Below are 49154 nucleotides of genomic sequence, written 5' to 3'. Positions count from 1 at the left end.
ATGATTTCTTGCAATTTCACCTGCATTCGGGCGATAGTTTCTCGACGGTACATTTTTTGCCTCCATTTGTTTCTCTTTAAAGGTTTTAACTAGCAGAAAATGTACCATGTCTCCTCTCAAAAATAATAATCCCCAGTCAACCCTGAACCCTGAACCCTGAACCCTATATATTTATGATTCCTCGATACTCTTTGCCACAAATGTCCAACCTGTGGACTGAACACAACCGCTTTCAGAAATGGCTCGACGTCGAAGTCGCCGTTTGTGAAATCCATGCCGAAATGGGCACCATCCCGGCAGATGCCGTCGAACAAATCAAAGCCAAGGCCGCTTTTTCGGTTGATCACATTCTTGAAGTCGAAAAAGTCACCCGCCACGACGTGATTGCCTTCACAACGGTCCTGGCTGAAAACATCGGACCGGCGTCGCGCTACGTCCATTTTGGGCTCACGTCGTCGGATGTCGTGGATACGGCCAATGGTCTGCTCCTGCGGGATGCCGCTGACTTGCTGATCAAACGTGTTCACAACTTTGCCGAAGCGTTGAAAAAACGGGCCCTCGAATTTCGAGACACGCCGATGATGGGCCGCACGCACGGCATCCACGCGGAGCCGACGACGTTTGGTCTGGTGATGGCGCTCTACTACGCCGACACCATGCGCAATCTCGAACGCCTCGAACGGGCTCGCGAAGCGGTCGCTGTTGGGAAAATCTCCGGCGCGGTCGGAACGTTTGCCAATCTGGATCCCGAAGTCGAAGAACGTGTCTGCACCCGCCTGGGTCTGAAAGCCGCTCCGATTTCGACTCAGGTCATTCAACGGGACCGCTACGCCGAGTTTATGAACACGCTGGCGTTGATTGCCGCCGGCATTGAAAAATTCGCGCTTGAAGTCCGCCACCTGCAACGCACCGAAGTCCGCGAAGCCCAGGAACCCTTTGCCAAAGGGCAAAAAGGGTCTTCGGCCATGCCGCACAAACGCAACCCGATTCTTTCCGAGCAATTGTGTGGACAGGCGCGGCTGGTTCGGTCAAACGCCATGGCCGCCATGGAAAACATTGCCCTCTGGCACGAACGCGACATTTCGCATTCATCGGTTGAACGCGTGATTTTGCCGGACACCTGTATTCTGGTTGATTATATGCTGGCGAAAGCGACCGGGCTGGCCGAAGGGCTGGTTGTCTACCCGGACAATATGCTCAAGAATCTCAATCAGTTAGGCGGAACAACCTTCTCCGGCCAGCTTCTGCTCGAACTCGCTCGCAAAGGGGCTACCCGTGAACAAGCCTATGAATGGGTGCAGCGCAACGCCATGAAAATGTGGGATCACGGCGCGGATTTCCGTTCGTCTATTTTGGAAGACACTGACATCACCAGTCTTCTGTCACGCGACGAAATCGAAGCAATTTTTGATTTGAAGGTTCAACTGCGAAACGTAGACAAAATCTTCAAGCGCGTGTTCGCAGAATAAAGAATTAGGGCCTCTGGCCTGGGGCTGAAGGCAGAGTTGAGGTTGAAGATTGAAGCATTTGGCTTGAACCCGTTTTCTTCAGCCCTGAGCTTGCGAATCTTCAGCCCCCAGCCCTCACCCTACTTGGCGTAGTACCCCCGGCGAGTTCGGATCACGCCTTCACCACGATTGATCTTGACCTGGATTTTGTGCCACTGGCCATCTTTGGTAAATGACGCCGGGTAGTAGCCGATGCTGTACACCGTCCGGAGTTCATTGGCAATCTTTTCATAGATATTGCCCAAATCTTCAACATTGGGCGCCATGTACAAAACCCCACCCGAAGCATCGGCAATTTGCTGCAGTTGGGTGCGGGCCGTGGCATACACTTCAGCCGATTCCCCCCACTGCTGGGCGTAGTTTTCACTTTCCGTATCCAGATACACGGGATACACCAGCGTGCCAAATTCCAAAACCTTGTCGAGCATCTGTTTAAATGAAACCCGTGACGGTGCTGGATACGCCACGCTCAACGCATTGTCTACGCCATCGGTCATCACCACGATGGCATTTCGTTCCCCTTGTAGACCGCGCAACACGTCCTTCATCACAAAGTCCATGGCTTCGTAAAAGGCCGTTCCGCCATCAGTGCGCTGCATTTCCTGAATGCGTTTTTTCAAGAGTTCACGGTCATTGGTTGGCCGGGCCACCACCTGTACACCCCGTGTAAAAGCCACAATGGCAACTTTGTCCTGAGGGCTGGTTGCGGCGACAAATCGCAGGGCCGACCGTTTGACGCTATCAATTTTTTCCCGTGTACTGCCACTTAAATCAAGCAATAACACCAGATTAAACGGTGTTGCGACCGGTATGAAGTGGGATACTTCCTGTTTGACGCTATCTTCAAAAACCACAAAATCAGTTTGCTTCAGGTCGGTAATGGCCCGTCCGGAGCGATTTGAAACCGTGACATTCAAATTGACCAGCTTGGTATCAAGCTTGATGGTGTCTTCATCAGAATCTGTGTCGTCTACGGGCTTGCGAGTTGGGTCTGGGCTGCCATCATCTCCCCGACGAACAATGCGTGGTGGGTTTGGTCCTGTCGAATCTCGACTGGTATCAGGTGAGTTTGCCGATCCAAGGTAATCATCCGTCCCTCGATTTTTATTTCGCCGGGAGAGAGAGCCACCACCCGAACCAGAGTTTACCGGATCACTGGTATTCAGATCATCAATAACTGAATCAGCCGCGGTTGTCGGCTGAGGTTGGGTTGATCCTGGCGGAGGAATGATCCGAACCCCAATCCCGCCCTGAGTATTGTTTGTCCCGCCACCTTGCCGCCGTCGCAATGTCCCTGACTGGTCAATCGTTGAACCAGACGACTGGGTATCACGATTTGAACCAAAAACATCTGTGTATCCGCCACCCGTTTGACTTTGTGGTGATGAAGGAGTGTTCGGTGAAGATCCACCAGATGACGAACGATCATCACGCTTCCCTTTGGTCGCTGGATCGGTGGAGTTCAGGTCATCCAGAACCGAATCTGCCGCCGTCGTTTCCTGTGGCTGGGTTGATCCTGGTGGAGGAATAATCCGCACACCAAGTCCCCCTCGGGTATTGTTTGTCCCGCCACCCTGTCTTTGCCCTGTCCCTGATTGATCAACTCTGGAACCTGATGACTGAGTATCTCGGCTGGAACCAAAGACATCGGTGTATCCCCCGCCACCTGTTCGGCTAGGTGAGGATGAATTGTACGGATCGGAATTCCCCGAACTTGTTCCATATGAATCGGGCTGGGTTACAACCTGATCACGCCGCTGCCGCAAAATTGACCCTTTGGAAGACAATTGATCATCTGAAAGCGGGCTTGCCTGGGAATCAGATGTGGGTCCTTTGGCAATCAACTTCGCCAGTTGTGGTCGCAAGGGTTGCAAATTGATGTTTCCACTGGTGCTGCGAATGACAATCGCCGAACCGCCTTTGCCTAATTTTCCTTCCACCAGCGTTGGGGTTGATGAATCACACACCGTCATCTGAACGCCGCAGGTGACCGAACCGGAAGTCGAGCGCATGATGACTTCGGCATCCTGTGAACTTGGAGATTCAACCAGCACATTTCCAGTCTGGGTTTCAATGCTGGCACTGGTGACTGGCCCCAAAACTTCCACATCTCCCTGATTGGTAGTCAATCGAAGGTGAGCCCGGCGTGGAATATAAATTTTCAGGTTGATCGGCCCCGCATCCAGTTTGGAAGGGCAAACCACCGTGATTTGATTGGTCCCTTTCCAAAACGAGACCTCTGATTGCAGAACTCTTTGGCTCCCGGCGCCTTTTCGGGTTGCCACAATATGAATCAGATCTTCTCCCCAGACCTCCACGGCAATTGTGCCAGCCGGATTATCAACTTTGACATTGGCGTTGGCGCCAACCTCAAAGCTTTGTTCGAAGACATCATCTGAATCTGCGGTTACCTGCCCCCAGGAACAAGCTAAACACAAAAATACAACCAATATGGCCCACTTGCTCTTCCCCTTGATCAATCGTGTGGTCACGATATTTCTTTGAACACGAAAGAACTGTCTCACAGTGTGGTCCTCCTCAAACGGGGCTGGAAATGGGGTTCCGGGTTCTTTAAGGGATGAAGGATGAGGGATGAGGGATAAGGGATGAAAAAATCCCCTTGTCACCCTGTCACCCTGTCACCCTGTCACCTTGTCCAGGTTCCGGGTTCTTCGAATAATTCAAGCACCAGGCACTTGCCTACTGCCAGCGAGTCCATCCCGGTGGAACTCCCGCCCGGCGAGCCTCTTCAGTCAGGGCATTGTAGCGAATTTGGACAGCAGTCAAATTCAGGCGGGCTTCCATCAAACGCTCTCGAACCTTCGTTTCAAAATCCTGGCCGTTGGTGTTGTTCTGTGGGATCAAAATGGTACTTCCAGGATTGTAATACCCGCCATTGCCGTTGATGACCACACCGCCAGGAGTTTGGATAGCACCATAGGTCGTCTGGCGTCCCCGATTGGCTTCCAGTTGAGAGAGCTGATTTTGCAAAATCCCGATCAGTTCTTCCTGCACCGCCATTTCAGTCAGAAGAGGGCGGGCACGTTCACGCCAGTAGGCTTCTGACTTCCGATCCAGGACGGGATCAACCGGAGGCGGTGAATACGCGGGAACAGCGGCAGCAACTTCAACTGGCTCAGCAGGTTCTGATTTGCCTTCTTTGTCTTTACCCGAATCACCCCGACGCTGTTTGTACGCCTCAAAGTCAGCGTTGACCAGAGTGCGCGTAATCGGTGACTTGGCCCGCGCAACAGCGGCTTTATCCTTTAGAACCGGAGTTTCCTTTTTGGCGGTCTGAACATCTGAATCAAGAATCGGCAACGGGGCGCTCGCCCGCTGGACAAACTCGCCGATTCCCTGATGGTTGGCCATTTCTGTTTTGGCAATGTCTACGTTGTTGACCGACACCGAGAACCGTTTTCCGTCAGCCAGCACAAAAACAGCAATGTCATTCACAATGCGGTAATTCTCTTGAACTTCAAGCCGCCGTCCATCCTTGAGGATAACCGTGTAAGCTGATGCGCTGATGGTCCAGGAAAAGACCACAAGAAACACAACGAGGAGTGGTTTCTTCATAGGGGCCCTCCACGAAAATGAGTGGATTTCAGTTTTTTGTTTGGTAGTGATTGATAACTGGCGAATTACCCTGGGATTTGGGCGAGTATAGCACGCGATTTGCGCGTTGTCATAGCAAGGCTACTTAACTCAGTTGAAAAGAAGAAAAAATAAGCGGAAGTTTTTGAAAATATCGGGTTGAGAAATCCAGGGCTGAGGACAATTGAAGGGATGAGGGATGAGGGATGAAATAAAACCAATTTTTCAGCCCGAAGTCTTCAGCCCTCATCCCTCAGCCCCAAACCCCATAAGCGCCAGGATAAGAAAGCCCGTGCTCTTTCCGGTGGCATTCAATGATGTTCTTTCGGGGTTGGGTCTCGTTGCGGGCCGGGTCCGTGGGCTTCGCACCACGGCTATTATACGACGACCCTGCGGGCCTAAAACCCCTTATCCTGGCGCTTATGGCCCTCAGCCCTCAGCCCAAATAGCCCAGCGCACGCAATCGCTCTTCCAGTTCGCTAGCTTCTTCGTCTGAAAAAACCTCAGTCGAGGAACTGGACGCATTTGGATTTGATCCACCTGTCAATCCATCTTTGTAAGACGTTCCCTGGCGGCGAATGGGGCTGATGTCTGCAAATTCTGGGGTAAAGGCATCCACCAGCGGTTTGCCATCCATGTCCTGTGTGAGTGCCGCCCCCATTGCAAACAGGGCGGTTGGCGTAATATCGCGGAGGTTGGCACCGGTCAGCCGGTGGTCTCGACGAATGTGCGGCCCCGCCATGAGAAGAATACCTTCTGGGGCGTGCGTGCCTGTTGTTGTGGTTGCGGGGACAATTGGCGCTCCGGGACTCGCGGTTTCAATCGGTACATCTTCTGATCGTTTTGGAATGACTAAAATATCCGGCAATCGGTCAGCAAACCGCCCAGTTAAGCTAGCTTCGCGCGGTACAACGGCTTCAAAAACACATTTCCCGGTTTCAGGGTCTATCCACTCATTCAGCGCCTGGATCACTTCAGTCCGAACCCGCTCAAAGTCCTGCGGCTCAACCGTTCCCACCCGATCACGGCCCTTGAGGTTGATCCAGACGCCTTTGTCCTGCCCGAAAAATGCGGTTGTTTGCTCCCAGTCAATTTGATTGAGAAAATCGCGTCCGAAGACAACTTTTTTCTCTAAAACCGAGTGCGGCTTGAGTTTGGTGGATAAGGCTCGATAGTGATAGGTCAATTTATTTGAGATTTTGTCGAGCGTGGTATTTGCTGTCCGGAAGGCTTCAGGCTGGTAGCGGAGGAATCCACGCTGGGCGAGCCATTCATTGACTCGCAATTCACGCAGTTCTGCCGAAAATCCGTGGTCAGAGCAAATCACAACCATTACATCCTCTGGCAATCGGCGGAGTATCCGCTCAACACCGGCATCTGCCTGTCGGTATACATCCCGGATAAAATCACTGTATTCAGGTGATTGAGTCGGATCATATCGAAAATGATTTGGATCCATATCCGCCCAGAAATCATGCTGGGCACGGTCCGGCACACTCAGCACAATCATAAAAAAATCGGTCGGGTACGTTTGAATCAAATATTCCGCAGCGCAGACATGCCCTTCCAAACAATTGTGAAACTCAGCCGCTTTTTCAGCCCGTCCAAGTGCCCGGCGGGGTTCGATAATGTAGTTCGGCAGGTGACCCAACAATTCGGCCTGGAGTGAAGGTGGATAGGTAAATGGTGATTTTGTACTGGGGGTCAGCATTCCCGTGACCTGATATCCGGTCACCGTTTCAACCGGATAGGTGGTTGGAATGTTGATGATTCCAGTTGAATAGCCTTGGGTGTTCAGCAAATCCCAGATAGGCCGGGTTTGCAGATCAACCGCTGAAATGGCCCGAACGCCATACTCTTCGCGGCGCTTGAGAAATGGCGAAAAAATACCGTGCATGCCTTCCGAGGTGCCAGTTGTGGCGCTGGCCCAGCCGGGGAAACTGTTTGGCAAGATGGTTGACCGCAGGTGCCCCCAACTGCCTTCGCGAAGTAATCGTCCCAGGGTTGGGAGTTCTCCGGCTTCCACCATCGGCAGTATCAAATTAAAGGTAGCGCCATCCAGGCCAATAACAGCACATTTCGTAGTCGTCATAGGATCAGTGTTCGGGGTTCGGGGTTCGGGGTTCGGGGTTCAGGGTTCAGGGTTTTCGAAGAGGGCGCGGTTCAAAGCAACGTCGCCCTTACACCAGGTTGTCATTGTCACCCTGTCACCTTGTCCCCTTGTCATTCAGTCCCCTTGTCACCTTGCTATCTTCGCTCCATCGTTGTTCCAGGCATTCCAGCAGGGTTGGAACCCGAATTCCGACCCGGGCATCGTGAAGACGGATCATTCCTTCGAGCATCGTCAAGTCCAGTTGCAGGTGGGAACTGTGCCAGAGTAACGCCCATTGTTCGAGCCGGCGAAACTCTCCTTTTTTGAATTGGAAGGCTCGAATCCGTTGATGGTCGGGTAAAGCTGGGGAAAAGAGAAAATACTCACGAATTCCGCCACCCTCAATATAAAGTTTGGCCCGGTCATGGCATTCAATCGGAGAAAGCGCGGGATCTTCACACTCCAAAACCCAGCCGGGTGCCGGATGCGCCTCATCAATGGTGTATTCCCACTCGGTATCCTTTTGGGGAGTCAATCCAAAATTGGGAAATCGAACCATCCAGCAGACTGGAGTTTTGATCACGGTTTCACCGTCAGTATGCCATTTGATCGGTCGCCGATACCCAATGACTACTGCCGGGTCATCAGCAAAATGAAGTCGGAGTGACACACTGAGCGCTCTTAATTGAATTTCGCGCTCGCTTTGTAAATCCGGTGAATCGGGTGAAAAGCGCAAATGGGGCGGAATGTGCTTCCGCCCCATAAACTCTCGATACTCGCTCAGACGCAATGATCGGTGTTTCATTCTGTGTCGTTACTGTGCCACAGCCACGGCTGATTCCTGTTTTGCAGTGATAAATCCGTGCTTTTCCAGGTAGGCAATGATCTTGGCGGTGCATTCTTCCAATGATTCCTTATCGGTTTCAAGCACCAGCTCTGGGTTCAATGGTTCTTCATAGGGATCGGACACACCGGTAAATTCTTTAATTTCACCCGCCAACGCCTTGGCGTAGAGTCCTTTGACGTCGCGTTGAATACAGGCATCGAGCGAACACTTGACATAGGCTTCGATGAAATTTGCACCAATCTGGCTTCGGACTTCATCACGAATCGAGCGATATGGTGAAATTGCCGCTGAAATAACCCCGGCATGGTTGCGGGTCAGCAAGTGGCACACAAAACCAATCCGGCGAATGTTGGTGTCGCGATCTTCTTTGCTGAATCCCAAGCCTTTGCTCAAGTGGGTGCGGACAACGTCGCCATCCAAAATTTCGATATTACGTCCGCGAGCCAGAAGTTCTTTCTCAACGGCGTGAGCCAGGGTGGTTTTCCCGGCACCTGAAAGTCCTGTAAACCAAAGCGTAAATCCTTTTGACATTGCTACTGTAAACTCCTCAAAAAAATGAAATTATGCGGTCGAATGAAAAATGCAGGCAACGACCTTCGTGGCTGAAAACCTACCGGCCAGGAGTGAATCAACTCAGTCTGGAACGATAGAAGAGGGAGAGCGTGGAGGTGATGCGGTCTGCGTGTTTCGCGGATGAGTGCGAAGCTCGCCAGTGTAGCCGAACTGTCCATCAGATGACAAGAAGGGATGATGATCCTCTCCGTTGCGGAAACGTCGCCTGAGGTTGACAATTCCCACCGGCAGGATACCGGAAAGTGGTTGTTGAGCGGGTCTCAAAGCAGACTTCCCCACTGGCTACGTTCCGGCGAAACTGGTTTTTCGCACCCGAGAACCTGATCAATTGTGAAGTGAGGAAATGATGAATACCCCAGGAAAGCTTATTTTTATGTGCGGTAAGATGGCGGCGGGAAAATCTACTCTTGCAAAAACCTTAGCTGAGACTGAACAGGCGGTGCTCCTTGTTCAAGACGAGCTTCTGGATCACCTGTTTCCCGGAGAAATCACTGACATCCAGGGATTTGTCAGGTGTTCTTCGCGATTGAAAAATGCACTTGGACCACATATTTGTGCCCTTCTGCTCAAAGGCGTCTCAGTTGTACTCGACTTTCCAGCCAACACCAAAACACAGCGGGCCTGGTTTCGAGAATTACTGGAGCAAACCAGTGCTGATCACGAGTTGCACTATGTGGATGCTTCAGATGCAGTGTGCAAGCAACAGCTTCAAGTGCGAAGTAAGAATTTAGCCGCAGGTACCCCCTGGACAACGGATGCTGAGTTTGAAGCGATCACCGCATACTTCCAACCACCATCTGAAGAAGAGCAATTCAATGTTATTTGCCATAAACGTCTCTAATAATCCGAATTAAGGGTTGAAAAGTTGAGCCCAGGAATTGGGCTGAGAACCTAAACGGCTTCAATTCTTAATTGGCATCAGTAATTCACGAAGCTCATTTGATTGAAGGACCAGACTGTTTCTGATCCGAGGTACTCATTGCAGACCGACATAACATTTAACTGCAATTATATAAATCATAGATGGTTTATTTTCTTACATTTGATTTGGATGATGTTGGTCCCTGGTAGTCACCTCGAATGTTTTGTTGGTCATCTATAAAATCGGTGACTTCGATGACAATGCGGAATCTGTCATACTGGCCCTACCTGACCACATATCACTCCACTATGGTGCGGCTGACTCAGTTCAGAGCCAATCATTCATATCTATCTATGGAGGCACCTATGCAGTCGAAAAAAACTGGCCTTGAATGGACCATTCTCATTACCCGCTGGCTGGCACGTGGACTCAGTATCCTGAGCATTGGGACGCTGGCGATGTTTGTGGCTCACGATGTTCCGACTCCATCAAAAGTCACTTTTGCCGAAGGGCTGGCATTGATGTTTTTTCCGCTGGGGGTCGTCATCGGCATGATCGTCGCATGGAAGTGGGAAGGGATCGGAAGCAGCTTTGGACTCACCAGTCTGGCGCTTTTTTACGGCGTGTATGGATTCTTGCTTTCAAACCAGTTCCCAACTGGCTGGTGGTTTCTCATCTTCAGTTCGCCATTGTTCCTCTTTCTGGCGACGTGGGTTGCCGCGCGAACAACTCCGCGAAAAGACAATGCGGATCTCCCTGGAAACCACCATCATCCAACACCAGTCGCAGGTTGATTCTGCCCAGGCGACAGGGTTTCATCTTCCGTCCCACTCGTCAAACCTCACGCCTGAAGGCGTTATAACCATTTTGGGCTGAAGAAAGCGGGCTTGGGGCTGAAGACTCGCAAGCTCGGGGCGGAAGAACTCGGGTTCAATACCCTAAACCCAATAGTCTTCAACCCATCTTCTTCAGCCCATCTTCTTCAGCCCTGTTCTTATTCTCCGCTTAAAATCATGGTGGAAATCTTCAATGTCGGAGCACTGATCCGGCCTCGGAATTCAAGGTCATTTCCGATCATTTCCAGGTTTTTCAACATGTCTTTCAGGTTGCTGGCAACGGTGACTTCTTCGACCGGATAGGTCAGTTCCCCGTTCTCAATCCAGATTCCAGCCGCCCCGCGTGAGTAGTCTCCATTCACCACGTTGACACCAAACCCAATCAATTCAGTGACATAAAAACCATTTTTCACTGAGCGGATAATCTCTTCCGGAGCATATTTCCCTGGTTCAATGAAAAAATTGTTTGGTCCAACCGATGGAATTCCTGCCAGACTTCGCGAAGCATTGCCGGTTGTTTTGACATTGAGTTTGCGGGCAGTATAGGTGTTGTGAAGGTAGGTTTTCAGGATTCCATTTTCGATGACCACCGTTCGGCCTGTCGGCACGCCTTCCCCATCAAAGGGACGCGACCCCGAAGCACCGTTCAACGTTCCATCGTCAATGACCGTCAACTCCGGCACGGCAATCTGTTCGTCAAGGCGATCAACCAGAAATGAGGATTTTCGGAAAATGGCATCGCCTGAAATCGCGCTAAAAATATCCCTTAACAGACTTTGGGCGACGATTGGATCAAACACCACCGGCACACTCTGGGTTTTTACTTTTCGACCACCCAGCCGCCGCAATGTTCGCTTCGCAGCCCGCTTGCCAATTGAATCAGGCGACTCAAGCAAAGCCAGTGACCGACGGGAGTCATACCAGTAATCACGCTGCAACTGGTCGCCTTCTTTCGCAACTGGCACTGTCGCCAGAGTAATCGAAGTCCCGGCGTATTCACCGGCAAACCCAAGGGAGTTGGCCAGGATTCGGCGACTGATTCCCGAATCAAGCCCGCCACCTTCAAAATTGACAATGCGTGGATCGAAATCCCGTGCCGCCTGTTCAGCCGCCAGGGCCATGGCAATTTTTTCTTCGGCGGAGAGCGCCACGACCGCCGGGTCATACAACCCCAGGTCCGACCAGTTTGAAGCCAGCTCATCCGGCGCGGGTAACCCTGCCGTGTCATCAACTGAGGTTGTTTGGGCCAGCTTCACTGCTGTGGCAACCAGTTCAGTAATGGCCTCGGGTGAAAAATCCGATGAAGCCACCGTTGCCTGCCGGCCATCACACAACACCCGCAACCCAAGCCCCTTGGAGGCTGATTCTTTGAGCGTTTCAACATCACCTAACCGGACGCTGACCGAAAATTCAACGCCTTCTGAGATGACGACTTCAGCGGCAGAAGCTCCCTGCCGCATCGCCTGCTGTACAATTCCCGCTGCAAAATCTGGAGTTATGTTTTTTGAATCCATAAAGAGAATGAAGAATACTTAAAGTCAGTACCACCTGCGTGAGCGGGTGGGTTATTCAAAGTGAGCCAGCATTTTTTCAACGACTCGCGGCGGTACAGCCACGGCGTTTTTCATGTGCATTTCACGCGTCAGGTGCCCGGCGACAAACAAACCAGGGATCGTGGTTTCATAGGTTTCGGGGTTATACACCGGACGCCCGTCACTGGCAATTTCGGCGCCCGTGGTGCGAAGCAAAGTGACATCTGGATCCGCCCCAAGCAATGCAAAAATGTGGAAACAGGGCACCCGCAGCAGGTCCGTCTGGCCTTCGATTTTCAGAAGTGCTTCATCAGGAAGTACTTCCGCAACTGTGGATGAATAAATTATTTTAATTTCACCTTTGGCTTCGAGGTGCTCAATTGGGCCCCGCACCCACGGCTTGACTCCGATTTTGTCCTTGTCACCCGGACGCGGGCCAATCGTTGGCCGCCGAAGCGACCACGACACATTGGCGCCACCTTCGTGCAAAAAGAGAACCGCCTCAGCGGCTGAATTCCCCCCGCCAACCACCAACACTTCCTGACCACCGTAGGCAAACGCCTCGACAAACCGATAGGAAACACGACTTTCGATCTCGCCCGGAACGCCCAAGGTGCGTGGCCGGCCAAATCCGCCTGTGGCCACCAGGACCCGGTGAGCCTGGTACGTCGCTTTTTGTGTCACGATCAAAAAGAGCCCATCCGCCTCGCGGGAAACGCGATCAACCGACTCGTGCAGGTGAATCCGCATCTGGTGCTCGCGCAAGGCAAACTGGTTGTAATAGGCCAGGACTTCTTCACGCGTTGGTTTCTCATTCTTCGGCTTGAGTGAACCGGGAATGAGTTCAACTTCATTCGGAGTTGAAAACAACGGCTTACCAATCGGATAGTTGTACACGGTTTGGGCAATAATGCCTTGTTCAAGAATTAAATACGAGATTCCGGCTTGCTCGGCTCGATATCCGGCGGCCAGTCCGGCAGGCCCAGCACCAATGATCAACAGGTCATACACCGGTTTCGGTGTGTTTTCAGCTACGTCCACAACACTACTCTCCAGGTTCCAATTGTTTCATCCCAGATTCAACCGAAGCCGGAATGGAAAATGAATCGTGAATATTTAACCGCAACATCCCGCCAGCGTCACTAAAGATAGAATCTGACATGGTTGATTTGCGACGCCAGTAGAAAAACCCCAAACCAGCCGCCAGCCCGACCATGACCGAAATGGATGCTCCCAAACCTATCAGCCGAAAGATGCTGATCAACATGGTGGCGGTCTTATGAGCTTCGACGACAGGGTCGAGACCGGGTGGTTCAGGCGGCGGCGGGGGTTCATTAAGCCCGCCGGTCAGCCATTGCACCTCATAATCATATTCAATCGCTGAGATCACGGCCTGCGTTTTCATCCAATCCGTGACACCATACGCTTCAACAATAAAATTCCCTCGGCGTTGGACTATGCGCCGGGTTCGCTCTTCAGTGGGCAGCCGGTTGGCGTGGATGGCAATTTTGTAGAGCGCGGAGGTGGCATCCTGGGGTGTTGGGTAGTCAGCAATCACCAGCCGTTGAAAAGGACTTTCCGGCCCATAACTGGCCCAGGTAAAGCCCATGCCATCTTTGACCGGAAACTCCTCAAACCCTGGCTCCGGTGCATTGGCGGAAATACCAATCTTCCCCACCGCAAAATGCAGCGTTTCTGGATCAAGGTGAGCTGTCGGCAGGTGGCGGACCACAAATGGTGTTTTGGCCGCCTTTGGATCATATCCTGGTTGTTTGGCATGCCAGGATTGGAGTTTCGTGGTGATTTCGGTGGCCAGTTGCTCTAATTGAACTGGGGGGACTTCTCCGGTCAGGGCACGAACCATCACAAATTCCGATTCGACCCAGGCACCGGCCATCTGCCCAACCACCCACACGGCTGCTTTATTCACCAGGGCTTTGTCTTTGGCGGGACGGAGCGTGGAAAACACCGCAAACGAATACTCAGGATGAGGAAACTGAAACACCTGGACCATGAAGTTTCCGACTTTTCCCTGATACCCTTGCTGGACGCTTGATTCGGTCAACAATGGGGCGAAGTCAGGTGAAAATTCCTGAATGGCGTCCCCACCGACGGTCAGGACCTCAGTCGCTTTTCCAAGTCGGGAATTCAGAAACTCCTGAATCGGAAACTCAGTTCCCGTCGCCGGAACCGCTTTTGGCGGTTCTTTTTTTGGCATGATGGCCAGTGGAATCGCATTCGGCTTTGAATTCTGTGCCCACCCCGGTTGGGTCAACCACCCCAGAGCCACTATTCCCAGAACGACCAGCCCGGTTTTTGAAATCGCCCGTGTCACCATTGAATTCCCTCCACCATTGTTCTGCAACGTATTGCTTGAATTTCTTATACCAGTCCGTAGTTCGTTAAGTCTATTTGGTTGAATTATTTAACTATTTGCCAATATGAGGATTTCATTGCACCAATTGGTATAAATACTTCGGAGAAAATTCCCAGATATTTTAACCACGAAATACACGAAATGAATCAATGCGAACGACTGACGACTGACTGGTATTATTTCCGCACCCGGGCCAAAATCTCACTCGCCACGGCCTGTGGGTTGGTCACGTGGCGGAGAATGATTTTTCCCGACGAAGATGCACTATCAATGACCACATCGCCAATGCCCAACATCCGGTTTAACAATGTGATTTGAGTTGAAACGTCCTGAATCTTTTGGAGCGGAATATTTTGCGTCCGTTTTATCAGCAGTCCGGTTTGAATTTCGACTTTCTCAGACGTTAAGGTATAGGTTTCGATTTGCCGTAAAATGTGGTTGTAAATTGGGTTAAGAAACAACACCACAACCACGAACCCAACCACCCAGGGAATCACATTACTCAACCAATCCCAGGCTTTCCCGGCAATCATGGCGCCCAAAACCACAATCACAATGGACAACACCGCCGCCAGCGCATACCGCACACCGACAAAAATAAAACTGGGGTGCATCACCGCATGAACCACTTCTGCGGGCAGTTGCCCCGCCGCCGGTGCCAGATGGCCAGGTTGGGGCGGGGTACCCAGAACAGCACCACACAAATTACAAAACCGACTACCGTCAGGAATGACCTGATGACATTGAGGACAATGCATGGAGTAAGGCTCGCTGATTGAAGAAGATGACTGGATGGCGGCATCTTACCACAGTTTTTGGCCAACGAACGATCAGAGCTTCCCTTTCAAAGAGTCAAGTACTTGATATGACGGATATTACAGATGATGAGCAACTGGTTGTGGATTGAACTTTTTTCAACTCCCCGCTTAGACACCACCCAGGACAGGAAGTTCCAGAAGCCGTAAAACTTTCGAATTCAGGTTTGAGATTGGGCAGTTTTCGACTACCCTAGACAAACTGGCACTCTGAAATCAATTTTGTGAACCAGTTGATTTTTCATCAGGTTAGCGGTATGAAACCAGGGTCGGCGCTCCCATCGCCTTCACCTTGCCAAAGTCCAAATATTGGAATGACTGCTCTGTTTTGCTGGTTGAGTTTTCAGTGATTTCCGAATCCGGCCAAATTTATGAAAATCAAGCCTCCTGAATACAACGACCCGTTGCTCTCCAGAACTGACGATGAAGCGTTCCGCGGTTCACAATTACTGCGTTCATTTTTGCGCAACCTGCCCTTGCCTTCGCCGCAGGAAATTTTCACCAAACTGGAACAACTGGGTTATCACGGCCAGGCTGCCCAACGCCGTGCGGTTTCCCTGATGGCCTATCGTCACGTGAAGCGACTCAAGCGCCTGCACGTAGACGGTGAACCCCTGCGCAAACTCCCACCGAAGCAAAACATTTTGATGATTGGGCCCACCGGATGCGGCAAGACATTTCTGGTTGAATTGCTGTTTCAACATATTTTCCGACTTCCAACCGTGATCGTGGATATCACCAGTTTTACCGAAAGCGGATATGTCGGCGATGATGTGCGCACAATTCTCACCCGGCTGATCAGCGCTTCGGGCGACGACCCGGAACTGGCGTCATGTGGGGTGATTTGTCTGGATGAATTCGACAAACTGTCGGCCTCCGGCAGCAATGCCCGCTTTGCCGGTCAGGGCACGACCAAAGATGTTTCAGGCTATGGTGTCCAGCGTGAATTACTCGCCATGCTTGAAGGCACTGAAGTCATGGTGCCGATGGACTACGGCTTTTCAGCCTATGGTCAGCGAACCGAACTTTCGACCCGCAATATTCCTTTTATTGCTTGCGGCGCGTTTTCCGGGTTTGAAGACCTGCTGAAAACCAACCGGGCAGCCATCGGATTTCAACCAGGTGAAACCCTGGGCACTGAACTGACCCTTGATGAAGTTGGATCATTTCAAAAGTATGGTTTTTTACCTGAATTGATTGGACGATTTTCCAGGGTTGTGAATTTTCCGCCGCTCCCCCCTGAAACCCTGCGTCAGATTCTCATCGAGAACCTTCTTCCGCAGTTTATCAATGAATTTCAGGCCGAAGGGCTGCAACTCACTTTTACCGAAGAAGCCTTTTCCCACTTGATTCACCGAAGTCTCAAGCGCGGAACGGGCGCCCGGGGACTCCATACCGAACTGGTTGCGGCGGTTGAACAGGTGGCCTTTAACACCTTTGGGCAAATCACTGAAGCTGAGATCATCATTTCAGCGGGCGGCGGCGCCATCACCAGTGACATCAAGCGGGTGGCTAAACCATAGTTCGGGGTTCGGGGTTCGGGGTTTGAAAGCGTTTTTGTTTTTTTCATCCTTTTGTGCCCGTTGTTAAGGACAGAAAGGAAGAAAGGTCGAAAAACCCCGAACCCCGAACCCCGAACCCTGAACCCTGAACCCTAAATGGCATTACTCTTCCGGGTCAGGTCGGAATGACTCGTATCGGGCTGGCAATTCATCCAGTTTGACAGTCAATCGAGTTGGCTGGCCTCCGCGATAGATAACCACCTGAACCGTCTCGCCAATTTTTCGATCCTTGAGCGCCCGATAGAGATCTTCCTCAGTTTTGACATCCTGGTCTCCGACTTTCACCAGAATATCTCCCAGCACAGCTTCACTCCCATCCGGACGCCGTTGAACCTGATTGCTGCCTCGGATTCCCACGCGATCCGAAGGACCCGCCGGAAACACTTTGGTAATAATCAGACCTTCGTTGACCGGCAGGCTATAGCGACGAACCAGGCGTGGCGTAATGGCAAAGGTTTCAACTCCGAGCCAGGGACGCCGGACTCGGCCAAAGGCCAGCAAATCAGGAATGACTTGACGGGCAACGTCCACGGGCACGGCAAACCCAATCCCAATACTTCCCTTGCTCGGGCTGTAAATGGCGGTGTTGATGCCGATGATTTCCCCGGCGGAATTTAACAGCGGCCCGCCGGAATTCCCTGGATTGATCGAAGCATCTGTCTGAATGACATTATCAATGGTGCGTCCACTTTCGGTTCGAAGCGGCCTCCCTAAACCGCTGATCACGCCAATGGTGAGTGTTCGCTCAAAACCAAACGGATTTCCAATCGCCAGCACCTTTTGGCCAACTTTGAGGTTTTGGGATGTTCCAAACGGCACAACGTGGAGTTTTTCTTTAGGTACATCAATTTTAATGATCGCCAGATCATTGTTTGGGTCAGCGCCGACGACTTTGGCAACGTGGGTTGTTTTGTCAGCCAGGGTCACAATCAGCTCCTGGGCATTATTGACCACATGAAAGTTGGTCAGGATATTGCCCTTCTCATCAATGATGGAGCCTGAACCACCACCGGATTGGCGATAGGGTCCCCAAAAGAAGTCTTCGACAATCGCCGTGCTGGTGATGTTGACCACACCGGGGCCAAACTTTTCATAGATTTCAATGTTGTTCTTTTCATCGCTTCCCAAAATCAGCGGCGTTCCAGAGCGTGGCGGCTGGCCGCTTTGCCCCTTCACTTCTTTTTCCTGGGGAAGGTATTTTCCCAGGAAATAATAGAGTCCAAAGACTGTCCCCCCTGTCAGGAGCGCAGTACTCACAATAATCAGCAAGAGTTGTCGAATGCTTAATCGGTACATATTCACAGTTCCTCAAAAGTTGTTTTTCTTTCATCGGGCTGAAATCCTCGAACTCAGGGTATTGAACCCGTTTTCTTCCGCCCTGAGCCCTGGGTTTTTCAGCCCCGAGTCTTCAGGTTATAGTGGGTTGGCGTTTGATTTGTAAACTCTTCAATGGCTTGTTCAGCACTGAAACCTTTTCTCAATCGCCTGAGTGTGATACACGTTTTGGCTCATTTCATTTTCAGCGTCCCCGCAAATTTCAGTGCCCTAGATACTTCATTCGAATGCGAAATACAGCCAAGCAAATTACAATTTGGGGCGGCATTGCCCTTAGTCTCTTTTTTACTTATCTCGCCTTGAGAGGCATTAGCTGGTCCCAAACCTGGTATTTCCTCAAGCGGACTCAACCTTTTGAATTACTTCTGGCCCTGGTCTTGATGTGGGCAGGTTTTTTCTGGCGTGCCCTTCGCTGGAAACGGTTGATTGATACTGGCCAGCACATTTCTTATAAGGACTGTTTTCGGGTTATCACCATCGGGTACATGGCCAATAACGTCCTGCCGGCCCGAATTGGCGAAATTGCCCGGGCCTACCTGCTCAGTCACCGCAACGGTGTTACCAAAAGCTTTGCTCTCGGCACAATTGTGACCGAGCGACTGGGCGATGTGGTGATGCTCGTGCTGTTTATTTCGGCCACATTGATGGTGGTTCCGCTCCCCGCACTTGGAAAAGAGGTCGCGATTGGCAGTGCTTTTATCGCGCTGGCCGCCACCGTCTTTGTCATGACACTTGTCTTTTGGCACGAATCCATGCCGATTTTGCTTGGCAAACCGATGAAACTGGTGCTCAGTGAAAAACGGGCTGATTACCTGCTGGATAAAGTAGATCGGTTTATCGGGGGCATCAGTTGTGGTCGCTCAATTAAAGTACTCGCTCTGGTTGGAGTGGATTCGTTTGGCATCTGGTTTTCGGCATTGTTGATGACCTGGGCCGTGGCCCATGCCTGTCATATCCAGGTTGGGTTGACCGAGGTTCTCTTTACCATGTGCGTGGTCAACCTGGGTGTGATGCTCCCATCAGCCCCAGGGTATGTCGGCACCTACCAGTATTTGTGCATCACGGCGCTTGGCTTTTTTGGCGTAGACAACGAACTGGCACTGGCATTTTCAATTGTATGCCACATTGTCTGGTATTTGCCTCTGACCATACTAGGGTTGATCTTTTTCGTGCATGATCGGCTGACCTTCACTGAACTGGCCGAAGGCGAGCTGGAAAATACTTGATTGGGGTTCCAGGTTCCGGGTTCCGCGCTTCCGGGTTTTCGAATTTTTGTCCCTTTTGTCCTTTTCGTCGTTTCCCTTGCCCATGAAACTCCTCGACCTGCTCAAAATTGATGAAACCGCTGGAACGATTCATTTGAATAACCGGCGCGTGCTGCTCATTGATGCCGACGCATTTGGGTTGCTCCGCAAGGAACTGATCGAAACGCTTGGAATGATTGAAGCCCGACGGATGCTCTCCCGGTTTGGGTATATGCGCGGGTATCGCGATGCCCTGACTTCCAAGGAAATGTTTCAAGATCAGGATCCACTGCTCTGGAGCCAGAGCGGCGTTCAGTTTCATTCCCAGGAAGGGATTGTCCGCCCCGAACTCGAAACCTTTACCTTTGACCCGGCACAGGGGTTATTTGAAGTGATTGGCCGATGGAAAAACTCGTTTGAGGCCGAACAACACATCAAACACCTTGGCAAAAGTGAAACTCCGACTTGCTGGACATTAATGGGCTATGCCAGCGGTTTTCAATCCGCCGTGATGGGACGGGAAGTGTTTTTCCTGGAAACGTCCTGTGTCGGACGGGGTGACAAAGAGTGCCGGTTTATTGGAACCATTGATGAAAGCCCAGATGGTCCGATTGCAACGCTGTTTCCAAAGATCTATCAAGTTGAAGACATGCAGGAAGCCATGATTCGGGTGCGTCAACAACGAACCAGCCTGAAATCAGCGGTTACTGAACTTGAACAACGTTCAAAAGAACTGGCAGCCGAAAAGCAAAAAGTTCAGGCCCTCGAAAAGCAGGTGATGTGCCTGCAGGAAAGCCTCAACGAGCCCTACAATTTTGAAGAAATGATCGGGGCCAACCAGGCATTTCGAGCGATTGTGGCCGAAGCCGAACTGGTCGCCCAATCAGATTCAACGGTTTTGATCACGGGCGAAACCGGGACCGGAAAAGAACTCCTGGCCCGTGCCGTCCACGCCCGCAGCCTGCGTGCCTCCAGACCCTTGATTACCGTCAATTGTGCCGCGCTCCCTGCCGGGCTGGTCGAAAGTGAACTGTTTGGCCATGAAAAAGGCGCCTTCACCGGTGCCATCCAACGCAAACCTGGTCGGTTTGAACTCGCCAATAAAGGCACGATTTTTCTGGATGAAATCGGGGAACTCCCTCCGGAAACCCAATCGAAGTTTCTGCGGGTACTCCAGGAAGGAACCTTCGAACGAGTGGGAAGTTCACAAACCATCCAGGTTGATGTCCGGGTGATTGCCGCCACCAACCAGCCGCTTGACCAACTGGTTGAAGCTGGGAAATTTCGGCCCGACCTGTTTTACCGACTCAATGTCTTTCCACTGCATATCCCGCCCTTGCGCGAACGTGAAAACGACATTGTGCTGCTCACCAATTTTTTTGTTCAGAAATATCGCTGCCGACTCAAGAAAAAAATTACCGCCATCAGTCAGGAATCAATCGAGCAATTAAAACGGTACTCCTGGCCGGGAAATATTCGCGAACTGGAACACATTATCGAACGGGCAGTGCTCGTCTCAGATTCACCGATTTTGACCATTGACCCTTCCTTTTCGGTGAAACAACGCCCAGCCCTAACCAATACCACCAGCCCATCTCCCGCTCCGTCCCTGAAGTTACAAACGCTGGAAGACCATGAACGTGAATACATTGCCCAAATTCTAAAGCACACCAACGGTATGATTGGCGGCAAACACGGGGCGGCTGAAATTTTAGGCGTACCTTCGACCACGCTCCGCAGCCGAATGCAAAAGCTCGGGATGTTGCCCGGCAGGAAGAATGCCTGATCCTGAGGCTGAAAGACCTTGGGCTGAAGACTCGCAAGCTCGGAGCAAAAGAAGGGATGAGGGATGAAAGAAAGACAATGCTTCACCTCGCTATCTTCAGCCCCAAGCCCCAAGCCCTCAGCCCGTCTTCTTCAGCCCGACTTCTTCAGCCCCCATCTCTGGCAAGCCAATTGCACTTAGTGGCTGTGAAAAGGAGGAACTCCCCATGTCTGTTCGCATTTCACAAATCCATGATCCTGTGCGGGATTGTGTCCTGGTTCGGGTCGAGGGTTCGCTCAACTATCGGAATTCCCTGCTTCTGGAACAAGTTTGCCAGGGGATTCAGGCACACTCAGGACAACCCGTGGTTATCAATCTTGAAGATTTACTTTTCCTCGATGCCTGTGCGGCAACGACGCTGACAAAGCTGTATCATCAACCAAATATTCAACTTGAAGGATGTGGTCCGTTTACTTCCCAGATGCTTGAATCCAGCTTATCTGATTCGTTGTGCGCTTAAAGGGCACTGGTTCACACAACTTTTTTCACACTCTTTTTTTATGACAGGCAGGCCACGGTTCAACTGTGGCCTTTTTGCTTTTTGGGGATCTCAGGGACGATTCAATACAACCAGAGCTTGTTTCCTCATGAAACTGACACGATATTTCGGCACGATATTTCGTATCACCACGAAATGTCGTGCCAGAAAAGCACTTCACTTCAAGCGTAGACCAACCAAGCTCGACCACGACCCCCTTGATACCTCTCGCTTTCCCAGTTCTCCGAAAAAAACCACCAAAATTAATGAATTCAACAAATTAAAGCTGGAGCTCCTGATTCTCGGCCTTTGCCATGAAGGCGTCCTTTCGGAAAAAGGAAGCCAGAGTGGTCCCTCAGTTGCACTTCTTCTGAGCCAGAACAATTTCGAAGCGTCACCACGGAGGAGACCATGTCAAAAATCGCTGAACTTGAGCCTGAAATCATTTCAACCTATCTCGAACCGAACCCATCAGTTCAACCAGTATCGGTGAAACCTGAATCGCCCGCGGTCACGGTTAAACCCACGCCAGCTCAGGATTCAAAATCGCTGGCAGGCACTGCCTTTTTCCAGCGCCGCCCCATTCAACTGGGTGTGGCGGCCTTGCTCGTAGTTGGTCTTTTGTTTGGCGCTCGAACGTTGGTTTTTGCTCACGGTCACCAATCAACCGATGATGCCTTTATTGATGGGACAGTGATTCCAATCAGTTCCAAAGTCGCCGGCCATATTGCCAGAGTGTATGTCAAAGATAATCAGGCGATACGCAAAGGCGACCTGATTGCTGAGATTGACGATCAGGATTTTCAGGTAAAGCTGGCCCAGGCCAAAGCCCAACTGGCCGCCGCTCAGGCAAACCTTCGTTCCGCCCAGATCAATGTTGATTTGACCAGTGCCACTTCGGGTGGATCGCTCCAACAAGCCAACGCCGGGGTCACTTCAGCCCAAAGCCAGGTGCAAACCTCCGAGGCACTCGTTGCAGCCGCGAAAGCCCGAGTCGAACAGGCCCACGCCCAGGTTGCCACCGCCCAGGCCAACCTCGAATCGAGCCGGGCACAGCGGATGGCGGCGGAGGCTGAAGCCACCCAGGCGGCGACGGATGCAGGTCGCTACCAGACGCTGTTTGATGCCGGTGACACTTCACGGCAACGCCTGGATCAGGCATTAACGATTGCCCAAACCGCCGCCGCCCAGGCCAGTGCCGCCCGCATGAAGGTTGTGGCGACTGAAGCCCAGGTTGCCGAAGCCAAAGCTCAGGAAGTTTCCGCTCAAGCCAGTTTGCAGCAAACCCAAAGTCAGGTCGGCGGGGCGCAAGCCCAGGTTGGCGAAGCACTTGGCCAGTTGACTTCGGCCCAGGCAGCGCCGCATCAGGTTGCACAGCAACGCGCACGTGCTGAAGCCGTCCAGGCAGCCGTTACCAATGCTGAAGCCGCCGTCAAAGAAGCCGAGTTGATGGTTTCCTACACCAAAATTTATGCACCCGAAGATGGCCGCATCACCCGCAAAGCCATTGACCCGGGCACCTATGTCCAGATTGGTCAATCGCTGGTGGCACTGGTTTCCAATGACATGTGGGTGGAGGCAAATTTCAAGGAAACCCAGTTGACCGATATGCGTCCTGGTCAGGTGGTCGAGATCGAGATTGATGCCTATCCAGGAAAAGTATTCAAAGGCCATGTGGAAAGTATTCAATCAGGCACCGGCGCCCGGTTCAGTTTACTGCCGCCAGAAAATGCCACTGGAAATTATGTCAAAGTCGTGCAGCGGGTGCCGGTCAAGATTGTGTTTGATCAGGCACCGGATCCGCAATTCCCACTTGGATTAGGGATGTCAGTTGAACCGGAGGTCAAAGTCCGATGAGTGCCACAATCGTTGCCAGTCCGCAAAGTACCAGCGATCAACCGTGGGTGCCGGCGGTCAATCCCTGGATTATCGCCATTTCCGTGATGCTGGCCACGTTTATGGAAGTGCTTGATACTTCGGTGGCCAACGTGGCGCTTCCCCACATCGCGGGAAATCTGTCCGCCAGCGTGAGTCAGGCCACCTGGGTGTTGACCAGCTATCTGGTGGCCAATGCCATTGTGCTGCCGGCAACCGGCTGGTTAAGTTCATTTTTTGGCCGCAAGCGATTGTTATTGTTTTGTATCCTGTTGTTTACCGGCGCTTCGTTTTTATGCGGAGCAGCAACCAGCCTGGAAATGCTTGTCGTTGCACGAATCCTGCAGGGTGTCGGAGGCGGAGTGCTGCAACCAATTGCCCAGGCGGTGATGCTCGAAAGCTTCCCTCCGGCCAAACGCGGCGTGGCCATGGCGGTGTATGGAATGGGCGTGATTGTCGCCCCCATCATCGGGCCAACATTAGGAGGCTGGATTACCGACAATTATTCGTGGCGGTGGACATTTTACATCAACCTGCCCGTCGGGATCGTGGCAATTTTGATGGTCAAGCGATTTCTCGAAGACCCGCCGTTCATCAAAAATGCACCACGCGTCAAAATTGATTACATTGGGTTTGGGTTGCTCGTGGTGTGGCTGGGAGCGCTCCAGGTACTCCTGGATAAAGGACAAGAGGAAGACTGGTTTGCCTCATCGTTGATCGTCTTTTTGACTGTGACAGCCATCCTGGGACTGGTGGCGTTTGTGATCCACGAATTGCGCGTTGAAAACCCGATTGTGAACTTACGAGTGCTGGCCAACCGAAATTTTGCGACCTCGACAGCGCTGATTACGGTGGTGGGAATGGTGCTCTATGGCACCACGTCGCTGCTGCCTCTCTTCTTACAAAACCTGATGGGATACCCGGCGATGCAAAGCGGGATGGCGGTCAGCCCGCGTGGGGTGGGCGCGTTACTTTCCATGTTGCTGGTGGCTCGATTGTTTAACCTGATTGACGTTCGAATGATGATTGCCGGAGGGTTTGGCCTCCTGGGACTGGCTGGATTATGGCTGTCGAATATCAACCTTGGGATTTCGCACACTAACTTGCTGGCACCCATCATTTTGAGTGGATGCGCGCTGGGATTTCTCTTCGTTCCGCTTTCGACCACGGCGACGGGAACACTCAAAACCGAAGAAATCGGAGGCGCCACCGGAATTTATAACCTGATGCGCAACCTGGGCGGCGGTATCGGTATTTCCCTGGTTTCAACGTTTCTTGCCCGTGGCGCTCAAACCCATCAGGCACAACTGGTAGCTCATTTGACACCCTATGATTCAGCCTATTCCCAAACTTTGGGAACGTTGCATCAGACTTTTTCTTCCGTTTCAGATGGCTTTACCGGCATGCAACAAGCCTACGGCGCACTGTATGGAATCCTGGTGAAACAGGCGACCTTGCTGGCTTTTGTTGATACCTTGCGCTGGATGGGTGTGCTGTGTCTGATCTGTCTTCCGATTCCGTTTTTACTGAAAAAGGTAAAAGGTGGAACAGGTGATTTGGCCACGCATTGAAAACCAGGGCTGAAGGCTGATGGCCAAGATAACAGTAGCCCAGGAACTGGGCGGCAGCTTGCCCCGAATGCAGCTAATAAATTGCAAGTTAAAACCGAAACCTCAGTGTAGTACCAGGCTTCGCAGGTTCAACACCGCCTTTTTTTCAACTCTTACTTCGCATGAATAGTCAGGGGTCAATGCCATAAACGCCAGGATAAGAAAATGTGAGCCTGTTTGAGACAAGGAGCTGAGGAGATAAGGAGGCAAGGAGATCCTCCTCCCGACGGTGGGAGCGGGAGAATATTTTTTCTCCTTGCCCCCTTGTCCTCTTGTCCGCTTGTCCCCTTGTCCAGATCGGGCTTTGTTTCCTTATCCTGCCGCTTATGGGGATCAATGCTCAGCAATTTACATGGCGGACACGTCAGCCCACGCCAATCAACGCCCCGAAAAGAACACAGGGAAAGACGACGCGAGTTCTTCAAGCGTCGGCTTTCCCCGCTGGTTTTATCTCACCAAATCAACCTCAGTTGATGTGGTTAATCGAAGAATGGTGGACTGGAATAGTGGATCTTGCTCGGGAACCGGAATTGACCGATTTGAGTTCCAGAACCATTGGGATAGCCAACCAGGTCCCACTGACCCGGTGAATCAAGTGGCCGAGCCTGAACCCGATTATTGCCAGTGTCGCTCACCACCAGCATTGGACCGGATTCCAGTTGTTTTCTCCATGGCTCTGAATAAAAACCGTAAGAAATGGTTACGCCTTCAGGCCGGTTGACCTGGCCAAGCCCAGTTCCAATCTGAGCCAACGCGGTTGAATTATTCGGGTTGCCATTTATCCACCGTAAAACCCGATTATTGCCGCTGTCGGCAACGTAGACGGTTCCGTCAAAATCAACACAGATTCCCTGTGGGTTCTTTACCTTGTTTAAGCCAACTCCCATTGAAGCAACGATGACACCGGTATCTCGAATATTGACATCGTCAACATCATCAATTCGTAAAACTCGGCTGTTTAACTGGTCGCAAACGTAGAGGGTGTCCCCTTCATAAAAATCCATGGCCAATCCAAATGGAGACCCAACCTGACCACTGCCACTGCCTTTTGAAGCCAGCAGCACCGCAAATCCGGGAATGCCATCTTCAAAACGCAAAATTCGTCCATTCCCAGTGTCGGCCACAATCAGGTTGCCTTCATTATCAATCGCCAGTCCCTGTGGCGCCCGCACCTGATTCAATCCAGAACCGACTGAAGCAAACACATCCCAGCAAATCCCACCATCGGTTGACCATTGAATCCGGTTATTCAAGGTATCCGCCACATAGATTGGAGCTGAACAGCAAAGACCCTTGTAATAGTAGTCCTCCTCGCTGACCACCGCTTCCGGGCCTCGAAACTGTCCCGGTGCGGAACCGACGCCATAGCCCAGGGTTTCCCAGCAAATCCCATCAAAGCGTTGAATCCGGTTATTGGTGGTATCGGCCACATAAACAAACGGTCCCGTTGAAGAAAATCCCCGATAGGTGCCGCTAATTGGAATGATTGGCGTCGAACGCTCATTGTCATCTTCAGACAAATTGGCGCCCTTTTTTTCTTCCTGTGGCAAAGCAACGGTGTGGCGAGGGGCTTTCGCCAGCATGCGTTTGGATTTTGCTCTCGCGGCGGCTGAGGACTTTGGCGCGGCAGTGAGCGCATAGATTCCACATACCAGCAGCACCAGAGTAAACAGCGAAAAAATTTGGACCACCCGGCTCGACCTGGTTGCGGAAGGGGATGAAGTCGCTTCAACTCCTCCTTCGACGCACGGCTTGAATTGAGTATTGTTCAACATAATGTTCTCTCCTCCGAGTTCACTCACATTTCGTGACGTTTCAAAATTTCAGGTTATGAGTAGTGCAATTGGCCCTGGTTTTATTTCTCTTTTTGAAAGCGTGGATTTGAATACTCCAGTGAGCTTTCGGTTTTTAACCTGCGCAGCAGGTGAAGGTTCGTAGTCCAGATGGAGTCTTCGAAACCCTGGGCTATATGCCTGCCGCCCAGTTTCTGGGCTCAAAACCAAGATTCAATATTAATTCTCGCTGAAGTACCAAAGATGGTCAAAAGGACCTTCAACAGGCCCTTGTTCGAAAACGTTGACCTCAAAAAAGTGAGGGAACTGCTATTCAGGTGATAATTGATAGGGACGAAGTCAGATCAGGGATCAGTCAGGCATTGAAACAATACTTGATACTGGTACCCGGTACAAGCTGAATTTTTCATCTTGAGAGCAGGAAAAATCTGTAAAAAATTGGCGGTTTTTTTTCTCAGATGATTCCGGTGTGGTTGCTCTCGGAATTGAGCCTGCCCAGATAGGCCAGGAGTCGTTGATTAAACCTGACTGGCACCACTACTCTTTGGGTTTTGGGTTCATAACTTTACGAAGGAAGCCTCTGTACACCCATGACATTTCGGTATGTGCTCGGTATTGAAAGTTCCTGTGACGAAACGGCGGCGTCCGTCCTCGAACATGGAACTGTGGTGCGGTCAAACATCATTGCGTCGCAAATCGAAACCCATCGTCCATTTGGTGGAGTCGTGCCTGAAGTAGCATCGCGGGAACATCTCAAGCAGATATGTGATGTGGTCAAACAGGCACTCACTCTGGCTGAGATTGAGGCCCATCACATTGATGGGATTGCGGTTACCCGTGGACCAGGCTTGATTGGATCACTGCTGGTCGGTGTTTCCTACGCCAAAGCCCTGGCCTATGCGCTCCAGAAACCGCTCATTGGGATTCATCACATCGAAGGCCATATTTATTCGGTGGTTTTTGAACATCCTCCAATTGAATATCCGGCTCTGGCATTGATTGTCTCAGGAGGACATACCAATTTGTTTTGGATTCCAGAGGAAACACACTATGTCCGACTCGGCCACACTCGGGATGACGCCGCTGGCGAAGCCTATGACAAAGTCGCGAAATTGTTGGGGTTGGGATATCCGGGAGGCCCGGTGATTGATCGGCTGGCGAAAACCGGGGTGGCCAGTGAAGCTCCGTTGACCTATCGCCCGCCACATATGCCTGATGCACCCTATGATTTCTCATTTAGCGGGCTCAAAACCGCCGTGCTGCGGTTTGTCCAGGAACACAATCTTGGCCGACTCGCTGAAGGTGAGGCAGTTCCAGCGATCATTCAAAATCTTTCAGCCAGTTTCCAGAAGGCGGTTGTCACCTCACTGACCAGAAATCTCCTGCGAGCAGCACGGGATTACCCTCCGAAAACAATCATTTTAGCGGGTGGTGTGGCCTGTAACTCGGCGTTGCGTGAAGCGATGAAGGAGGTTTCCAAAACGGTAGGGGTGCCGGTGGCGTTTCCGAGTCCGGTTTTTACCACGGATAATGCCGCCATGATTGCGGCTGCCGGCTATATGAGGTTACAGCGAGGGGAAATCAGTGACTGGAAGCTGGCCGCCGAACCGACATTGAAACTGCATTCCGAAGATGTCAATCCGGCGCCCAGCAGGGGGAAAAAACGATTCCGAAGCTGAAAAGACCAGGGCTGAGGGCCTTGTCATTACCCAAATTTTTTCGATTTCCAAAATATCAACCTGAATTGCCCCCATCACCCCGAACACAATGAACCGTCAGCATCATTTTTGAACCACCGCAGGACACAGAGGAACACAGAGGTTTTGAGCAACTGATCGGCCTCTGTGCTCCTCTGTGTCCTCTGTGGTGAGATGGTTGATGGCTACCCGATGTGGTGACCCCACAAGTTGGGGTTCACCTCAAGTTGGGACTCAACAGGCACATCGAAAAATTTGGGTAATGACAAGGCTGGGGGCTGAAGACTTCGGGTTCAGGGTATTAAACCCATTTTCTTCAGCCCCGAGCTTGCGAGTCTTCAGCCCGGTTTACTTATTGAGGCAGGCTTGAACATCAGCAATCAACTTTTGGAAATCAGTCTGAAGCTGGGCCGTTGAAATCCCTGACACTGTATTTAGGGCCCCGATCAGATCAGTTTGCAGCGTGGTAAGCTGGTCTGAGGTAATCCCGGTGCTCAAAACCACATTGTTGAAATCGTTAATCAGAACCGCTTGCTCGATGGCAGTGATGGTGGTGCCGCCCATGCTGGTCGAAGCCGTGTATTTATTCAAATCATCAATGAACTTCTGGACGGTTGACTGGCTCGGTGCGGTCAGGGTTGGAATGATAGTTCGCAAATCAGTCGTCAGTGTTTGAACCGCTGTTTGAAATCCCTGGGCTTGAGCCTGGGCCGAAATGGCTGACAGGTCGGCAATCACGAGTTGAATATCAGCCTGGACGGTACCGCTACAGGGGGCTGGCGCAGACGCGGCGGTCATCGTGCCGTTGGTGGTGACCGCTTCCGTGGTTGAAGTGGCAACACTTGAGCCGGGTACCGCCGCCAGCGCCTGCATTGTGGCGCTTACTGTGTTGAGGGTTCCCTTGCTTGGGCTGCTTCCCCGTTCAGCCAGGGCGGTGTCAATCAAGCCCTGACCCAGGTCTTCCTGCCACGAGTCATCAAACTCGGCTTCATTGGCGGCCTGTTCCGGTGTTTGCCTGGCTTTCAGACAGGGTATGGAAACCACGACGGTCTTGGGATCAAAGTTCACCTGGCGGTTGAGAATCACCACCGTGCCAGATTCGGGAACGATGACTTCAGACGTAAATTTCACCGCCCCCACGGCAAAGGAATTGTTTTCACATTGCAGGTTAAAGTTTCTTCCCTTCTTATCAGTGATATCAATGGCGGCGCTGCCGGTGTGGGTGATGCTCTGGATATCGAGCGACATCATAAACCGGCGTGGACTGATGGGGGTCGTTGGGCTGAAAACCAGATTGCCGTAGGTAACGTTGTACTGGCCCTGCTGTTGAAAACTGAAGGATACCTTTTTTTGCGCCCCATCAATGTTGATGTCTGAAGCACCGGCGGTCAGTCCTGGATGTTCAGAAACAAATTGCGGGAAGTTTTGCTGAAAAGTGATAAGCTGTTGATTGAGTTCTGAGTCAGTCACAATCTGTTGCCCAAATGCCTGACTGGTACCCACTCCAAAAATGAACAAAATGCTGACGATACAAAGTTTGAAAATGCGTGTCATATAGTTTCTCCTTGTGCGATCTGAATCTTTTTGATGAGGTTTTGTTGACAAACCGCACTTTGCCAGACACGACGGCCACTTCAAAAAACAACCCGGCCACTGACGGTTTTTTGGGGGTTACTGACGAATCCCGGTCGGTGAATTGCGGAAACACATTGATCACTCACGGCTGGCAGGACTTGAATGCCAGCGATGAATTCCTAGAATACAAACCTTCTTTTTATCTTCTCCCGAAGGAGTTTCTGGTTTTGAGTACTGCACACACGCTGGCTGACGGCATTTTAAAGGGCAACATCCGCTCCATCGCCCGAGGTATTACCGCAATTGAAAACAATACCTCCGAGGCGCTCTCCCTGATGAAACAGATTTTCCCGCACACCGGGAAAGCCACGGTGATTGGGTTGACTGGTTCACCCGGCGCCGGGAAAAGCTCACTGGTTGATACATTGGCGAAATTGTACCGCCAGCGCGGTGAGAAAGTCGGAATCTTGGCCGTTGACCCATCCAGTCCTTTTTCAGGCGGCGCCATCCTTGGGGACCGGATTCGAATGCAGTCACTGGCGCTGGATCCAGGCATTTACATTCGAAGCATGGCCACCCGAGGCAATCTCGGCGGTCTGGCTCGGGCAACCGCCGACGCCGCGCTGATTCTGGATGCCGCCGGCTATGACCGGGTGATCGTTGAGACCGTCGGCGTCGGCCAGGACGAAGTTGATATTGTCAAAACCGCCGATGTGACGCTGGTGGTGATGGTGCCTGGAATGGGCGATGACATACAGTCAATCAAAGCCGGCATCATGGAGATTGGGGACCTGTTCATTATTAATAAGTCTGATCGCGAGGGCGTCGAACGCATCGAAAAGGAAATCGAGGCCATGCTCAGCCTGGGTCACCGCCCTGATTTCTGGCAGCCTCCGATCTTAAAGACCGTGGCCACGCGCCACCAGGGCCTTGACGAAGTAATTGAGGCTATTGCAAGCTACCTGACTTTCCTGCAACAACATCAACAGGCACGGCAGGACCGGCAGGCACGGATTGCCGAACTCAAACTCACGGAACTTCTGAGAGAGAAGCTCCTGACAGTTGCCCGCCGGAGGGCGGCAACCGGTCCCGAATGGTCAGCCTGGGCTAACCAGGTTGCCACCCGCGAACGTGACCCCTATTCGATTGTTGAGGAAATCCTTGACCGTCTGAATCTCTCAGGGAACCCTAAATCACTTTCGGAATGAAGGGATACTGCGAACTATCTATGAAAATTGACCATTTGGGAATTGCGGTCGAATCCCTGGAAACGGCACTCAAGTTTTACCGTGATGCCCTGGGGCTCGCGGTCTGTGGCGAAGAAGTTGTCGAAGACCAGGGAGTAAAAGTGGCCATGTTGCCCATCGGCGACAGCCGGGTCGAACTGCTTGAAGCCACCCATGACAACTCCCCGATTGCGAAATACATTGCCAAACGCGGCCCTGGAATTCATCATATTTGTATTCGGGTTGACGATGTGGCGGCAACTCTGGCAATACTCAAAGATCAGGGTTATCAATTGATTGACCAGCACCCGCGCCCTGGGGCTGACGGATGTCTGGTTGCTTTTGTCCATCCGAAAAGTACTCACGGAGTTTTGCTTGAACTCTCGCAGAAAACCGAACACCAGGAATCAGAATAAAGAATGAAGAATGAAGAATGAAGAATTGAGAATAAAGAAATCCTGGTTCTTGGTTCTTCTCCGAAAGTGTTGATTTCCAAGTACGAGGTACCAATCACCAGGTACTAACCACGAACCACCTTCTTCATTCTTCACTCTCAATTCTTCATTCTTCATTCTCAATTCTTCATTCCTCTGGTTTTTAACCATCACTGAGCACAGGAGATTATCCCCTTGAAACGAGCGCTCTATACTCTTGTTATTGTTTGCTTGATCGCCCTCTCGGGTGTGATTGCAATGAGAACCCGGTCACAACAAACGTCGGTCAATATTTCAAAAGTTGAAATGGAAAACTTTTTGAAGGGCCTCAACCCGATGTTGTTGATGCAACTCAGCGGTGCCGAAAATGGAAAAGCTGATTTGGTGAAAGACTTGAAACGAGCGATTGCGCTTGGTCAAGAAGCTGATCGCCTTGGCATCACCGCCAAACCTGAGATTCAGTCCCAGTTGGAGCTGGCCCGGAAACAAATCCTGATCAATATCTACAAGGAATCACCCGAAGGCCAAAAGGCCAAAGTGAGCAAGGAAGAAATTGATCAGTATTACAAGGTCAATCCGACCGCCTTTGATGACTTTCTCAACAAAAATGCCGACTTGAAAAAGCTCCCGAATGCCAGTGACTTAAAAGGACAATTCGCGGAGCTTTCCATTTTGTCTGAACGGGCTGAAAAAGCTGGGGCAATGAAAGATCCAGGATTCAAAATCAAATGGCTGGTCACCAAAGCCAATGTGGTGGGTGAAAAAACCGTTGAGCAAATTCAAAAATCGCTCCAGGTTTCAGACGTTGAAATCAACAAATATTATGAAGAACACAAAAGTGACACCTTTGAAGAAGTAAAGGCCAGTCACATTTTGCTCCCGACCAAGGAACTGAACCCAGAGCAGCCTCACCCCGGTGAACACACCCCAACTCAGAAGGTGTACACCGCCGATGAAGCCAAACAAAAAGCTGGTGAATTGATTCAACAAGTCCAGGGTGGGGCTGATTTTGCCAAACTGGCTGAGCAATTTTCACTTGATACCGGTTCGGCCAAACAAGGCGGCGATCTGGGATATTTTGGCCGGGGCCAAATGGTGAAACCATTTGAAGAGGCCGCGTTTACGTTAAAGACCGGCGATATTACAACTTCACCCGTCATCACGGAATATGGAGTGCATATCATCAAGGTTACGGACCATCGCACCCGACCGCTGGACAAACCGTTGCAGGATCAGATTCGTGATATGCTGAAAGGAAAACAGTTGGAGGAACGACTGGATGCCATGGTGCAGGCCAGTCAGATTTCAGTAGCCGCCGATTTTGAAATCCCAGAAGCCAACCCCCAGCAGTTGCCTGGCCGCAGTGCCCCTCCAGGACATCCATAATCGGTTTGCAGCAGAGGCGTAAACCAGGGTTCACCTATTCCTCCTTTTGACCAGGGTTTTCGTTGTCAACCAGAGAGATCACCAATACCCGGCGGTATCCATTCCGCCGGGTGTGCTCGTCACCCAGTTTGGCCTCTCTTCCAGTTCACACAACTCCTCGCCGAATTGCCAGACGATTCTGCTGCTTCGAGGGATGTTATCCGAAATTTCCCATGAAAAATTTATTCTAGCCGTGGTTCCTCGTTCCTGAGAGACAGCCTGGATTGATAGGACAGCCGATTTTCACCTGTGTCCCAACCACATCCAGCTTCCCTGCTCAGCGAAGTCAACTGTTGAATGGCCTGGCCATTCATGGTGCCAGGACCTGGAACCTTAATCAAGTTCCACACTGGGAAATTATTCCTTTCAAATGAAGAACATGCCAATACAAGCACTTGATACACTTGAATTTCCACAGCTTCGGGCAATGCTCGCCCGAGAGGCTCAATCTGACCAGGGCCGCCTCATGGCTTTGGAGTTGACTCCGACTGACGAATGGTCAGTTGTGACTCGGAATCTCACGCTCACCACCGAAGCGCGCCGGTTTTGTCAGGAAGTTGGCCGGCTTTCGGTCGGGGACTTACCCGATCCAACCTCAATTCTCGAACAACTTCGGATTGCCGGCACGCGGCTCGAAACTGATCAACTACAAACGGTTTTGAGATTTATGCAGGTCGGAATCTCACTTCAGGAAATGTTTCGCCCGGTTCGAGATGAATTCCCGACCCTGAACAGTGTTTTTCACCTTCTGCCCAACTTGAGCAAGCTCTATCAATCCACCCGCCGGGTACTGCTTCCGACCGGTGAAATTGACGAACGCGCCAGCTCGGAATTACGCCGGATCCGGCACGAAATCCAAACTCAGCGCGCCCGGATCCACCGTCAGTTGGAAGGAATGCTCCGCCAGGCTGAACTTGAACCGGCTTTTTCGGATCAAATCATCACCCAACGCAATGGAAGATTTGTCCTTCCGATTCGGAGCGACCACCGGGGCCACCTGCCTGGCGTGGTCCACGCCGCCTCATCGAGTGGGGCAACCGTCTTTATCGAGCCGATTGGAACGATTGAACTCAATAATGAGATGGTTCGCCTCCAGGATATGGAAGAGGCTGAAATTGCCCGAATTCTCTTTCAGATTACTGAAGCGCTGCGAACTGAACACAGTGCCATTGAACAACTTGCCTGGACACTGGCTGAAATTGACTTTCTGGCGGCCAAAGCCCGCTTCGCTGAAACCTTTCGCGCTGTGGAGCCAAAACTCAACACCGATGGGATTTTTTCCGTCACGGACGCCCGTCACCCGTTGCTTGAATCGCGGTTGAATCAGGAAGGCGGAAAAATCGTTCCCATCAGCTTTACCCTCAACGGTACCGAACAGGTCATGGTCATTAGCGGTCCGAATGCCGGAGGCAAAACCGTGGTGCTGAAAACCGCCGGCATCTGTGCGCTGATGGCCCAAAGCGGGTTACATGTACCGGCTCGCGAAGCCAATGTCTGCCTCTTTCATCAAATCCACGCCGATATTGGCGACCACCAGTCACTGGCTGCCAACCTGTCTACCTTCTCGTCGCACATCACCAACATCCGCACCATTACTGGAACAGTGACGGCACCAGCCCTGGTGCTCATTGATGAAATTGGCACTGGAACTGATCCCGACGAAGGAGCGGCGCTGGGAACGGCAATAGTTGATTTCCTGCGGTCACAGACCATCCACACGATTGTTTCAACCCACTACAACCCATTAAAAGTGTATGCCGACACCACCGATGGGGTGTTTAACGCCTCGGTGGAATTTGATTTTGAAACCTTGCAGCCAACCTACCGGCTGCTGACAACCCAGGCTGGATCTTCAAGCGGGATTGAAATTGCCCGTCGGCTGGGCCTCAGCCCGGCAATTCTCGATCTGGCCCTGGAGAAACTGGGCTCCCGCGAACGGGACCTGTCTCACTACCTTGAAAAACTGAAATCAGAAATTGACTACCACCACGATTCAAATGTGGCCCTTGAAGAAGAACGGGCCATCCTGGCTGAACGCTATGCCCGGCTTGATCAACAATTTGCCGAACGGGAACTGGCCCGCCAAAAAGTATTTACCGAAACCCTCAACGAGCTTCGGGATGAATTTTTTGAACAGGTTCGACCATTGCTAACCCAAATTTCCGATCAGGTCCAACGCTCTAAAGCCCAACATTCAGCCGAACGAGCGGTTGAAAAACTGGCTCGGGCCGCCAATGAAAAATTCAAACAACAAAATGCCCTTCGACTGGTCAAACCGACTCCTCCACCAACCACTCCGCAACTCCCTGGAACACCTCAAACCGAGGAGCCGACGGTTGAGGAAGGTGAGCTGCGGGTTGGGGATTTGGTGCGAACTGATCTGGGCCAGGAGGGCGTGATTGAATCAATTCAACAGGGAATGTTGCTGGTTCGCGTTGGGTCAATGCGCTTAAAAACCGCGAACACCCACGTCAGGCGAATCAGCAAGTCAAAATCGCAGGCAGGTCACAAATCGGTGTTGGAGCGGGCTGCCGCTGCTGCCGCCACAAGTCATCAACCGGCTTCGGAAGAATCTCAGGCTGAAATCAATCTGATTGGCTGCAGCGCCGAAGAGGCCAGAGATCGCGCCGACAAATTTCTGGATGATGCCGCCATGCACCAGATGAGTCAGGTGCGCATTATTCACGGAATGGGGATGGGAATTTTGCGGCGCGAAATTGAAAACCTGCTCGAAGGACACCCCCATGTGGCCCGGTTTTACAAGGCCCCAAACAACCAGGGTGGCGCGGGTGCCACGATTGTGGAACTCCGACAGTAATCAAGGGGTTGGAGGATAGGGGGCAGGGGTTAGAACAAGTGAAATGAAAGATTTTGGAATCCCAACTTCCACAAATTACATTGATTTTCCCTATCCCCTATCCCCCATCCCCGATTCCCTTTCTTTCCCCAACCTGCCATTTTTATGTAGAGTCTTGGCGCAAACTTCTGCTAGACTAGGTATCCTGAATTCAGCCTTTACACTCCCAGTTCAAGATTTCAATTACCGCTTTCTGGAAGCGATCCCCCTGCCGCTTCGCCTTCCCTGAGAGCTTTGCTGTGATTCTATTTTCGGCGCACCCAGACTGAAAGAGCTTGTTCACCCGGAGGCTTACCCGGAATGCAAAACACCTACGTATTCGGTGATATTCACGGAAGGTATCGGCAACTAAAAAGAATTGTTGAATCGCTCGATTACAATCCTCGGCGGGACCGAATCATTTTTGTTGGAGACCTGATTGATCGAGGCGAGGATGCGCCAGGGGTCGTCTCCTATGTGATTGAACTGCAGGCACAAAATCCACGGGTTGTGGCATTGCGGGGGAATCATGAACAAATGCTGCTGGATTTGCTGGACGAGGGCGACCCCCTCTGGCTCATCCCGGAAAATGGCGGCATCATGACCATGAATCAATACGGGTGCGAGATCAACGAAGAAACCTCAACCATTTCCCTCCATATTCCGCAAGAACACCTCGATTTTTTCCGCCGCATGCCGTTCTTTTATGAGGATGATAAAGCATTGTATGTGCACGCCGGAATTGTTCCCGGCAAGCATCCGTCAGAGTGCGAGCCGGATGTCTTGATTTGGACCCGTGACCTTAAATTTTTCAAATTGTATCGTGGAAAGCCGTGTTTCTTTGGCCATACCCCAACCCGGTACCTTCCGCAAGACGGGGTTCGCCAACCTGGCGAAATTTATGTGTGCGGCAGTGCGATTGGGCTTGATACCGGATGCACCTTTGAAGACCCATTGAGTTGTTTTCACGTCGAATCAGGAACCGTGGTTCGCATGTATCCGGATCAGGATCTGACCAAATATCAGGTTCAGGTACAGTGTCTGGATCAGGTACTGGAGCCGAAATCCTAACCGGGCCACCCTGTGGTGAATCCGCAGTGCCCTCTCTTTTCCACAAACACCAATCACCATCCTGGATTGCACAAATGCTCACTTTTGGTTCAACCAGGTGCAGGATCCTTCTTTCAAAATCTCATTTATTTCCGGCACCGCCAGGGAGTTGGGCCAATTTCTTTTCGGGACATAGCCTGATTCCACTTCTCGTTACATCAATGAGTGGCGTTTCACACCATTCGATCTTGAACGATTTCAGCTATTTATGAAGTGTTTTCTTTCTATTCGCTCTCACAAGCGAGTTCCCTCTTTTTACCTGGGAGTTCTGTTTTTATTCTGCTTTTCGATCATGGGCTGTCAACCCGCACCACCAACCCAGACGGCGTCGCCAACCCAGACGGCGGGGACGCCAGCGTCTGGGAGCCCACCCTCAACGTCCCCGCCAACTGGAAATCCAGCGTCATCGGTCGGGCCACAATCCCTCTGGCAGGCAGTCACGGTTGAAAAAGATTGTCTTTCCGAAAATGTGACAATCTCAGCCGGGGCATATTTCCTGTTTCCAGTTATTGAGACAGTTGACGGTGCAAAATCAATCACCCAGATGGTCCTGGCTCAAAAACCGGATCTCAAAATTGAGGAAATTGATAAAGAAAAGCACCGTGCGAGCGACGGGACCTTTGCGGTTTTTATCCCAGTCGTAGGCCGTGCGGAACTCAAAACCGGGTTTACTGAAAACAAAGCCAGGGCCGCGCTCAACCCACAGATTGTCTCGCTATGGTATGGGCTGAGTGGTGGAAATCACGAGTGGGTCTCGACTCCACTCAAACTCAAAAACCCAGCTCCGGCTGAGTCACCTGGGAAGAAAAAATAACAACCAGTACTCAGGTAAATATAGATTTTTTCAGGAGTTAACATTTTTCAAATCTACCAGGATGATTTCAAAATGATATCCACTCACGGGAACAGGTTTTGCCCGCTCGGGTATCGAATCTTTGGACTGGCAATGCTTGTGATGGCAGCCTGGATTCCAATGGCTGGGTGCCGGACAAAAGGCTCAAGTGTCATCAAGGCTGTCACGCCCACCACCCAGGCAACCTCACTCTGGCAACCTATTGAAATTACCCATCCGGTGCAGATTGAAACCTTTGTGATCCCAAGTGGAAAATACTTTATTTTTCCAGTGATTGAACCACAGGACGATGGCTCATCTGTCTCCGAAATCCTGATTTCAGTTCGGTCTGGGGTTGAGCCACAATCAGTTGATCGGGCAACCGGGAAAACCAGTGATGGTGTGATGGCGGTTTTTATCCCTATTCTTGGGCGTGCAACGTTGCGCACTCAATTTACCGGTCATCAAGTCCGGTTTTCACTCAATCCACAAATTGGCACCATCTGGTTTGGGCTGGCTCATACCAATCAAGAATGGTGCTCAATGCCGTTGAAACGAATGTTGGGTTCTGAACAGAAATAATCTTCAATGGCTCAACCAGACAACACACAAACCAATCTGGGGTTGCCCCACCCACTTCCCTCCACTGCCTGGCAGTACAACCTTTGACCTCTTCACCCTACGGACGATTCGTTTATGGCAAGCGACACGCGACAAATGTTGATCAATCTCGAACAGTTTTTGACCGAATCGGTCAAAGCGAATTACTGGCTGACCCCCACCGACATTGCCCCAAACTCAATTGCCCGCCATCTTCTGGATGAACTGGCTCGCAAACGGTTTATCTGGGTTGGGAATGAAACCTACGTCCCAAACAAAATTGTGGTCAATGCCCCAAATCCAACCCCCGAGAAGCTTGAGGAATACGAGGTATTGTTTAATTCCGTGGTGTTTATGAAGTACCTCTATGATTACATCACCGGATCGGGCTTTAAACTCTTTGCCCCCATTACCGTCGAAATCAAAGGGTATGTGACTGAAGACCGCCAAAAAACCTGCTCCCTGGTCTTTGAATGGCCAACACCGGAAGACACCAATGATGATGTCACCGTCAAGGTTGATGAATCCGAAGGACGAATTCTGGAAGTGACCGGACGCCAACCTCAAATCCCCAGACTGGCACGGTTGTCGGCGATGAGCGGCCAGGTGTATCGCACCCCGTATGTCATTACCCGAAAATCAACCTATTTGGGCCGGTTACGGAATGTGCTTGATAAACAAACCGGAGAAATCCTGAGACGGAATGATTTTGTGTTTTCCCGGCTCGACGACGACAACTCCCCAAACAGCAGTGTCTCGCGCCAGCATGCCACTATCGTGTTCGAAGATGGGGAATTTTTGCTTTATGACACTGGAAGCGCCAATGGAACGTCAGTTGAACGCGCTGGTGAAGCCCTCGAAGTCCCGCGCAATAACCCCAAAGGGGTGTTGTTAATGGATGGAGACATCATTCGGCTTGGAACAGCCCTGGTTCGGGTAGATCTTGATCCAGACGTTTCAGACACCAATTTCGGAGCTACCACTGGATCACTTGAGCTTACCACCCCAGTTGAAGACTCCAGCGAAAGCCTGACAACGGTTCGTGTTTCCCGACAGGAAATCGAAGCCGAAATGCGAAAAGTTTTGGAATCAGAGTAAGTGGAATGAAGAATGAAGAAAGTGGTTAGTGGTTAGTGGTTAGCTTTTGGTTCTTGGTTCTTGGTTCTTGGTTCTTGGTTCTTGGTTCTTGGTTCTTGGTTCTTGGTTCTTGGTTCTTGGTTCTTGGTTCTTCTTCGAAAGTATTGATTTCTAACCACTAACCACTAACCACTAACCACTAACCACATTCTTCATCTTGGTGAGGGCTATGTCTCGAAAGATCAATGGGAGTTCTATGGTACGGATTACTTCGGGTTCAAGCGTGGTATTGAGTTTACATAGCCCTCGGGAAAAGATTTGGGGCATTCTGGTCTCGATTGAACAATCTGGAGTTCAAATTTGCGGCGTTGATATCAACACGTTTGACGACTGGCTTAATTCCGTTACCAATGGAGAATCAAATATTGGGCTAACCAATAGTTTTCTGCCGATGTGGCGAGTTGAACGCATCTCGTTAGATGAAACGGTTGGAGATATCTTGTCACTTGAAGAACAGTTTGCGCTCCGGGTCGGCATCACGCTGACCGAATACCTGAAGGGCGCCAGGGATGGATATGTGAGTTCAACCGAAAACTGGCGGCAATAAGCGAACACCGAAGAAGGGTTCAAACGCAAACGGGCTGAAGCGTGCGAGTTGGAAGGTGCTTTCCATAAACTCGATCTCTTCAGCCCGTTTTCTTTAATACCACTTTGGAAAGTTCCTCTTGTATGAGCAAGAGGTTAAGTCGTTGATAGGATTGTATTTCCCTGAGTCCTGATCCCCCCAGCCCTCAATGGTATCAGGATTGATTTTGATCCAGATCAATTGTGATTGGATCATCGGCGGTCTCAATTTTAATTTGTCGGGCTGTTTTTGAAAGCGCATTCCCCCGTGACGTGCGGCGCTCGGTTTGCTCAATGATCACCAGATGGCTTGGGGGAGTTCGCACCAGCGCATTTTGCAGGTGCTCCTGGTCAACAGCCATGTTTTCAGCAATTTGTTCGCGCAGATACTCTAAAAACCGATTGAAGTCTCGCTGCATCTCGTCCATGCGCTGCCGTAAATCAATAATGATTTGCACTCCAGCCAGGTTGACCCCCATATCCCGAGTCAAACTCAAGATCATCTTCAGTTTTTCCAGGTCATCATCAGTGTAGTACCGGGTGTTTTTTTCTGACCGGGACGGCGTCAGAAGACCTTCACGTTCATACAGCCGAAGCGTTTGTTCGTGAATGCCAAATGTATTGGCCACCACACCGATAGTGTATCGCTTGGGTCGCTTCTTCCGCTCTTGAACCACAACCAACCTCCAAATTCAATTGGATGAAGAATGAAGAAAATTCATAGTGGTGAGCGGTTGGTGGTGAGTGATTAGTACCTGATGCTTAGAAAGCAAGACCTTCGAAGAAGCACCAACCACTCACCACCAACCACTCACCACTTTCTTCATTTTTCATTCGATTAGGAAAGTCCGATTTCAGCCCGAGGATTTTCTGGATTCAACTTTGCAAACTGTCGCAAAATTTCCTTGGTCTCTTCACTGATGACCTTTGGAAGGGTAATTCGGACTTCGACATACTGATCTCCCCGTTCCTGGCCTTGACTTCGAAGGATTGGAAATCCTTTGTCCCGCAACCGGAACTGCTGTCCGGATTGCGTACCGGGTGGAATTCGCAGAACGGCCTTGCCATTGATCGTGGGGACTTCGATCTTGGTGCCAAGCGCGGCTTCTGGAACCGTAATCGGAATCGTGCAGTGGATATTATCCCCTTTGCGAACAAAATATTGATGCACTCCAACATTGGTAATGATCAATAAATCCCCCGCCTGTCCGCCGCGCACACCCGCATGGCCTTTGCCGGGAACTCGAACCCGCGAGCCAGTATCCACCCCAGCCGGGATGCGAACCTTGACGGCTTCGGACTTTAAGAGCACACCCTGACCGCGACAGGCCACACAAATTGGTCGTCGTTTTCCGGTTCCATTACAGGCACTGCAGGGCATATTCAACCCAAATCCCATGCGATTGGGTCCCCGTTGGCCGGTTCCATTACAGGTGCCGCACGTTGTGGTTGGTCCGGGCCCATCTCCGGTCGAATTGCAACTGGTGCAACTTTCATTGCGACTGATCGTGATGGTCGCGGTCAATCCATTGGCAGCGTCTTCAAACGAAATGGCGAGCGGATACTCAATATCAGCGCCGCGCTGGGTGCTGGGGCCAGATGCCGCCGCGGCTTTCCCTCCGCTGAATAATTCTGAAAAAATGTCGCGGAATGAACCACTTCCCATATCTCCGAAATCAAAGCCGCCAAAACCGCCCGGGCCGGCATTGGCATAGCTTTCATTATAGCTGCCAAATTTATCGTAGATTTCGCGTTTCTTCGGATCGCTGAGCACTTCGAAGGCTTCAGAGATTTTTTTGAATTTCTCTTCGGCCACTTTATCACCTGGGTTGAGATCAGGGTGATACTTCCGGGCTAATTTGCGATATGCCTTTTTGATTTCCTCGGCTGAGGCCGATTTCGCGATCCCAAGCAAGGTGTAATAGTCTTCATTTGCCATACGGCAGCCTCAACAGATGTGAATTGATACAGGTCCAGGCGAAAGGACCCACCGGAAAAGAGTCCAGAAACAGGTTGAGGAGAAAGCCGTTTTCTTGACAGCAAAGCCTTCTCCTCATTGTCCTGACACCACTGTGATCTGAAGTTTCAACCGTGATCGGGACTACTTCTTGTCGTCCACATCAACGTATTCGGCATCAATCACATCGTCATCTGATTTAGATGTTGCGCCGCCGGCACCGGCTGAGGCCGAGGCGCCACTGGCTGATCCACCTGGAGGAGCACCGGCCCCACCCTGACGATAAATGACTTCAGCCAGTTTTTGTGAACTGCGGCTGAGTTTTTCATACAGGCTGTTGAGTTCCGACAAGCTGGCCGTTTCAAGCTTGGATTTTGATTCGTTGAGTGCAGCTTCAATCTCGCTGATCGTGGCAGCATCAACCTTATCCCGATTTTCAGACAACGCCTTTTCAGTCTGGTACACCAGCGAGTCAAGTCGGTTTTTCGATTCAATTTGCTCACGACGCTGCTGGTCAGTCGCCGCGTTTGATTCAGCATCGCGAACCATCCGGTCAATTTCATCCTTGGCCAATCCCGAACTGGCCGTAATTGTGATTTTTTGTTCGCGTCCAGTGCCTAAATCCTTGGCCGACACATTCACAATGCCGTTGGCATCAATATCGAACGTGACTTCGATTTGAGGCACCCCACGCGGTGCCGGCGGTATTCCGATCAATCGGAACTGGGCCAGGGTCCGGTTGTCGCGCGCCATTGGGCGTTCACCCTGCAGCACGTGGACTTCAACCGAGGTCTGGTTGTCAGCCGCCGTTGAAAAGACTTCGCTTTTGCGGGTTGGAATCGTGGTATTGCGTGGAATCAACACCGTGGTCACGCCACCCAGGGTTTCAATCCCCAGTGACAGCGGCGTCACGTCCAGAAGCAACAGATCTTTGACATCACCCGCCAAAACCCCAGCCTGAACCGCCGCGCCGACGGCCACGACTTCATCTGGATTGACCGATTTATTCGGCTCTTTGCCAAAAAATTCACGCACCAGTTGCTGAACCTTCGGAATCCGGGTTGAACCACCAACCAGCACGACTTCGTGGATTTGAGATGGCTTCATATCGGCATCTTCCATCGCCAGTCGGCAGGGTTCGAGCGTCCGACGCAGAATGTCATCCACCAGGCTTTCAAACTTCGCCCGAGTCAGGCGCATCACCAGATGTTTTGGCCCAGAAGCGTCAGCCGTGATAAACGGCAGGTTGATTTCTGTTTCCAACGCCGATGACAGTTCCATTTTGGCTTTTTCAGCCGCTTCTTTCAGCCGCTGCAAGGCCATCTTGTCAGACGAAATATCAATGCCCTGATCCTTCTTGAATTCTGAAATGATCCATTCAATCAGACGTTTATCAATATCATCACCACCCAGGTGGGTATCACCGTTGGTGGCTTTCACCTCAACCACGCCTTCGCCGACTTCGAGGATTGAAATGTCAAACGTACCGCCGCCGAAGTCAAAAACCGCAATCACTTCTTCTTTTTTCTTATCCAATCCGTAAGCCAGCGCCGCCGCGGTTGGTTCGTTCACAATCCGCTTGACGTCCAAACCAGCAATTCGTCCGGCATCTTTGGTTGCCTGCCGCTGAGCATCGTTAAAGTAGGCCGGCACCGTAATCACAGCTTCGGTTACGGGTTGCCCCAGATATTCTTCGGCGGCGGTCTTCAATTTCTGAAGCACCATCGCTGACAATTCCGGCGGCGCCCATTCCTTGCTTCCAGCCATCACCCGAACATCCCCATTGGAAGCGGGTTGAACCGAAAACGGCACCTGGGTAATTTCGCCAGACACCTCATTATAGCGACGGCCCATAAAGCGCTTGATGGAATAGATTGTGTTTTCAGGATTGGTCACCGCCTGACGTTTGGCGACCTGCCCCACCAGGCGATTTCCATCTTTGGTAAATGCCACCACTGACGGAGTTGTTCGCGCTCCTTCAGCATTTGTAATCACAACTGGTTCGCCGCCTTCCATCACGGCGACTACCGAGTTTGTCGTTCCTAAGTCGATTCCAATAATCTTGCCCATTCGATTGCCTCCAACCCATTTCCTTTAAGAAGGTATTAATTCTGGCTGCCTTCTACCGAAGGTGCCATTGTTGAATCTGGGCCGAGTGTAATACCTGAGTGTATCCTTGTCAAGTTTTTTTGACATTAAGACACCCAACTTTTTCCAAGTTTCTTCCCACCACTTCCGTGCAGGTTCGGCATATACTGACTTTCCAATCTCATTTTTTTCATGGCGAATTCAGCCCTCTTCCGCTAGAGTATCGCGCGCACCAGTTCCAGCCCCACGGTGTGGTTTTCGGTCTCAATTTCCCTCTCCCTCAAGGATTTGCCGTTATGACTCACCCAGCTCTCGTGCCGGCTCTGGCCTGGCTTGACCAGCGAATTGCCAGTGACACATCACTGAGCCCCGCCCTGTTTGACCAATTGCTTATAGCCGAGCGCGACCAGGGCCTGTTGCATGGAACGCGTCCGCTGTGCCCATTTTTGCGTCCCCATATTCTGCATCGGTCTCAGTATCAGGCCATCAGTGATGCGGCTGAAGCTTTGGCCACGGCATTTGAACATCTGGCGGCAGTGGCGCTTCAAAATCCCCATATTATGGCCCGCCTTGGGTTAAGACCCAAAGAAGAAACCATGGCCCGGCTGGATCCCGGCTATCCCCGGCTGTGTGTGACCAGTCGCCTGGACACCTTCTGTACCGACACTGGGTTTCAGTTTTTGGAATATAATGCCGAAACTCCGGCTGGAATCTCGGATCAGGCACTGATGAGTAATATTTTTTTCAAGCTCCCGCATTTGCGGGAATTTCTTGAGAAATTTCCACATTGGATTCCCGATCCACAAACCCGGCTCCTGCGGGCCCTGGTGGAGGCCTACCGGGCCTGGGGCGGAAGTAAGGAAAAACCACACATTGGCATTGTAGACTGGCGGGGTGTGCCAACCTGGAGCGAATTCGAAGTCCTGAAAATCTATTTTGAATCACAGGGCTACCCAACGGTAATCTGTGATCCGCACGAACTGGAATATGATAATCAGGTACTCAGATATGGCGATTTCGCGATTGATATCTTTTACAAACGGGTGATCATTCACGAGTTTCTGGAGAAATTTGACGAGACACACCCGCTCGTGCGTGCCTATGCCGGGCATCGGGTCTGTATGATCAACTCGTTTCGGGCCAAAATTGCCCACAAAAAAGCTGGGTTTGCCATTCTCAGCGACGAACAATTTGAACACCTGTTCACACCTGAACAGGTACAGGTCTTTCGCAACCACATTCCCTGGACGCGCCTGGTTCAAGCCGGCAAATCAACCCATAAAGGCGAAACCATTGATTTACTTGATTTTATTTCGCAAAATCGGAGCCATCTGGTCCTCAAACCAAGTGATGATTACGGCGGACATGGTGTGGTGATTGGATGGGACGTGGATCAATCAGCCTGGGAAGCAGCCATCAAGCTGGCCATTGATCATGATTATGTGGTGCAGGAACGAGTTCCAGTTCAAAAAATCAAAATTCCCCTTTTCACCGACCGCATTGAAACCCACGAACTTCTGGTTGATTTTGATCCTTACCTGTTTAACAACCAGGTTGAAGGCGGAATGGTCCGCCTGGCGGCGACATCACTGGTCAATGTGTCCTCCGGCGGCGGCGAAGCCCCGTTGTTAATTCTGGAATAAATCCACCCGCCCGCTCACGCAGGTGGGACTGACCTCTCAGCTTTATGTCATTTGATCAATTATTTGGGAATCAACCACTCAAAGACCTTTTGCTTCGGGGACTTGGGCAAAATCGGCTTCCGCATTCGCTTCTCTTTACAGGACCGGAAGGGATTGGAAAACGTCAATTTGCTCTGGCCCTGGCTCAAGCATACAACTGCCCGGTTTCCCCGTTTGTCGGCTGTGGGCACTGTGCGACCTGCTTGCGGATCGAGAAAAAGGAACACCCTGACGTTCAATTGATTTCGCCAGACGGGGCTTTTATCAAAGTTGCCCAAATCCGAACCGAACTCGAAAAGCTGAGTTTTGAACCGTTTGAAGGAAACCGACGAGTGGTGATTTTTGATTCAGCCGAACGGATGAACCTCAATGCCGCCAATGCCTTGCTGAAAATGCTGGAGGAACCGCCGATTCATACATCCCTGATTTTGGTTACTCCAAATGCCCAGGCGTTACTTGAGACCATCCGCTCACGATGTCAAATCTTCCGATTTCAACCACTGACGATTGCTGAAATGGAAGCCTATCTGAGTCAAAACGTCCGACGGCCAGTTGAAGAAAACCAGCTTCTGGCGCGCATTGCCCTTGGAAGCCCCGGTCGAGTCACCGGAATTGACCTTACGGAATATCGCGCAATGCGAAAAGAAGTCCTCGAACTCATTGAATTGCTCGGCAAAGGCACCCAGCGCGTTCGACTGTTTAAAGCCGCGACACATTTTGGAAAAAAAGAGCGTGACGAATTTGAAGCCCGCTTAAACCTGATTGAGAGCGTCCTGCACGACGTTCTGTATCTGCTGACCAAAGTCGAGGAAGAAAAACTGATTCACCTGGATGTCCTCACAAAGCTCAAATCAATCAGCCAGCAATTCACCATTGAACGGCTGGCCCAACTCCTTCGCAGTTTTGAAGATATCCGCAAAAACATGGTTCGCAACGCCAACCGAACCATGCAGCTTGAGGCGATGTTTCTGGAGTTTATTCAGCCAGTGCGCCAGTAGGGCGTGTGGCTCTCTTGTAGGGTGGGGCTCCCAACCTGGCCGTGACCGTGGGCTTCGCACCACGGCTATTAAACGACGACCCTTCGGGCCTCAAACCTTTTATCTTTGGCACTTATGGGCTGGCGGATGGAACCTGGGTCTGGGGTTTAAATTTTGGGAAGCGTTTTTGAAGCTGGCGGAGTGCCCATCCGTCATAGACCAGTTCTCCGGTGTCAGACTGAAACTGGAAAATGATACCCAACCGGTTATAGCGGTCCAATCCCACATCATTTTCAATATAGGCTGCCAGATCGGCATTTTCTGAGGCAGCAGCTTCTTTTGCCCGTCGCTGGATTCGGGAGTTCAGGGTCCTGGCCTCAGCCTGTGCCGTCTCGGCCAGTTGCCAGAGCACCTGCGGTGTCAATTTGGATTGTTTGAATAAACTGAAAAAAATCTGACAGAGCCGCAACTGCTCAAAGTGGTTTGACTCTGCCAAAATCAACTTCCACAACCGGACATCATCACCACGGGTTCCAGACCGCGCCAGGGCCCGGCCATCAATCCAGCCACGCGTCCGGCGGGTGACCGCCACCCAATAGTATATCTGGCCTTTTCGATTTCGGGTTTGTGACAAAACGTAGAGCTTGCGCCCAACCCGCAGACGTTGTTTGAGTTCACCCTGTGACGTTGGGCTTTTTCTGAGTGCTGCCAGCCCGGCATCAACAATGACAGATTGCCGGGCGCCAGTTGATTCTACCCAGGATTTTTTTTCGGGTTCAACAACTGCCTCGTCTTGTGCCAGCAAGGGTTGATTGAACCAGCTAAGATTGAGAACAAAAATCAGGAACAGCAGATACACAGCTTTATTCATACAGTTCGGTATTGCCCTTTGAGATAAGATTTTGATTCAACTCAAGATCAATTAAACTGCAACTAGCTGAGATCAAATAACTTTCACTCTGATCCCAGCATAGTGTGAGCTTGATTGGCCTTGAAATGATCAATGGGCAATTTCCATACCGAATGTGAATAGCGACACCATCACTGGTCGCGTGTGTGACGTTTGACATCAGCCTTGAATGCCTGCACCACCCGTTCATAGCCTGGAGACTGGCGCAGTAATTCAAGATCCGGGTCAGTATCAAAACTGGCCGGGTCGTTCAATCCCAGGCCAATCGCCTTCACCAGCCATTCAATTCCCAGGTCCAGAGTACCAAGTTTTGAATATGCGCAGGCGATGTTGTAAGCAAAATTTCCCGATCCTCCTAATTCAAGCGCCAGCTTTCCAATTTTGATTGAATCTTTATATCTTTCCTGGAAAAACACCTCGGTCTGAAGCAGGTTCAACACCCGAAGAACCTCGGTTGATGGGGTCAGGGTTTGACACAGGTCGAGAGCCTCCGCCACCTGGCCAAGTTGCGCCAGTGCCAGGAGATAGTAACTGGTGGCCCAGGATTGGGGATGTTTTTCAAACTCCGGTTTGAGAATACTCAGGGCCCGCTCCGGCTGCTTCATTTCAACCAGATAGGCACCTTCATAGTCCGGAAGCGGACCAAACAAAACCTTATACCGGAGCACAAACAACCATCCGTCATCAAAGGTCTTGTTTTCAAAATTGGCATCAATCAACAGCCACAATACCTGTTGTTTCAGATCCTGACTCGAAGCCTGCTCCCAAAGAGTAAGGGCCTGCGCAATGGCCTCGGCTGGCTGGTGGTTTTCGATATGTCGTTTGATTTCATCAAGTTGCCCCCACAACCCTTTCTCCCTGCGTTGCTGAAGGCGACTGAATAACGCCTGAAAGTTTGGAAAGCCAAACCATAAGATGATAATGACTGAATTTCGAAATGGAGTTCCAAGCGCCACGGCAATCAATGCGAGGCACACCACGCTTGAAACAACCTCGGTCACAATCCCCGTGGCTTTGCGCGAGAACATCCGTTCCAGTTCCCAAATCACCTGACCGCCATCCAATGGCCAGACCGGCAATAGATTCAGCAGTCCCCAACCAATGTTGACCCATAAGAGATCAACGAACACTTCCTTCCCAAACTCAGATTGACGCCAACCAGGCAGCATCAAGGCCGTGGCCACAATCAGGGCCGCAAATAAAAACTTTCTGTCACAAATCCTGTGATCAAGATTAGGCAGCCAAATCCTCGAAATCCCATAAGGAAGGCCATTGTTGGTTGAGTTCAACGACTTTCAAAACGGCGAGGGCTTTACTGCCCGTGCGACTCCAGCTCATGGCATTAT

Annotated in this window: 38 protein-coding genes; 21 read left to right on the top strand and 17 right to left on the bottom strand. The window is 51.2% G+C overall.

The window, feature by feature from the left end; all coding sequences use genetic code 11:
- Window positions 1-173 precede the first annotated feature (173 nt).
- Window positions 174-1469, top strand: a complete 1296-nt coding sequence (locus HY774_03990; protein ID MBI4747621.1) for an adenylosuccinate lyase — start codon at window positions 174-176, stop codon at window positions 1467-1469.
- A gap of 119 nt (window positions 1470-1588) precedes the next feature.
- Here the strand turns inward: HY774_03990 and HY774_03985 are convergent, their stop codons facing one another.
- The 5 genes from HY774_03985 to cysC all read right to left on the bottom strand — a co-directional run bounded on the left by HY774_03985 (window position 1589) and on the right by cysC (window position 8572).
- Window positions 1589-4000, bottom strand: a complete 2412-nt coding sequence (locus tag HY774_03985; GenBank protein ID MBI4747620.1) for a VWA domain-containing protein — start codon at window positions 3998-4000, stop codon at window positions 1589-1591.
- A gap of 208 nt (window positions 4001-4208) precedes the next feature.
- Entirely contained in the window at window positions 4209-5084 is an 876-nt protein-coding gene (locus tag HY774_03980) for a hypothetical protein (GenBank protein ID MBI4747619.1), read from the bottom strand.
- A gap of 454 nt (window positions 5085-5538) precedes the next feature.
- A complete protein-coding gene (locus HY774_03975) occupies window positions 5539-7194 on the bottom strand; it encodes an alkaline phosphatase family protein (GenBank protein MBI4747618.1) in 1656 nt (551 codons plus the stop codon).
- A 115-nt stretch (window positions 7195-7309) separates the two neighbouring features.
- Window positions 7310-7999, bottom strand: coding sequence for a hypothetical protein (locus HY774_03970; protein MBI4747617.1), 690 nt, complete (start codon window positions 7997-7999; stop codon window positions 7310-7312).
- 9 nt (window positions 8000-8008) lie between these two features.
- Complete coding sequence (gene cysC / locus HY774_03965) at window positions 8009-8572, bottom strand: adenylyl-sulfate kinase (GenBank protein MBI4747616.1); 564 nt, start codon at window positions 8570-8572, stop codon at window positions 8009-8011.
- Window positions 8573-8960: 388 nt separating this feature from the next.
- Here cysC and HY774_03960 point away from each other — a divergent pair, with 388 nt between their 5' ends.
- Together HY774_03960 and HY774_03955 are read left to right on the top strand one after the other, a co-directional pair.
- Entirely contained in the window at window positions 8961-9455 is a 495-nt protein-coding gene (locus tag HY774_03960; GenBank protein MBI4747615.1) for an ATP-binding protein, read from the top strand.
- A 386-nt stretch (window positions 9456-9841) separates the two neighbouring features.
- Complete coding sequence (locus tag HY774_03955) at window positions 9842-10270, top strand: hypothetical protein (GenBank protein ID MBI4747614.1); 429 nt, start codon at window positions 9842-9844, stop codon at window positions 10268-10270.
- 200 nt (window positions 10271-10470) lie between these two features.
- Here HY774_03955 and HY774_03950 read toward each other — a convergent pair whose 3' ends face one another.
- The 4 genes from HY774_03950 to HY774_03935 all read right to left on the bottom strand — a co-directional run bounded on the left by HY774_03950 (window position 10471) and on the right by HY774_03935 (window position 14979).
- A complete protein-coding gene (locus HY774_03950) occupies window positions 10471-11826 on the bottom strand; it encodes a TldD/PmbA family protein (protein ID MBI4747613.1) in 1356 nt (451 codons plus the stop codon).
- Window positions 11827-11877: 51 nt separating this feature from the next.
- On the bottom strand, window positions 11878-12885 hold the full coding sequence (locus HY774_03945) for an NAD(P)-binding domain-containing protein (protein ID MBI4747612.1): 1008 nt from the start codon (window positions 12883-12885) through the stop codon (window positions 11878-11880).
- Window positions 12886-12889: 4 nt separating this feature from the next.
- Window positions 12890-14182 carry a hypothetical protein gene (locus HY774_03940; GenBank protein MBI4747611.1) on the bottom strand — a complete coding sequence of 431 codons (1293 nt, stop codon included), beginning with the start codon at window positions 14180-14182 and terminating at the stop codon, window positions 12890-12892.
- 215 nt (window positions 14183-14397) lie between these two features.
- On the bottom strand, window positions 14398-14979 hold the full coding sequence (locus HY774_03935) for a PH domain-containing protein (protein MBI4747610.1): 582 nt from the start codon (window positions 14977-14979) through the stop codon (window positions 14398-14400).
- Window positions 14980-15407: 428 nt separating this feature from the next.
- Here HY774_03935 and HY774_03930 point away from each other — a divergent pair, with 428 nt between their 5' ends.
- Entirely contained in the window at window positions 15408-16559 is a 1152-nt protein-coding gene (locus HY774_03930; GenBank protein ID MBI4747609.1) for an AAA family ATPase, read from the top strand.
- 141 nt (window positions 16560-16700) lie between these two features.
- Here the strand turns inward: HY774_03930 and HY774_03925 are convergent, their stop codons facing one another.
- Window positions 16701-17894: a trypsin-like peptidase domain-containing protein gene (locus HY774_03925; GenBank protein ID MBI4747608.1), complete on the bottom strand. Its 1194-nt coding sequence runs from the start codon at window positions 17892-17894 to the stop codon at window positions 16701-16703.
- A 266-nt stretch (window positions 17895-18160) separates the two neighbouring features.
- On the opposite strand from HY774_03925, the gene HY774_03920 reads away from it, so the two are divergent.
- The 5 genes from HY774_03920 to HY774_03900 all read left to right on the top strand — a co-directional run bounded on the left by HY774_03920 (window position 18161) and on the right by HY774_03900 (window position 24926).
- A complete protein-coding gene (locus HY774_03920; GenBank protein ID MBI4747607.1) occupies window positions 18161-19159 on the top strand; it encodes a flippase-like domain-containing protein in 999 nt (332 codons plus the stop codon).
- A gap of 82 nt (window positions 19160-19241) precedes the next feature.
- Window positions 19242-20963, top strand: a complete 1722-nt coding sequence (locus HY774_03915; protein MBI4747606.1) for a sigma 54-interacting transcriptional regulator — start codon at window positions 19242-19244, stop codon at window positions 20961-20963.
- 205 nt (window positions 20964-21168) lie between these two features.
- Window positions 21169-21462 (top strand): hypothetical protein, encoded by a 294-nt coding sequence (locus HY774_03910; protein MBI4747605.1) that lies wholly within the window; start codon window positions 21169-21171, stop codon window positions 21460-21462.
- Between the two features lie 429 nt (window positions 21463-21891).
- Complete coding sequence (locus HY774_03905; GenBank protein MBI4747604.1) at window positions 21892-23337, top strand: HlyD family secretion protein; 1446 nt, start codon at window positions 21892-21894, stop codon at window positions 23335-23337.
- On the top strand, window positions 23334-24926 hold the full coding sequence (locus tag HY774_03900; protein MBI4747603.1) for a DHA2 family efflux MFS transporter permease subunit: 1593 nt from the start codon (window positions 23334-23336) through the stop codon (window positions 24924-24926). Before HY774_03905 ends, HY774_03900 begins: the two co-directional genes overlap by 4 nt.
- Before the next feature lie 518 nt (window positions 24927-25444).
- Here HY774_03900 and HY774_03895 read toward each other — a convergent pair.
- A complete protein-coding gene (locus HY774_03895) occupies window positions 25445-26740 on the bottom strand; it encodes an NHL repeat-containing protein (protein ID MBI4747602.1) in 1296 nt (431 codons plus the stop codon).
- A 608-nt stretch (window positions 26741-27348) separates the two neighbouring features.
- On the opposite strand from HY774_03895, the gene tsaD reads away from it, so the two are divergent.
- The gene (gene tsaD / locus HY774_03890; protein ID MBI4747601.1) at window positions 27349-28437 is read left to right on the top strand and encodes a tRNA (adenosine(37)-N6)-threonylcarbamoyltransferase complex transferase subunit TsaD; all 1089 of its coding nucleotides are present in this window, start codon (window positions 27349-27351) and stop codon (window positions 28435-28437) included.
- A gap of 366 nt (window positions 28438-28803) precedes the next feature.
- Here the strand turns inward: tsaD and HY774_03885 are convergent, their stop codons facing one another.
- A complete protein-coding gene (locus tag HY774_03885) occupies window positions 28804-30009 on the bottom strand; it encodes a hypothetical protein (GenBank protein ID MBI4747600.1) in 1206 nt (401 codons plus the stop codon).
- Between the two features lie 266 nt (window positions 30010-30275).
- Here HY774_03885 and meaB point away from each other — a divergent pair, with 266 nt between their 5' ends.
- From meaB to HY774_03840, 9 genes are all read left to right on the top strand, one after another.
- Complete coding sequence (gene meaB, locus HY774_03880) at window positions 30276-31238, top strand: methylmalonyl Co-A mutase-associated GTPase MeaB (protein ID MBI4747599.1); 963 nt, start codon at window positions 30276-30278, stop codon at window positions 31236-31238.
- Between the two features lie 20 nt (window positions 31239-31258).
- Entirely contained in the window at window positions 31259-31672 is a 414-nt protein-coding gene (gene mce / locus HY774_03875) for a methylmalonyl-CoA epimerase (protein ID MBI4747598.1), read from the top strand.
- A gap of 213 nt (window positions 31673-31885) precedes the next feature.
- A complete protein-coding gene (locus HY774_03870; protein MBI4747597.1) occupies window positions 31886-33076 on the top strand; it encodes a peptidylprolyl isomerase in 1191 nt (396 codons plus the stop codon).
- A gap of 418 nt (window positions 33077-33494) precedes the next feature.
- On the top strand, window positions 33495-35933 hold the full coding sequence (locus HY774_03865) for an endonuclease MutS2 (GenBank protein ID MBI4747596.1): 2439 nt from the start codon (window positions 33495-33497) through the stop codon (window positions 35931-35933).
- A gap of 339 nt (window positions 35934-36272) precedes the next feature.
- Complete coding sequence (locus HY774_03860) at window positions 36273-37022, top strand: serine/threonine protein phosphatase (GenBank protein ID MBI4747595.1); 750 nt, start codon at window positions 36273-36275, stop codon at window positions 37020-37022.
- A 331-nt stretch (window positions 37023-37353) separates the two neighbouring features.
- Window positions 37354-37875, top strand: a complete 522-nt coding sequence (locus HY774_03855; protein MBI4747594.1) for a hypothetical protein — start codon at window positions 37354-37356, stop codon at window positions 37873-37875.
- Between the two features lie 72 nt (window positions 37876-37947).
- Window positions 37948-38475, top strand: a complete 528-nt coding sequence (locus tag HY774_03850; protein ID MBI4747593.1) for a hypothetical protein — start codon at window positions 37948-37950, stop codon at window positions 38473-38475.
- A 114-nt stretch (window positions 38476-38589) separates the two neighbouring features.
- Window positions 38590-39591, top strand: a complete 1002-nt coding sequence (locus tag HY774_03845) for an FHA domain-containing protein (GenBank protein ID MBI4747592.1) — start codon at window positions 38590-38592, stop codon at window positions 39589-39591.
- Window positions 39592-39799: 208 nt separating this feature from the next.
- On the top strand, window positions 39800-40177 hold the full coding sequence (locus tag HY774_03840) for a hypothetical protein (protein ID MBI4747591.1): 378 nt from the start codon (window positions 39800-39802) through the stop codon (window positions 40175-40177).
- A gap of 193 nt (window positions 40178-40370) precedes the next feature.
- Here the strand turns inward: HY774_03840 and HY774_03835 are convergent, their stop codons facing one another.
- The 3 genes from HY774_03835 to dnaK all read right to left on the bottom strand — a co-directional run bounded on the left by HY774_03835 (window position 40371) and on the right by dnaK (window position 44221).
- Window positions 40371-40871 carry a MerR family transcriptional regulator gene (locus HY774_03835; GenBank protein MBI4747590.1) on the bottom strand — a complete coding sequence of 167 codons (501 nt, stop codon included), beginning with the start codon at window positions 40869-40871 and terminating at the stop codon, window positions 40371-40373.
- A gap of 161 nt (window positions 40872-41032) precedes the next feature.
- Window positions 41033-42133, bottom strand: a complete 1101-nt coding sequence (dnaJ, locus tag HY774_03830) for a molecular chaperone DnaJ (protein MBI4747589.1) — start codon at window positions 42131-42133, stop codon at window positions 41033-41035.
- Window positions 42134-42295: 162 nt separating this feature from the next.
- Window positions 42296-44221 (bottom strand): molecular chaperone DnaK, encoded by a 1926-nt coding sequence (dnaK, locus tag HY774_03825; protein MBI4747588.1) that lies wholly within the window; start codon window positions 44219-44221, stop codon window positions 42296-42298.
- A 314-nt stretch (window positions 44222-44535) separates the two neighbouring features.
- On the opposite strand from dnaK, the gene HY774_03820 reads away from it, so the two are divergent.
- Window positions 44536-45882: a hypothetical protein gene (locus tag HY774_03820; protein MBI4747587.1), complete on the top strand. Its 1347-nt coding sequence runs from the start codon at window positions 44536-44538 to the stop codon at window positions 45880-45882.
- A 44-nt stretch (window positions 45883-45926) separates the two neighbouring features.
- On the top strand, window positions 45927-46919 hold the full coding sequence (gene holB / locus HY774_03815) for a DNA polymerase III subunit delta' (GenBank protein MBI4747586.1): 993 nt from the start codon (window positions 45927-45929) through the stop codon (window positions 46917-46919).
- 112 nt (window positions 46920-47031) lie between these two features.
- On the opposite strand, the gene HY774_03810 is transcribed toward holB, so the two are convergent.
- Together HY774_03810 and HY774_03805 are read right to left on the bottom strand one after the other, a co-directional pair.
- A complete protein-coding gene (locus HY774_03810; GenBank protein ID MBI4747585.1) occupies window positions 47032-47769 on the bottom strand; it encodes a hypothetical protein in 738 nt (245 codons plus the stop codon).
- A 170-nt stretch (window positions 47770-47939) separates the two neighbouring features.
- The gene (locus HY774_03805; GenBank protein ID MBI4747584.1) at window positions 47940-48938 is read right to left on the bottom strand and encodes a hypothetical protein; all 999 of its coding nucleotides are present in this window, start codon (window positions 48936-48938) and stop codon (window positions 47940-47942) included.
- Window positions 48939-49154: the final 216 nt, after the last annotated feature.

Source organism: Acidobacteriota bacterium, assembly GCA_016208495.1.
Lineage (GTDB): Bacteria > Acidobacteriota > Blastocatellia > Chloracidobacteriales > Chloracidobacteriaceae > JACQXX01.
Note: the sequence above shows the minus strand (reverse complement) of the source record. Positions and strands in the feature narration are given on the sequence as shown.

Coding starts and splice junctions, on each gene's coding strand:
- HY774_03990 (MBI4747621.1), top strand. CDS start 174: ATGATTCCTCGATACTCTTTGCCACAAATGTCCAACCTGTGGACTGAA.
- HY774_03980 (MBI4747619.1), bottom strand. CDS start 5,084: ATGAAGAAACCACTCCTCGTTGTGTTTCTTGTGGTCTTTTCCTGGACC.
- HY774_03975 (MBI4747618.1), bottom strand. CDS start 7,194: ATGACGACTACGAAATGTGCTGTTATTGGCCTGGATGGCGCTACCTTT.
- HY774_03970 (MBI4747617.1), bottom strand. CDS start 7,999: ATGAAACACCGATCATTGCGTCTGAGCGAGTATCGAGAGTTTATGGGG.
- cysC (MBI4747616.1), bottom strand. CDS start 8,572: ATGTCAAAAGGATTTACGCTTTGGTTTACAGGACTTTCAGGTGCCGGG.
- HY774_03960 (MBI4747615.1), top strand. CDS start 8,961: ATGAATACCCCAGGAAAGCTTATTTTTATGTGCGGTAAGATGGCGGCG.
- HY774_03955 (MBI4747614.1), top strand. CDS start 9,842: ATGCAGTCGAAAAAAACTGGCCTTGAATGGACCATTCTCATTACCCGC.
- HY774_03950 (MBI4747613.1), bottom strand. CDS start 11,826: ATGGATTCAAAAAACATAACTCCAGATTTTGCAGCGGGAATTGTACAG.
- HY774_03940 (MBI4747611.1), bottom strand. CDS start 14,182: ATGGTGACACGGGCGATTTCAAAAACCGGGCTGGTCGTTCTGGGAATA.
- HY774_03935 (MBI4747610.1), bottom strand. CDS start 14,979: ATGCATTGTCCTCAATGTCATCAGGTCATTCCTGACGGTAGTCGGTTT.
- HY774_03930 (MBI4747609.1), top strand. CDS start 15,408: ATGAAAATCAAGCCTCCTGAATACAACGACCCGTTGCTCTCCAGAACT.
- HY774_03925 (MBI4747608.1), bottom strand. CDS start 17,894: ATGTACCGATTAAGCATTCGACAACTCTTGCTGATTATTGTGAGTACT.
- HY774_03920 (MBI4747607.1), top strand. CDS start 18,161: ATGCGAAATACAGCCAAGCAAATTACAATTTGGGGCGGCATTGCCCTT.
- HY774_03915 (MBI4747606.1), top strand. CDS start 19,242: ATGAAACTCCTCGACCTGCTCAAAATTGATGAAACCGCTGGAACGATT.
- HY774_03910 (MBI4747605.1), top strand. CDS start 21,169: ATGTCTGTTCGCATTTCACAAATCCATGATCCTGTGCGGGATTGTGTC.
- HY774_03905 (MBI4747604.1), top strand. CDS start 21,892: ATGTCAAAAATCGCTGAACTTGAGCCTGAAATCATTTCAACCTATCTC.
- HY774_03900 (MBI4747603.1), top strand. CDS start 23,334: ATGAGTGCCACAATCGTTGCCAGTCCGCAAAGTACCAGCGATCAACCG.
- HY774_03895 (MBI4747602.1), bottom strand. CDS start 26,740: ATGTTGAACAATACTCAATTCAAGCCGTGCGTCGAAGGAGGAGTTGAA.
- tsaD (MBI4747601.1), top strand. CDS start 27,349: ATGACATTTCGGTATGTGCTCGGTATTGAAAGTTCCTGTGACGAAACG.
- HY774_03885 (MBI4747600.1), bottom strand. CDS start 30,009: ATGACACGCATTTTCAAACTTTGTATCGTCAGCATTTTGTTCATTTTT.
- mce (MBI4747598.1), top strand. CDS start 31,259: ATGAAAATTGACCATTTGGGAATTGCGGTCGAATCCCTGGAAACGGCA.
- HY774_03865 (MBI4747596.1), top strand. CDS start 33,495: ATGCCAATACAAGCACTTGATACACTTGAATTTCCACAGCTTCGGGCA.
- HY774_03860 (MBI4747595.1), top strand. CDS start 36,273: ATGCAAAACACCTACGTATTCGGTGATATTCACGGAAGGTATCGGCAA.
- HY774_03855 (MBI4747594.1), top strand. CDS start 37,354: ATGGGCTGTCAACCCGCACCACCAACCCAGACGGCGTCGCCAACCCAG.
- HY774_03850 (MBI4747593.1), top strand. CDS start 37,948: ATGATATCCACTCACGGGAACAGGTTTTGCCCGCTCGGGTATCGAATC.
- HY774_03845 (MBI4747592.1), top strand. CDS start 38,590: ATGGCAAGCGACACGCGACAAATGTTGATCAATCTCGAACAGTTTTTG.
- HY774_03840 (MBI4747591.1), top strand. CDS start 39,800: ATGTCTCGAAAGATCAATGGGAGTTCTATGGTACGGATTACTTCGGGT.
- dnaJ (MBI4747589.1), bottom strand. CDS start 42,133: ATGGCAAATGAAGACTATTACACCTTGCTTGGGATCGCGAAATCGGCC.
- dnaK (MBI4747588.1), bottom strand. CDS start 44,221: ATGGGCAAGATTATTGGAATCGACTTAGGAACGACAAACTCGGTAGTC.
- HY774_03820 (MBI4747587.1), top strand. CDS start 44,536: ATGACTCACCCAGCTCTCGTGCCGGCTCTGGCCTGGCTTGACCAGCGA.
- holB (MBI4747586.1), top strand. CDS start 45,927: ATGTCATTTGATCAATTATTTGGGAATCAACCACTCAAAGACCTTTTG.
- HY774_03810 (MBI4747585.1), bottom strand. CDS start 47,769: ATGAATAAAGCTGTGTATCTGCTGTTCCTGATTTTTGTTCTCAATCTT.